The sequence below is a fragment of the Actinoplanes sp. NBRC 101535 genome (assembly GCF_030269225.1).
GTDB classification, from domain to species: domain Bacteria; phylum Actinomycetota; class Actinomycetes; order Mycobacteriales; family Micromonosporaceae; genus Actinoplanes; species Actinoplanes rectilineatus.
Map to the genome: position 1 here is coordinate 55531 of NZ_BSSY01000019.1, position 55503 is coordinate 111033.

At 71.2% G+C, this 55503-nt stretch carries 59 protein-coding genes and 1 tRNA gene (2 of these 60 cut by a window edge); 38 read left to right on the forward strand and 22 right to left on the reverse strand.

Going from position 1 to position 55503, the window contains the following annotated elements; genetic code table 11:
- The 3 genes in view from QSK32_RS36635 to QSK32_RS36645 are tightly spaced (at most 37 nt apart) and all read right to left on the reverse strand, a layout consistent with a single transcriptional unit that may run on beyond the window.
- On the reverse strand, nucleotides 1–70 hold the 5' end (the start) of the coding sequence (locus QSK32_RS36635) for an MFS transporter (protein WP_285474524.1). 1163 nt of this gene lie to the left of the window's left edge; 70 of the gene's 1233 nt are visible here — the first part of the coding sequence; it begins with the start codon at nucleotides 68–70; its stop codon lies beyond the left edge, outside the window.
- Between the two features lie 35 nt (nucleotides 71–105).
- On the reverse strand, nucleotides 106–663 hold the full coding sequence (locus QSK32_RS36640; RefSeq protein WP_045740738.1) for a TetR/AcrR family transcriptional regulator: 558 nt from the start codon (nucleotides 661–663) through the stop codon (nucleotides 106–108).
- 37 nt (nucleotides 664–700) lie between these two features.
- Nucleotides 701–1279, reverse strand: coding sequence for a sugar O-acetyltransferase (locus QSK32_RS36645; RefSeq protein ID WP_045740737.1), 579 nt, complete (start codon nucleotides 1277–1279; stop codon nucleotides 701–703).
- Nucleotides 1280–1458: 179 nt separating this feature from the next.
- Between QSK32_RS36645 and QSK32_RS36650 the strand changes: the two genes are divergently transcribed.
- The 4 genes from QSK32_RS36650 to QSK32_RS36665 all read left to right on the forward strand — a co-directional run bounded on the left by QSK32_RS36650 (nucleotide 1459) and on the right by QSK32_RS36665 (nucleotide 4763).
- Nucleotides 1459–1818, forward strand: a complete 360-nt coding sequence (locus QSK32_RS36650; RefSeq protein WP_045740736.1) for a DUF2203 domain-containing protein — start codon at nucleotides 1459–1461, stop codon at nucleotides 1816–1818.
- A gap of 67 nt (nucleotides 1819–1885) precedes the next feature.
- Nucleotides 1886–2416 carry a TlpA family protein disulfide reductase gene (locus tag QSK32_RS36655; RefSeq protein WP_285474525.1) on the forward strand — a complete coding sequence of 177 codons (531 nt, stop codon included), beginning with the start codon at nucleotides 1886–1888 and terminating at the stop codon, nucleotides 2414–2416.
- A gap of 193 nt (nucleotides 2417–2609) precedes the next feature.
- Nucleotides 2610–3242, forward strand: coding sequence for a SprT-like domain-containing protein (locus tag QSK32_RS36660; protein WP_245673843.1), 633 nt, complete (start codon nucleotides 2610–2612; stop codon nucleotides 3240–3242).
- 108 nt (nucleotides 3243–3350) lie between these two features.
- A complete protein-coding gene (locus tag QSK32_RS36665) occupies nucleotides 3351–4763 on the forward strand; it encodes a ricin-type beta-trefoil lectin domain protein (RefSeq protein ID WP_157410808.1) in 1413 nt (470 codons plus the stop codon).
- On the opposite strand, the gene QSK32_RS36670 is transcribed toward QSK32_RS36665, so the two are convergent.
- Entirely contained in the window at nucleotides 4764–5642 is an 879-nt protein-coding gene (locus QSK32_RS36670; protein WP_285474526.1) for an SDR family oxidoreductase, read from the reverse strand.
- Nucleotides 5643–5726: 84 nt separating this feature from the next.
- Between QSK32_RS36670 and QSK32_RS36675 the strand changes: the two genes are divergently transcribed.
- Entirely contained in the window at nucleotides 5727–6305 is a 579-nt protein-coding gene (locus QSK32_RS36675) for a TetR/AcrR family transcriptional regulator (RefSeq protein ID WP_045740731.1), read from the forward strand.
- Nucleotides 6306–6365: 60 nt separating this feature from the next.
- Here the strand turns inward: QSK32_RS36675 and QSK32_RS36680 are convergent, their stop codons facing one another.
- Nucleotides 6366–8657: a putative bifunctional diguanylate cyclase/phosphodiesterase gene (locus QSK32_RS36680; RefSeq protein ID WP_045740730.1), complete on the reverse strand. Its 2292-nt coding sequence runs from the start codon at nucleotides 8655–8657 to the stop codon at nucleotides 6366–6368.
- 141 nt (nucleotides 8658–8798) lie between these two features.
- Here QSK32_RS36680 and QSK32_RS36685 point away from each other — a divergent pair.
- The 13 genes from QSK32_RS36685 (at nucleotide 8799) to QSK32_RS36745 (ending at nucleotide 21482) form a co-directional block, all read left to right on the forward strand.
- Nucleotides 8799–8874: transfer RNA gene (locus QSK32_RS36685), tRNA-OTHER, on the forward strand.
- Between the two features lie 53 nt (nucleotides 8875–8927).
- The gene (locus QSK32_RS36690; protein ID WP_285474527.1) at nucleotides 8928–10022 is read left to right on the forward strand and encodes a leucine-rich repeat domain-containing protein; all 1095 of its coding nucleotides are present in this window, start codon (nucleotides 8928–8930) and stop codon (nucleotides 10020–10022) included.
- Nucleotides 10019–11836 (forward strand): ankyrin repeat domain-containing protein, encoded by a 1818-nt coding sequence (locus QSK32_RS36695; protein WP_285474528.1) that lies wholly within the window; start codon nucleotides 10019–10021, stop codon nucleotides 11834–11836. Before QSK32_RS36690 ends, QSK32_RS36695 begins: the two co-directional genes overlap by 4 nt.
- Nucleotides 11833–13011 carry an AAA family ATPase gene (locus QSK32_RS36700; protein ID WP_083448825.1) on the forward strand — a complete coding sequence of 393 codons (1179 nt, stop codon included), beginning with the start codon at nucleotides 11833–11835 and terminating at the stop codon, nucleotides 13009–13011. The genes QSK32_RS36695 and QSK32_RS36700 overlap by 4 nt, the downstream gene beginning before the upstream one ends.
- The gene (locus QSK32_RS36705; RefSeq protein ID WP_285474529.1) at nucleotides 13001–14392 is read left to right on the forward strand and encodes a vWA domain-containing protein; all 1392 of its coding nucleotides are present in this window, start codon (nucleotides 13001–13003) and stop codon (nucleotides 14390–14392) included. The genes QSK32_RS36700 and QSK32_RS36705 overlap by 11 nt, the downstream gene beginning before the upstream one ends.
- Nucleotides 14393–14655: 263 nt before the next feature.
- Nucleotides 14656–15465, forward strand: a complete 810-nt coding sequence (locus QSK32_RS36710) for a hypothetical protein (RefSeq protein ID WP_285474530.1) — start codon at nucleotides 14656–14658, stop codon at nucleotides 15463–15465.
- A gap of 111 nt (nucleotides 15466–15576) precedes the next feature.
- Complete coding sequence (locus tag QSK32_RS36715) at nucleotides 15577–15954, forward strand: hypothetical protein (protein ID WP_285474531.1); 378 nt, start codon at nucleotides 15577–15579, stop codon at nucleotides 15952–15954.
- Between the two features lie 58 nt (nucleotides 15955–16012).
- Nucleotides 16013–16795, forward strand: a complete 783-nt coding sequence (locus QSK32_RS36720) for a polysaccharide lyase family 7 protein (RefSeq protein ID WP_285474532.1) — start codon at nucleotides 16013–16015, stop codon at nucleotides 16793–16795.
- A gap of 52 nt (nucleotides 16796–16847) precedes the next feature.
- A complete protein-coding gene (locus tag QSK32_RS36725; protein WP_285474533.1) occupies nucleotides 16848–19034 on the forward strand; it encodes an ATP-binding protein in 2187 nt (728 codons plus the stop codon).
- A gap of 297 nt (nucleotides 19035–19331) precedes the next feature.
- Nucleotides 19332–19868: a hypothetical protein gene (locus tag QSK32_RS36730; RefSeq protein WP_285474534.1), complete on the forward strand. Its 537-nt coding sequence runs from the start codon at nucleotides 19332–19334 to the stop codon at nucleotides 19866–19868.
- A 1-nt stretch (nucleotide 19869) separates the two neighbouring features.
- Complete coding sequence (locus QSK32_RS36735; protein ID WP_285474535.1) at nucleotides 19870–20094, forward strand: hypothetical protein; 225 nt, start codon at nucleotides 19870–19872, stop codon at nucleotides 20092–20094.
- A gap of 158 nt (nucleotides 20095–20252) precedes the next feature.
- Complete coding sequence (locus tag QSK32_RS36740) at nucleotides 20253–21032, forward strand: polysaccharide deacetylase family protein (RefSeq protein ID WP_285474536.1); 780 nt, start codon at nucleotides 20253–20255, stop codon at nucleotides 21030–21032.
- A gap of 15 nt (nucleotides 21033–21047) precedes the next feature.
- A complete protein-coding gene (locus QSK32_RS36745) occupies nucleotides 21048–21482 on the forward strand; it encodes an EVE domain-containing protein (RefSeq protein WP_045740959.1) in 435 nt (144 codons plus the stop codon).
- Nucleotides 21483–21633: 151 nt separating this feature from the next.
- On the opposite strand, the gene QSK32_RS36750 is transcribed toward QSK32_RS36745, so the two are convergent.
- Entirely contained in the window at nucleotides 21634–22419 is a 786-nt protein-coding gene (locus tag QSK32_RS36750) for a hypothetical protein (RefSeq protein ID WP_285474537.1), read from the reverse strand.
- 126 nt (nucleotides 22420–22545) lie between these two features.
- Nucleotides 22546–23301 (reverse strand): nucleotidyltransferase domain-containing protein, encoded by a 756-nt coding sequence (locus tag QSK32_RS36755; RefSeq protein ID WP_285474538.1) that lies wholly within the window; start codon nucleotides 23299–23301, stop codon nucleotides 22546–22548.
- A 55-nt stretch (nucleotides 23302–23356) separates the two neighbouring features.
- Between QSK32_RS36755 and QSK32_RS36760 the strand changes: the two genes are divergently transcribed.
- Both QSK32_RS36760 and QSK32_RS36765 read left to right on the forward strand, forming a co-directional pair.
- A complete protein-coding gene (locus tag QSK32_RS36760; RefSeq protein ID WP_285474539.1) occupies nucleotides 23357–23785 on the forward strand; it encodes a GNAT family N-acetyltransferase in 429 nt (142 codons plus the stop codon).
- Between the two features lie 140 nt (nucleotides 23786–23925).
- Nucleotides 23926–25188 (forward strand): HIRAN domain-containing protein, encoded by a 1263-nt coding sequence (locus QSK32_RS36765; protein ID WP_285474540.1) that lies wholly within the window; start codon nucleotides 23926–23928, stop codon nucleotides 25186–25188.
- 372 nt (nucleotides 25189–25560) lie between these two features.
- Here the strand turns inward: QSK32_RS36765 and QSK32_RS36770 are convergent, their stop codons facing one another.
- Entirely contained in the window at nucleotides 25561–26151 is a 591-nt protein-coding gene (locus QSK32_RS36770) for a TetR/AcrR family transcriptional regulator (RefSeq protein WP_285474541.1), read from the reverse strand.
- 59 nt (nucleotides 26152–26210) lie between these two features.
- On the opposite strand from QSK32_RS36770, the gene QSK32_RS36775 reads away from it, so the two are divergent.
- On the forward strand, nucleotides 26211–26867 hold the full coding sequence (locus QSK32_RS36775) for an NAD(P)H-dependent oxidoreductase (RefSeq protein ID WP_285474542.1): 657 nt from the start codon (nucleotides 26211–26213) through the stop codon (nucleotides 26865–26867).
- Here QSK32_RS36775 and QSK32_RS36780 read toward each other — a convergent pair.
- Entirely contained in the window at nucleotides 26843–27232 is a 390-nt protein-coding gene (locus QSK32_RS36780) for a hypothetical protein (protein ID WP_045740719.1), read from the reverse strand. The genes QSK32_RS36775 and QSK32_RS36780 overlap by 25 nt on opposite strands.
- 203 nt (nucleotides 27233–27435) lie before the next feature.
- Here QSK32_RS36780 and QSK32_RS36785 point away from each other — a divergent pair, with 203 nt between their 5' ends.
- The 6 genes from QSK32_RS36785 (at nucleotide 27436) to QSK32_RS36810 (ending at nucleotide 32579) form a co-directional block, all read left to right on the forward strand.
- A complete protein-coding gene (locus QSK32_RS36785; RefSeq protein WP_083448822.1) occupies nucleotides 27436–28419 on the forward strand; it encodes a Bug family tripartite tricarboxylate transporter substrate binding protein in 984 nt (327 codons plus the stop codon).
- Entirely contained in the window at nucleotides 28416–28895 is a 480-nt protein-coding gene (locus tag QSK32_RS36790) for a tripartite tricarboxylate transporter TctB family protein (RefSeq protein ID WP_285474543.1), read from the forward strand. Before QSK32_RS36785 ends, QSK32_RS36790 begins: the two co-directional genes overlap by 4 nt.
- A 1-nt stretch (nucleotide 28896) precedes the next feature.
- Nucleotides 28897–30384: a tripartite tricarboxylate transporter permease gene (locus tag QSK32_RS36795; protein ID WP_045740718.1), complete on the forward strand. Its 1488-nt coding sequence runs from the start codon at nucleotides 28897–28899 to the stop codon at nucleotides 30382–30384.
- Nucleotides 30385–30405: 21 nt separating this feature from the next.
- On the forward strand, nucleotides 30406–31041 hold the full coding sequence (locus tag QSK32_RS36800) for a hypothetical protein (RefSeq protein ID WP_045740717.1): 636 nt from the start codon (nucleotides 30406–30408) through the stop codon (nucleotides 31039–31041).
- 213 nt (nucleotides 31042–31254) lie between these two features.
- A complete protein-coding gene (locus tag QSK32_RS36805; RefSeq protein WP_285474544.1) occupies nucleotides 31255–31947 on the forward strand; it encodes a hypothetical protein in 693 nt (230 codons plus the stop codon).
- A gap of 5 nt (nucleotides 31948–31952) precedes the next feature.
- Nucleotides 31953–32579: a DUF6308 family protein gene (locus QSK32_RS36810; RefSeq protein ID WP_285474545.1), complete on the forward strand. Its 627-nt coding sequence runs from the start codon at nucleotides 31953–31955 to the stop codon at nucleotides 32577–32579.
- A gap of 21 nt (nucleotides 32580–32600) precedes the next feature.
- Here QSK32_RS36810 and QSK32_RS36815 read toward each other — a convergent pair whose 3' ends face one another.
- The gene (locus QSK32_RS36815) at nucleotides 32601–33560 is read right to left on the reverse strand and encodes a GntR family transcriptional regulator (protein ID WP_285474546.1); all 960 of its coding nucleotides are present in this window, start codon (nucleotides 33558–33560) and stop codon (nucleotides 32601–32603) included.
- Between the two features lie 1465 nt (nucleotides 33561–35025).
- Here QSK32_RS36815 and QSK32_RS36820 point away from each other — a divergent pair.
- Nucleotides 35026–35538, forward strand: coding sequence for a hypothetical protein (locus QSK32_RS36820; protein ID WP_285474547.1), 513 nt, complete (start codon nucleotides 35026–35028; stop codon nucleotides 35536–35538).
- 119 nt (nucleotides 35539–35657) lie between these two features.
- Here QSK32_RS36820 and QSK32_RS36825 read toward each other — a convergent pair whose 3' ends face one another.
- The 3 genes from QSK32_RS36825 to QSK32_RS36835 all read right to left on the reverse strand — a co-directional run bounded on the left by QSK32_RS36825 (nucleotide 35658) and on the right by QSK32_RS36835 (nucleotide 37409).
- Complete coding sequence (locus QSK32_RS36825) at nucleotides 35658–36014, reverse strand: nitroreductase/quinone reductase family protein (RefSeq protein ID WP_045740712.1); 357 nt, start codon at nucleotides 36012–36014, stop codon at nucleotides 35658–35660.
- Nucleotides 36015–36269: 255 nt separating this feature from the next.
- Complete coding sequence (locus QSK32_RS36830; protein ID WP_285474548.1) at nucleotides 36270–36944, reverse strand: hypothetical protein; 675 nt, start codon at nucleotides 36942–36944, stop codon at nucleotides 36270–36272.
- A 150-nt stretch (nucleotides 36945–37094) separates the two neighbouring features.
- Nucleotides 37095–37409 (reverse strand): STAS domain-containing protein, encoded by a 315-nt coding sequence (locus QSK32_RS36835; protein WP_169792415.1) that lies wholly within the window; start codon nucleotides 37407–37409, stop codon nucleotides 37095–37097.
- Nucleotides 37410–37532: 123 nt separating this feature from the next.
- On the opposite strand from QSK32_RS36835, the gene QSK32_RS36840 reads away from it, so the two are divergent.
- From QSK32_RS36840 to QSK32_RS36850, 3 genes are read left to right on the forward strand one after another with little or no spacing between them, the layout of a single operon-like run.
- Entirely contained in the window at nucleotides 37533–38210 is a 678-nt protein-coding gene (locus QSK32_RS36840) for a response regulator transcription factor (protein WP_045740709.1), read from the forward strand.
- The gene (locus tag QSK32_RS36845; protein ID WP_285474549.1) at nucleotides 38207–39559 is read left to right on the forward strand and encodes a sensor histidine kinase; all 1353 of its coding nucleotides are present in this window, start codon (nucleotides 38207–38209) and stop codon (nucleotides 39557–39559) included. The genes QSK32_RS36840 and QSK32_RS36845 overlap by 4 nt, the downstream gene beginning before the upstream one ends.
- Nucleotides 39560–39618: 59 nt before the next feature.
- A complete protein-coding gene (locus QSK32_RS36850; RefSeq protein WP_285474606.1) occupies nucleotides 39619–40161 on the forward strand; it encodes a GerMN domain-containing protein in 543 nt (180 codons plus the stop codon).
- On the opposite strand, the gene mnhG is transcribed toward QSK32_RS36850, so the two are convergent.
- Genes mnhG through QSK32_RS36890 form a run of 8 tightly spaced genes read right to left on the reverse strand, consistent with a single transcriptional unit; the run spans nucleotide 40105 to nucleotide 47655 of the window.
- Nucleotides 40105–40488, reverse strand: a complete 384-nt coding sequence (mnhG, locus tag QSK32_RS36855; protein ID WP_045740707.1) for a monovalent cation/H(+) antiporter subunit G — start codon at nucleotides 40486–40488, stop codon at nucleotides 40105–40107. The two genes, QSK32_RS36850 and mnhG, sit on opposite strands and share 57 nt — an antisense overlap.
- Entirely contained in the window at nucleotides 40488–40751 is a 264-nt protein-coding gene (locus tag QSK32_RS36860; RefSeq protein ID WP_045740706.1) for a monovalent cation/H+ antiporter complex subunit F, read from the reverse strand. Before QSK32_RS36860 ends, mnhG begins: the two co-directional genes overlap by 1 nt.
- On the reverse strand, nucleotides 40748–41329 hold the full coding sequence (locus QSK32_RS36865) for a Na+/H+ antiporter subunit E (RefSeq protein WP_045740705.1): 582 nt from the start codon (nucleotides 41327–41329) through the stop codon (nucleotides 40748–40750). The genes QSK32_RS36860 and QSK32_RS36865 overlap by 4 nt, the downstream gene beginning before the upstream one ends.
- A complete protein-coding gene (locus QSK32_RS36870; RefSeq protein WP_285474550.1) occupies nucleotides 41326–42840 on the reverse strand; it encodes a Na+/H+ antiporter subunit D in 1515 nt (504 codons plus the stop codon). Before QSK32_RS36870 ends, QSK32_RS36865 begins: the two co-directional genes overlap by 4 nt.
- Nucleotides 42837–43238, reverse strand: a complete 402-nt coding sequence (locus QSK32_RS36875) for a Na(+)/H(+) antiporter subunit C (protein ID WP_045740703.1) — start codon at nucleotides 43236–43238, stop codon at nucleotides 42837–42839. Before QSK32_RS36875 ends, QSK32_RS36870 begins: the two co-directional genes overlap by 4 nt.
- On the reverse strand, nucleotides 43235–46048 hold the full coding sequence (locus QSK32_RS36880; RefSeq protein WP_285474551.1) for a Na+/H+ antiporter subunit A: 2814 nt from the start codon (nucleotides 46046–46048) through the stop codon (nucleotides 43235–43237). The genes QSK32_RS36875 and QSK32_RS36880 overlap by 4 nt, the downstream gene beginning before the upstream one ends.
- 15 nt (nucleotides 46049–46063) lie before the next feature.
- Nucleotides 46064–46711, reverse strand: coding sequence for a response regulator (locus QSK32_RS36885; RefSeq protein WP_285474552.1), 648 nt, complete (start codon nucleotides 46709–46711; stop codon nucleotides 46064–46066).
- Nucleotides 46708–47655: a sensor histidine kinase gene (locus QSK32_RS36890; RefSeq protein WP_045740700.1), complete on the reverse strand. Its 948-nt coding sequence runs from the start codon at nucleotides 47653–47655 to the stop codon at nucleotides 46708–46710. Before QSK32_RS36890 ends, QSK32_RS36885 begins: the two co-directional genes overlap by 4 nt.
- A gap of 145 nt (nucleotides 47656–47800) precedes the next feature.
- Here QSK32_RS36890 and QSK32_RS36895 point away from each other — a divergent pair, with 145 nt between their 5' ends.
- From QSK32_RS36895 to QSK32_RS36920, 6 genes are all read left to right on the forward strand, one after another.
- On the forward strand, nucleotides 47801–49048 hold the full coding sequence (locus QSK32_RS36895; RefSeq protein WP_285474553.1) for an acyltransferase family protein: 1248 nt from the start codon (nucleotides 47801–47803) through the stop codon (nucleotides 49046–49048).
- A 2-nt stretch (nucleotides 49049–49050) separates the two neighbouring features.
- The gene (locus tag QSK32_RS36900; protein WP_045740699.1) at nucleotides 49051–49866 is read left to right on the forward strand and encodes an SAM-dependent methyltransferase; all 816 of its coding nucleotides are present in this window, start codon (nucleotides 49051–49053) and stop codon (nucleotides 49864–49866) included.
- A 202-nt stretch (nucleotides 49867–50068) separates the two neighbouring features.
- Nucleotides 50069–51748 (forward strand): putative bifunctional diguanylate cyclase/phosphodiesterase, encoded by a 1680-nt coding sequence (locus tag QSK32_RS36905; RefSeq protein WP_285474554.1) that lies wholly within the window; start codon nucleotides 50069–50071, stop codon nucleotides 51746–51748.
- 371 nt (nucleotides 51749–52119) lie between these two features.
- On the forward strand, nucleotides 52120–52791 hold the full coding sequence (locus tag QSK32_RS36910; protein WP_285474555.1) for a hypothetical protein: 672 nt from the start codon (nucleotides 52120–52122) through the stop codon (nucleotides 52789–52791).
- 398 nt (nucleotides 52792–53189) lie between these two features.
- A complete protein-coding gene (locus QSK32_RS36915) occupies nucleotides 53190–53390 on the forward strand; it encodes a DUF6578 domain-containing protein (protein ID WP_285474556.1) in 201 nt (66 codons plus the stop codon).
- Nucleotides 53387–53557 carry a hypothetical protein gene (locus tag QSK32_RS36920; RefSeq protein WP_285474557.1) on the forward strand — a complete coding sequence of 57 codons (171 nt, stop codon included), beginning with the start codon at nucleotides 53387–53389 and terminating at the stop codon, nucleotides 53555–53557. The genes QSK32_RS36915 and QSK32_RS36920 overlap by 4 nt, the downstream gene beginning before the upstream one ends.
- A gap of 223 nt (nucleotides 53558–53780) precedes the next feature.
- On the opposite strand, the gene QSK32_RS36925 is transcribed toward QSK32_RS36920, so the two are convergent.
- Nucleotides 53781–55223 carry an MFS transporter gene (locus tag QSK32_RS36925; RefSeq protein WP_045740696.1) on the reverse strand — a complete coding sequence of 481 codons (1443 nt, stop codon included), beginning with the start codon at nucleotides 55221–55223 and terminating at the stop codon, nucleotides 53781–53783.
- Between the two features lie 65 nt (nucleotides 55224–55288).
- Between QSK32_RS36925 and QSK32_RS36930 the strand changes: the two genes are divergently transcribed.
- On the forward strand, nucleotides 55289–55503 hold the start of the coding sequence (locus QSK32_RS36930; RefSeq protein ID WP_245673841.1) for a TetR/AcrR family transcriptional regulator. The gene runs 325 nt beyond the window's last position; the window shows 215 of its 540 coding nt (coding positions 1–215); the start codon lies at nucleotides 55289–55291; its stop codon lies beyond the right edge, outside the window.

Genomic DNA, 55503 nt, shown 5'->3' on the forward strand with positions numbered 1-55503 from the left:
ACAGTGCGGCCACGGCGGCACGGGCCTGCCGGAGCTGCCGGGTGGGGGCGGCCGCGAGGGAGGCGGTCAAGGGGATCTCCAGGTGGGGACGATCAAAATAACGGGTCAGCGCAGGTAACGCTCGATGGCGTGGCGGATCTGGTCGGGGGTCATCGGGTCGGTGGACAGGACGCTGTGCAGGACGAGGCCTTCGATCAGCGCGTCCACCTCGCGGGCGGTGGCCGGGTCGAAGTGGCGTTCCAGGGCGTCGCGGCTGCGCTGCATCCAGGCCTGGGTGACCGCCTTCAACGCCGGGTTGCGGGCGGCCGCCACGTACAGTTCGACGGCGAGGATCAGGTCGCCGGGTGAGCCGATCAGGTCGTCGCGGACCAGGCCGATCACCGCCTCGACCGCGCCCGCCCGGTCGGTGGCCGCGCCCAGCCGCTGGTCGAAAACGGTCGCGGCCTGCTCGGCGTGCCGGGTGAAGGCTTCGGCGAGCACCTGATCCAGCGAGTCGAAGTGGTACGTCATCGACCCGAGCGGCACGTCGGCGACCCGGGCGATCTCCCGGTGGGTGGTGCCGGCGACGCCCTTGTCGGCGATCACGGTGAGCGCGGCGTCGATCAGCCGGTCGCGGCGTCCCGGGTCGTGCCGCCGGGCGCGACGGGACGGCTCGGCGGTCACGGGTCGTACCGCCCGGTGCGAAGAAACGGTTCGGCGGTCACTCCTCGTCGATGGTGCGGACGATCCGGGCCGGGTTGCCGACCGCCACCACGTTGGCCGGCAGGTCCTTGGTGACCACGGCGCCCGCGCCGACCACGGTGTTGTCGCCGATGGTGACGCCGGGCAGCACGATCGCGCCGGATCCGAGCCACACGTTGTCACCGATCGTGATCGGCTTGGCGGCCTCCCACTTGTCGCGGCGCGGTCCCGGCGCGATCGGGTGGGTCGGGGTGAGCAGCTGCACGTTGGTGCCGATCTGCACGTCCGCGCCGATGGTGATCGCGGCGACGTCCAGCGCGACCAGGCCGAAGTTCGCGAACGTCCGTGCGCCGACCCGGATGTGTGTGCCGTAGTCGACCCGCAGCGGCGGCCGGATCTCCACACCTTCGCCGACCGCGCCGAGCAGGTCGCTCAGCAGCCGACGGCGTTCGTCGCTGTTGCGGATGGGGGTGGCGTTGTATTCGTCCATCAGGTCGAACGCGCGCAGCGCCGCCTCGCCGAGCTCCGGGTCGTCGGCGATGTAGAGGTCACCGGCGAGCATCCGCTCCCGCATGGTGCGGCTGTCAGACTCCGTCATGTGTACGAGCGTACACATGAGCGGTCCGGCGCGGCGCGCTGATTCACCGGATGACCGCGGCCACGTGACGCTTCCGCGGGACGTGCGACCGGTGGCCGGACCGCGGCCGCTCGGGGTCTCCGGGAGCCACGGGACGGGCGGATGGCCGTACCTCCGGAACGGGTGACAAAATCCCGCACATGGCACTGTTCACGCTCGCGGAAGCCCGCGCGGAGCTTGATCGGCTCCAGCCGATCCTGCGGGAGATCGTCGCGCGGCGCGCGGACATGGTCGAGTTGACCGCGGCGCTCGCGGTCGGCGGCGCACCCAGCCTGCTCGGCGGCCTACCGGAACGCAAGGCGGCCGAGGCGCGGCTCAACGAGCTGATGACCGAGGTGCAGGAGACCGGTGCCGAGCTGAAGGGCATCGCGCCGCTGCTCGTCGACTTCGCCGGTGAGCTGGACGGCGTGCCGGTGCTGTGGTGCTGGCTGGAGGGTGAGACCGGCATCGACTGGTACCACCGCACCGACCTGGGCTTCGCCGGCCGCCGCCCGCTGTGATCCCCTCGCATTCCTCGGCAACCCATCGCAGTGGATCTGTGCAAACGGAAGCACGGCGACGCGCACGATGGAGACAGCGCATCGGGCGAGCGGCGGTGAGGGTGGCGTGCTGGGACAGGGTGCTGCCGTGCAGGCGCCGGAGTGGACCGTCACTCGATGGTTCAACAGTGCGCCGCTGACCCTGCACGGCCTGCGCGGACGGGTGATTCTGCTCGAGGTGTTCCAGATGCTGTGCCCGGGATGTCTTCAGCACAGCCTGCCCCAGGCCGTCCGGCTGGACCGGGCCCTCCGCGGGGACCGGGTCGTGACGGTGGGGCTGCATTCCGTCTTCGAGAATCACACGGAGATGACGCCCGCGCATCTGGGCGGGTTCCTGGCGCAGAGCCGGATCACGTTTCCGGTGGCCGTCGACGCGCACCGGTGGGACGGGGAGATCGAGTCGCCGGTGACGTTCGACCGGTACCGGATGAAGGGCACGCCGACGACCATTCTGATCGATCAGGACGGGATGATCCGGTTCCACGAGTTCGGGCGGTTCGACGACGGCACCGTCACCGGTCTGATCAGGCGGCTGCTACCACCGTCGCCGCGTGGATGACGCCGTCACCGTGGCGGCGGGACCGGTCCGGAGGAACGGGACGAGTCCGGCTGCCGCCTCACCGCCGCCGACACCCCGGACCGGGCGTCGTCATTGCAGCAGACCCTGCCATGGGTACGCTCGAAGCACCTGATGACTGACGAGGACGGCACGGTTGGACCTGACAGAGGCTCGAGAACTCGCCACCTCCCTCATGGTTCAGCATCGCCTCCGCGGCTGGCGTCTGGTGTTCGACAACGCGAAGAGCCGCGCCGGGGTGTGTCGGTCGGACCGCAAGGAGATCGGGCTGTCCCGCCCGCTGATCGGCCTGTACTCGCCGGACCAGGTCCGCGAGACGATCCTGCACGAGATCGCGCACGCGCTCGCGGGCCCGCGGCACGGTCACGACGCGGTGTGGCGGGCCACCGCCCAGCGGATCGGGGCGTCCGGCGCGCGTTGCGTGCCGGAGGACGCACCTCGGGTCGACGGCAGCTGGGTCGGCGTCTGCCCGGCCGGGCACCGCACCACCGCGCATCGCCGTCCGATGCGGGTCAAGTCGTGCCGCAGGTGTTCGCCGCGGTTCGACCTGGCCGCCCTGATCGAGTGGACCCATCACGGCCGTCCGGCGCCGATGCACCCGGACTACGAGGCCGAGCTGGCCCGGCTGCACACCCGGGTGGAGGCGGCGCCGGTTCCGCTCGAGGTCGGCGATCGGGTACGCCTCACCGGCAGCGGACGGTACGGCGGATTGAGCGGGACGATCGTGAAACGGGGCCGCAGCCGCTATCAGGTGCGGACCGCGGCGGGGGTGCTGAACGCGCCGTTCACCGCTGTCGAGCACATTTAAGGGTCTGTTGAGATTCCTTTACGGCTCCGTTCGTCTTTGTTTTCGGAATGCGCGGACGACCGTTTATGGTCGGGTGGTTCCACCCGCTATGCAGGAATGAGCAGCACCATGAAACGTCGGAAACCTCTCATCGGCGCGGTTGTCGGGACGGTCACCGCCGGTCTCGCCGCGTTCGGCCTGTCGCATGCGGCGACCAGTTCCGCCGCGACCGGTTGTGGCACGCTGTTCGACGATTTCGACTACGCCTCGACCAGCGACGCCAAGCTGAAGAGCCGGGGCTGGTCGCTGCGTAGCTCCACCGGAGCGCCCGGGGTGTCCGGCGCCGCGTGGAAACCCGGCAACGTCGCCTTCCCGACCGTCGACGGGCAGAAGGTCGCTCAGCTCACCGCGTCGACCGACGGCACCGCGGCCGGCACGAGCCATGCCGAGATGGTGCTGGGTGGGCTGCGGTTCATGGAGGGCACCTACCTGGCGCGGATCCGGTTCGCCGACACCCCGGTCAGCGGCCCGGACGGGGACGTCCTGAACCAGACGTTCTTCGCGATCTCGCCGCTGGCCCGGGACAACGACCCGGATTACAGCGAGCTGGACTTCTCCGAATATCTGCCGAACGGTGGCTGGGGCACCAGCGGTGCGACGAACTTCGAGACCAGTTACCACACCTATCAGGTCGATCCGTGGAAGTCCGACGCCCAGTCGGATCAGCAGACGAAGAGCCTCGACGGCTGGCACGACGTGATGGCGACCGTCGGCAACGGAACGGTCACCTATTACATCGACGGTGAAGTCGTCGCCACGCACGGCGGAAGGTTCTATCCGCGACAGCGGATGTCGATCAATTTCAACCAGTGGTTCATCGACCTCACCGGGCACCGGGCCGGCAGTGGGACGAGCACCTATCGCGAGCTGGTCGACTACGTCTATCACGCGGAGAGGCGGGTGCTGACCCCGGCGCAGGCGACCTCGGCGGTGACCGCGCTGCGCAACGGCGGCACCAGGCACACCGACACCGTGGTCGCCGCCGACTGCGACGTGAAGGCGCCGGTGACCGCCACGCCGACGCCCGGCAAGACCACCGTCAAGGCCACGCCCAGCCCCGGCAAGACCACGCCGAGCCCCGGCAAGACCACCGTCACGACCACCGCGGCTCCGGCCGGCGGGCTCAAGTCGGCGTCCAGCGCCAAGTGCATCGACGTTCCCGGCGGCAAGGCCGTCGACGGCAGCCTGCTGAAGACCTGGACGTGCAACGGTTCGGCCGCGCAGCGCTGGGTGCCGAAGTCCGACGGCACGCTGCGCGCTCTCGGCCTGTGCATGGACCCGGCCGGCGGCGCCCTGACCGACGGCACCCGGATCCAGCTCGCCACCTGCAGCCGGAACCCGGTGCAACGCTTCACCCTGAAGAGTTCCGGCGCTCTGGTGAACGTCTCCTCCGGCAAGTGCGTCGACATCGCCGACAGGGGCGCCGCACTTCAGCTCAAGGCCTGTTCGGCGGCGAAGACCCAGAAGTGGGTCAAGGGCTGATCAGGACAACAGTTCCAGATCTTCCAAAAGATTCGGGTGTACGGGCTTCCAGCCGAGTGCGTCGCGGGTGTGGGCGCTGGATGCGGGCTGGTCGGTCGCGAAGATCGCGCCGAGCGGCCCGTACGTCTCCACCGGCACGGACTGGACCGGTAGGCCCAGCCGGCGGCCGATGACCTCGGCGATGGCACGTACCGTGTCGCCCTCGTCGGCGACGGCGTGCCACGCGGTGCCGGGCGCGGCGGATTCCAGGGCCAGCCGGAACAGGACGGCGGCGTCGCGGGCGTGGACGGCCGGCCAGCGCTGGGTGCCGTCACCGGGATATCCCGAGACCCCGGACCGGCGGGCGATGCGGGTCAGCATTCCGGCGAAGCCGCCGTCGCCGTGGTGGTGGACGGTCCGTGGCAGGCGGACCGCGGCGCTGCGGACCCCGCGGCCGGCCAGGGCGAGGGCCCCGGCGACGGCGATGCCCCGGCCGCCGACCGGGCCGTCGGTGGGTTGCGGGTCGGATTCGAGGGCGAGGCGGCCGGGGACGGCCGGGGTGCCGGCGACCACCACGAACGGCCGGTCGCTGCCGGTCAGGGTCTCGCCGATCGCCGCGATGGCGGCGCTCTCCTCGGCGACCGTACGAGCAAGGGCCTCGGCACTGCTGAAGTCGTTGCCGAAGGCCAGGTGGACGACGCCGTCGGCGCGGCCGGCGCCGTCGCGCAGGACGTCGAGGTCGGCGAGTCCGCCGCGGAGCGCCGTGGCGCCGGCCGTGACGAGTGCCTGCGCGGAGGTGTCGGAGCGGGCCAGGCCGAGGACGGTGTGGCCGTTGCCGAGCAGTTCGGCGACGACGGCGGATCCGACCAGGCCGGTGCCGCCGGTGACGAAGACGTGCATGGGAACTCCCGACAAGTGATGGGACTCTTGTCCCATCACCGTACCACCGTGACGGGACAAAGGTCCCGTCACTAGGATGGGCGGATGGCACGGTGGGAACCCGGAGCACGGGAACGACTCGTTCTGGCCGCCGTCGACCTCTTCACCGAGCAGGGCTACGACACGACCACCGTCGCCCAGATCACCGAACGGGCCGGCGTCACCAAGAGCACCTTCTTCCGGCACTTCACCGACAAACGTGAGGTCCTGGTCGCCGGCCAGGACGCCCTGAGCCGGCTGCTCACCGAGGGGATCACCGAGGCGCCCGCGGAGGCCGGCCCACTGGAGGCGGTCGCGGCCGGGCTGGACCGCGCGTCGACCGCGATGGGCCCGCTGAGCCGCGAGATCGCCCCCCGGCTGAAGGCCGCCGTCGCCGCCAGCGCCGAGCTGCGCGAACGCGACGCCCTCAAGAGCATCGGTCTCGCGGCCGCGATGACGTCCGCCCTGGTGGCACGCGGTGTGCCGGAGGTGACCGCGTCGGTGGCGAGCGAGCTGGGCGTCCTCGCGTTCAAGCGGGGCTACGCCGCGTGGTCGGAGAACCCCGGCGACCAGAGCACCGACCTGGCCCGGCACACCCGCGCGGCGCTCGCCGACCTACGGGCGGCCACCGCGGCACTGGGCTGACAGAAGGCCGGGCCACACAGACCGGGCCACACAGGCCGGGGCACCGGAGCCGACAGGACCTCAGGCCGCGCGGGCCGGTGCTGCCACCATCAGCGCGCCGCACTCGTCCGCCGGCAGCGGCCGGGCCATGAAGTAGCCCTGGCCGTACCGGTACCCCATCTCCCGCAACCGGTCCTGCTGCTCCCGGCTCTCGATGCCCTCGGCGACCGCCTTCAGCTGCAGGTGCTCCGCCAGCTGGGCGACCGCCGCCGCCACCGCCAGCCGGCCACGGTCGGCGCCGTCCGCGATGCCGTCCACGAACGACTTGTCCAGCTTCAGCACGTCGACCGGGAACGCCCGGAGCAGGCTCAACGACGACTGGCCGGTGCCGAAGTCGTCGAGCGCGAGACGTACCCCCTCCTCGTGCAGCGCCTGCAACGTCTCGGTCACCTGCCAGCCGTCCACCACCGACGACTCGGTGACCTCCAGGACCAGGTCCGCCGGCTGCAGATCATTCGCGTCGAGGACCGCCACCACCTCGTCCACGAAACCGGGCTCCCGCAGCTGACGGACCGCCACGTTCACGTTGATCGCCGCGATCGCCGCGTCACCGTGCTCGTCCCGCCAGCGACGCAACTGCGCACAGGCCTCGCCCAGCACCCACGATCCCAACGGCACGATCAGACCGGACCGTTCCGCCACCGGGACGAACTCGGCCGGTGACACCGGGCCACGCTGCGGATGCTGCCAGCGGACCAGCGCCTCCGCACCGCTGATCCGGCCGGTCACCAGGTCGTACACCGGCTGGTAGAGCAACCGCAGCTCGCCGCGGGTGATGCCGTCGTGCAGCTCCCCCGCCAGCCGGGCGTGGTTGGCCAGATCGTGGCGCATACTCGGCTGGAACCGTGCCCACGAGGCCTTGCCGGCGTCCTTCGCCGCGTACATCGCGATGTCCGCGTTGCGCAACACCTCGTCGGCCGTCTCACCGAGCTCGCCGATCGCGATGCCGGCACTCGCGGGCAGCATCAGCTGCTGCTCGCAGGCCTGCACCGGCAACCCGACCAGGGCCTGGAACCGGGTGGCGGCCCGCTCGGCGGCGACCGGGTCGTCCACCGGCAACAGGATCGCGAACTCGTCGCCACCCAGCCGCGCGGCCAGCTCACCGGGCCCGCAACCGTCCTGCAGCCGCTGCGCGATCTGGTAGAGCAACTGGTCGGCCGCGGACGGGCCGAGCGTGTCGTTGACCATCTTGAAGTCGTCGATGTCGAGCAGCACCGCGGTGGCGGGCAGATGCTCGTCGAGCCGCTCGGCGAGAGCCAGGCTGTACCCCGTACGGTTGCGCAGGCCGGTGAGGGAATCGCTCAGCGCGAGTCGCTCCAGCTCCTCCTGCTGACGGCGGATGCCGCGCAGCGCCAGGGTGTTCTCCCGCAGCGACAGCAACTGCCGGGCCACCACGATCGCCGCGATCAGCACCGCGCCGATGATCACCGCCTGGCCGCGCAGGTCCAGGTCCCGGGCGGAGACGTTGATGACCAGCACCGCGGTCACCGCCACCGCGAGGACCTGCAGCGGGTCGGTGAGAGACCATCGTGCGCCGGTCACCGTCCACCGGGTGGAGAGGCCGTTCAAGACCCGGTCCTGACGGTACGCCGCAGCGCACATCCCCAGGCCGACCAGCGGGTAGCCCAGCGCCGACAGCAGCATCACACCCCAGTCCGTGCCGCCCAGGAACAGCACCACCGCGACGATGCCGACCAGCGGGCCGATCGCCAGGACGGACAGCGCCGCCGGGTCGACCCGGCCCTCCGGGTTGACCGCGGCCCGTCCGAACACGACGAGCGCCAGCAGACAGGTGACACCGACCGCGGCGGCCGCGGCCCGGGTCGTCGGCGGCATCCCGTCCGGAGCCAGGTCGAAGGCGGCGTACCCGAAGACCAGCACCCCGGCCACGGCGACCGCCGCGCCGTCGAGCAGCAGGCGGTACCAGTCGAGCAGGGTGCGGCGGCTGGGCGGCACGTACCGGAACGCGAGCATCGCCAGGACCAGGCTGACCAGTGTGGGCACGGCCTCGTAGAGCGGCATCCCGTCGGTGTCGCGCCACGCCCGGAACATCGCCGCGACGGTGGTGACCACCAACGCCACCGAGGAGTACGCCCAGAGCCGCCAGAAGCCGCGGACCGCTCTCGGCGCGCGGGGGTGGACGCTGACCCGGTAGCAGCCGGCCGTGGTCGCCAGCAACGCGACCGGGCCGGCGGCGTACACCAGAAGGGACTCTCCGGCGATCAGCTCGACGACGACGGTCAGCACCGCGGCGGCACAGACCAGCACGGTCAGCAGGCCGCCCCGGCCCGTCCCACGCCCCGATCCGTTCATCGCTGCCGCCCGGCTCCTCGCCCGATGGGGTCACTGTCGAGCCCGGCAGGCCCGAACTCGGCCACGCTGAGCCGAGTGATCGTCTCGCATCTCGGGCCTCCACGGGAAGTGTCAGACCGGTGCCGTATGCTCCGGCGCGGCGAAGTCGTAGCGCAGAGGTCGTCGCGCCTTGGCATCGAGCAGGAGGACGCCGGTTCGAATCCGGTCGGCTTCGCCACCTGCGCGACGAAACGGTGGGGAGGTTCGGTGGGTGGCACACCATCGGAGGGCATGCCCGTCCGATGCCCGGCGATCACCGATCCGGAACGTGGTCTGGCCGACGCGCGTGATTTCGACGCGATCCTGACCCGGCTCTCCTCCCCCGCCCCGGTCGCCGGCGCCGAGGAGTTCGACCGGGGCCTGATCCGCGCGGACGGCCGGGTCGACCTGTGCAAACAGGGCGTCGGCCCGGTGCAGGTGGCCCGGGTGGTGCAGACCGCGGTCGCCTCCCCGCACGCCACCCACCTGCTGCTCGGCACCAACGCGCTGGGCACCCCGGGCGCCCGCGAGCTCGCCGGGGCGCTCACCCCCGGACACCGGATCAGCACCGTCTACCTCGGCTGCAACCGGATCGACGCGGACGGCGCGGCGGCCCTCGCCGACCGTCTGGCCGACGACGACGGTATCCGCGCGCTCTGGCTCAAACGCAACCCGATCGGCGACGCCGGGGTGGCGCACCTGGCCGCCGCGCTCGCCTCCAACACCACCCTGCGGACCCTCGATCTGGTGAACACCGGTCTGACCGTCACCGGCCTCGCAGCGCTGGCCGACGCGCTGGCCGCCCGCCCGCCGGTGATGCAGCGCCTCTTCCTCGGCGGCAACGCCCTGCGGGCCGACGCGGTGCCCACCCTGGTGCGCCTGGTCCGCGACGGTGGTGTCCGCGAGCTCTACCTGGCCGTCAACCAGCTCGGCGACGACGGAGCCGCCGTGCTCGCCGACGGCGTCGCCGGTTACGGCATGACTCTGGGCCTGGGCGGCAACGGCATCACCGACATGGCGCCGCTGGCCGCCGCGCTGGGCTCGTGGACCGGCCTGGACCTGTCCCGCCCGCCGTCCGAACGGGCTCTCGGCGGCCGGTCCAACGAGGTCGGTGACGCCGGGGCCGCACTGCTGGCGGAGGCGCTGCCGGGCAGTGCGCTGCGCCGGCTGGACGTCCGCTTCACCGGGGTGACCGGCCGCGGCGCCCGGCTGCTGCTGGCCGCCGCCGGCCGGCTGGACCACCTGGGCATCAACGGCGGCGTCCCGCGACGGATGCGCCGGAGCGCGCCACGGTCCGGCACCCCGCCGCACGCCGACATCAGCGCGATCGCGAGTGTGTACCGATGAGTGGCTACGACCCCCTGAACCTCACCGAGTGGGCCCGGATCCGGCACTACACGATGCCGGCCCGGATGATCGCGGAGTGCGCGGAGGCCCGGGAGCGGGGCGACTGGCGGGCCGCCTGCGACGCCGGGGCCGTCGACGTCACGTTCGACGACGAGGCCGCGAGGCCTGTTGCCGCTCTGCTCGCCGGTCTCGCCCCCGACCTGCTGCGCTGGCACCTGCCGCGGATGCTCGGGGGCAACGCCGCGCTCTTCACCGACTGCGCCGGCTACGTGATCGCGCCGGACGGTCCGCTGCGGCCGGACACACCGGTGTTGCTGGTCCGGCCGCCGGTGTCGACCATCGGGTCGCAGCGTCTCACTCTGGAGGTCGGCGAACTCGCCGATCTCGACGACGACGAGGCCTGGTATTTCCTGGCGCCCTGGCAGTGGGACGCGCGGCGGGCCGGTGAGTTGCGCGCCGCCGTAAGCGGCTCCGCCGCCGTGAACGGGTCGGTAAGCGGCTCCGCCGCCGTGAACGGCCCCGCGGATGGTTCTGCCGCCGTGGACGGTTCCGCCGGGCGGCTGCCCCGGTTCACGCCGGACGGTGAGCCGCTTCCGGTCGAGCAGTTCGGCCGTGGCGACGACGCGCCGGCCCGCGCCGAACGGCACCTGCTCGCCCCGGGCGCCCCGGAGACCTGGGCCGAGGCCGGGGTCGACCTGCTGGCCGCCCCGGAGTTCCAGCAGAGGTTGGACATCCTGCGGATCGACCCGGCACGGCTGGCCTCCGACGTCCGCCGCCTGGGTCTGCCCGCAGCGGTGGTCCGGATCGGCTGGAGCTCCTATCTGAGCGTCGAGCTGTCCGGGGAACGGATCCGGGCCACCGCGAGCCAACCCGGGTGGAACGAGCGCAAGCAGTTCGACGGCATGGCCCCGCTCCTCCCGGCGGCACTCCAGCCCTCGCCAGACCTCGATCTGATCTGGCACGGCCGGATGCCGGTGGACGCGTTGCACCCGCTGGTCCGCGAGGCACTGTTCCCCGGGCACTCCTCCGCTGCCGCTTCCACCGCCGCCCGAAACACCGAGACCTCCGTTTCCGGCGGGGATTCCGGGGCCGTCGCCCGGTCCGGAGCCTTCGATTCCTCCGGAGTCTCCGTCACCCTGAGGGCCGCCGCGGCCTTCCGCAGTGGCGGCCGTTCCGCGAAGCGCTCGGCGGCGGACGAACCGATCCGGGTGCGCTGCCGGGACGGCCAGTGGCATGAGGTCGCCGTCGACCGGGGCAGCCTGGTTCTTGCCTCACACACGCCTGCGGAGCAGCAGCGGGAACGTGCGATGCGCGCCTTCGGTGGTGCCGTCACCGGCTGTTTCGCCGCGGCCCAGGCGTGGAACGGCGCGTCCGGCCGGCTGCCCCGGCGGTTGCGTGACCACCGGCAGGACCTCTGGCTGCGCATTCAGCACGGTGGCGACCGGGAACTGTTCGCGCTGCTCGACGCCGGACTGAACCCGCACCTGCGGGACAGTCGCGGGCGCACGCTGATGCACATGCTCCGGTCCTTCGACCATGCCCGGCTGCTGCCCCGGCTCCTCGAGGCCGGCGTGGACGTCAACGCCACCGACCGCGAGGGCAACACCCCGCTGCACTACGCGGTTCTCGAGGTGTGGCCGGCTGCTGTGATCATCGCGCTGGCCGACGCCGGGGCCGACCTGCACGCCCGCGATCAGGACAACCGGACGGTGATCTCCTACATGGACGCCATCCTCAAATACTTCGGCCAGAGCGACACCAAACGTGGTCCGGTGTTCCGGGCCGCGCTGCAATACGTGAAGGAGCGCGCGTGACCTCCGGCCTGGACGCCGCCGACGAGCTGCTGACCCGCATCGGCGCCACCCGCACCGAGCCGGTCGAGGACCAGCGGGCCGCGGCACTGGCGCTGATCGTCGCCGCGAACCTGCCGGTGCTGCTCTGGGGCGAACCCGGCATCGGCAAGTCCGCCACCCTGACGCAGCTGGCCGAGAGCCTGGACGCGCCGATGGAGACGGTCATCGCCAGCGTGCACGAGCCGTCCGACTTCTCCGGGCTGCCGATCGTCGGCGACGACCCGGCCGTCCAGGGTGTGCCGATGGCGCCGCCGGACTGGGCGGTCCGGCTGGCCACCGCCGGCCGCGGCATCCTCTTCTTCGACGAGCTGTCGTCGGCGCCGCCGGCCGTGCAGGCCGCCCTGCTGCGGGTGGTGCTGGAACGCCGGGTCGGCAGCCTCACCCTGCCGCCCGCGATCCGCATCGTGGCCGCGGCGAACCCGCCGGCCAGCGCCGCCGACGGCTGGCATCTGAGTCCGCCGCTGGCCAACCGGTTCGTCCACCTGCACTGGACGCACGACCCGCGGGTGGTCGCCCGGGGCCTGTCCGGTGTGTGGCCACGCATCGAGGTGCCCACCGTCTCCCTCGACCGGGCGGGCAGCGCCCTGGCCCGGGCCCGCGGTGTGATCGCCGGTTTCCTCACCGCCCGCCCCGGCCTCACCCACCACCTGCCCACCGACGCGGAGGGCCGCGGCGGCGCCTGGCCGTCCCCGCGTACCTGGGACATGGCGTTGCGGCTGCTCGTCTTCCACTACTGCGCGGGCACCGGCCCCGAGGCGCTGACCACCGCCCTCGTCGGCGCGATCGGCGACGGCGCGGGCTTGGAACTCACCGCCTACCTCGAAGAGCTGGACCTGCCCGACCCGGAGCGGGTGCTCGCCGACCCGGACGCGTTCGCCCTGCCGGACCGCGGTGACCGGCAGCTGGCCTTTCTGACGGCGGTGGTCGCGGCCGTCGAGGCGACCGTCACCCGGGAACGCTGGGAGGCCGGCTGGCAGGTCCTCGCCAAGGCGGTCGACGCGGGCGTGCCCGACGTGGCCGCGCGGGCGGCGTTCGACCTGGCCCGGATGCGCGAGCCGCACTGGCCGGTCCCGGCCGCGATCGACGCGTTCGTCGACGTACTCAGCGCCTCGGGGATGCTCACCGGTGCCGGCTGAGCCGTCCCACCCCACCGAGCCGCCCACGCCGGCCGAGGCAGCGCGAGCAGTCGGTCCGGAGTCCACCGCGGCTTCCCACCGAACCGAGCCGGCTCCGACCGCGGCCGCCCAACCGGCCGAGACCACACGAGCGGCCGAGACCACACGAGCGGCCGAGACCACACGACCAACCGAGATCGCACGACCGGCTCGCAGTGGGCGGACGGCGGGGCGGGGGACGGCTGAGGCGGCGCGGGTTCTCGACCGGACCAAGCTGCTCGCCGCCCGCCTGCGCGCCGCGGACCGGCAGCCCTATCTGGCGTCCGCGCTGTACAGCCTGACCGTCGTGCCCACCGACGCCGTGCCGACGATGGCTGTGGACCGGCACTGGCGCTGTTACGTGTCGCCCGCGTTCGTCGACTCCCTCGAGGTGCGGGAGCTGGCCGCGGTCTGGGTGCACGAGGTCGCCCACCTGCTGCGTGACCATCACGGCCGGACCGACCGGCTGCCGCCCGGGCTGCGCGCCGATCACCGGCGGGTGAACGCCGCCCAGGACTGCGAGATCAACGACGATCTGTCGTCGCTGCCGCGGGGTGCGCTCAAGCCGGCCCTGTTCGGTCTGCCCGACGGCCTGCTGTTCGAACAGTATGTCGACGGCATCCCGGCCTCCCCGGACATGCCGGAGTGTGGTTCCGGCGCGCATGGCCGGGAGATGCCGTGGGAGCTGCCGGGTGACGGGCCGGTCGGTGCGGTGGAGGCGTCCGCGATCCGCCGGCAGACCGCGCAGGCGCTCCGCAATCATGTGAAGGCCCGCGGCCGCGTGCCGGCCGGCTGGAGGCGCTGGGCGGACGAGGTCCTGGAGCCGGCCGTCGACTGGCGCCGGGCGTTGACGGGTGCGGTGCGGGAGGCCGCGTCGTGGGCGTCCGGTGCGGTCGACTACACCTATCAGCGGCCGTCGCGGCGGGGTGCCGCCGTGCGGGGTGTGGTGTTGCCGAGTCTGCGCCGTCCGATGCCCCGGGTCGCGATCGTGGTCGACACGTCCGGGTCGATGGGCGACGACGAGCTGCGGGCCGTGCTGGCCGAGGTGTCGGGTGTGCTGCGCGCGGTCGGTATCGGCCGTAACCGGGTGGCGGTGCTGGCCTGTGACGCCGACGTGCACGCGGTCCGGCGGGTCTCCTCGGTCGGCGAGGTGGTCCTGGAGGGTGGCGGTGGTACCGACATGCGGGTCGGCATCGAGCAGGCGCTCGGCGCCCCGGACCGCCCGCAGATCGTCATCGTGCTCACCGACGGTTTCACGCCCTGGCCGGATCGTGCGCCGGGCTCGGCCCGTGTCATCGCCGGCCTGGTCGGCGAGTCGCCTCCCGCTCCCCCGTCGTGGATCGAGTCGATCCACATCACCTGACCGTCACCACGGCCGGTTCTAACTTTCCGTAGTTGCAGTGCATCACGCGGTGTGCTGTCGGTGCCGCCGGCACGACCCGGCACGCCTGGTCGGCGAGTGCTCATCACCAGACCTGAGGCAAAAAGCCAAGGACTTAAGAGCCTATAAGTCCCTATTTGGTACGCGAAAACGACCGCGCCCCCACAGCAATCCCCTCTTCGCGCGATCCGACTTGTCCGAATAGAGGAGTTTTCCGGAAATGCTAAGAACTACATTGTGTAGCCATGGGAGTCAACGACACACGCACCGTCACCAGCCGCCGCCGCTTCATCTCCACCCTCGCCGCGGGAATCGCCCTCGGCACCGCCCTCACGACCGGCCTCGCCGCCCCCGCGCAGGCCGCCACCGTCACCGAGAGCGGCAAGAACCTGGCCGGCTGGACCACCGAGGTGGGTGACGGCGTGTTCGCCGCCGAGGGTCAGGCCGCTGTGAACAGCGCCGACATCACGGTCGAGAACCGGGCCGCCGACTCCCGGGTGCGGGCCAACATCCTCAACCGCGGCGTCATGGCGCACGTCATCTCGTACAAGCGGGTCACCGACACGTCGATGATGAAGACCGTGCAGAAGGCCAACTACCAGTTCGCCATGCCGTACGTGCCGTCGACCGCCGGCGGCGAGCGCAACGCGCAGACCGTCGAGGGTGGCCTGTTCGTCTGGGACGGCCTCGACACCCGCGTCGACCACGGCACCGCCTTCCAGTGGGTGCTCAACCCGTGGGACCCGAACTTCGGCCAGATCCAGATCTGGACCAGCGCGAACGGCGGCAGCTGGGCCAACGGCGGCTACCTCAAGCCGGACACCGCCTGGCACACCGTCGCGATGACCGTCGACCCGGTGAAGAAGAAGGTCGAGCTGGTCATCGACGGCAAGAACCTGAACGCGCCGTACTCGGTGACGCCGAAGTCCGGCTGGGGCACCGACGTCTCGGCCCGCCTGCAGGTCGAGGCCATCTCGATCTACCCGGGCGCCAGCGCCACCTGGGCACCGCAGCACGAGGTGCTGGTCCGCAACTGGAAGTGGACCCGCCAGTAGGACCTGCCCACGACTCCCGATGTGGCCCCCGGAACAGTGTTCCGGGGGCCACATCGTCGTACGCGGGAAAAGGGGCCGCCCTCTGTGGACGGTGTGCCGTAGGTTGTCGCGGTGATCGATCTCTCCGTGCCGGTGTGGGATCCGCCGCCGCAGCGCCCCAGCATCGTGCCGGCCGCCCTCGTCCAGTGGCAGGTCCGCGACCTCGGCAGCGCGCTCAAGTCGCGGTTGTACTGGGTCACCCGGGACCGCGCCGACGACGGCGCCCGCGACCTGCCCGGCCTGGGCGGCGCCGCACTGATCGCCTCCGGGCCGATGGACGTCGGCGGGACACCGATGTGCGGTGTGAGCCTGGGGACCCTCGACTCGAACCTGGTCCTGTCCGGCCACCTCACGGTCCGTGCCGACCTGAGCTCCGAGCCGTGTGCCGACCTGCCCGCGCTGGAGTCCGCCCTGATCGCGGACGCGCACGGCGTACTCGATGGCATTTAAGGATGTTTAAGGTCTGATGTCATTGCCGGTGATCGATGGATGGTGGTGTCGTCGTGCTATGCGACGACGCAGACTCCTCACCGCCGGCCTGACCGCGGCCGTCACCGCCGGACTCGGCACCGCCGGCATCACCCGCGCCGCGGCTGCGGCCCTCGACCCCACCCTTCCCCCCGGCGGCAACTTCGACCTGGCGATCTGGCAGCTGCAACTGCCCACCGGATCGCCGGGAAGCCCGGACACCGTCTCCCCGGCGCGCCTCAAGGGCGCGTCCGGATACACGAACCCGGCCTACTTCTGGACCGACAAGAACGACGGATCGATGACGTTCTGGGCGCCGGAGAAGGGCGTCACCACGCCGAACTCGAACTACGCCCGTTCCGAACTGCGGGAGATGAACCGGGACGGCAGCGCCGCCGACTGGACACTGTCCGGCGACCACACGCTCAGCGCCCAGCTGCGCGTCGTCTCGGTGACCAAGAACGTGGCGGTCGGCCAGGTGAAACTCGGCACCGGCGGCACCTCGACGAAGCCACTGCTGGAGTTGTACTACCGGGCCGACGGCGACATCCACCTCGGTACGGAGGACTCGCCCGCCGGCGGGCAGACGCTGCACAGGGTGGGGAATGTGGCGCTCGGGGTGAAGTGGACGTACACGCTCAACGTCTCGGGCAACACCGCCGCGCTGACCGTGAACGGGGTTCGGACCACCTACACGATCCCGTCGTCGTTCAACCCGTACCGGCAGTATTTCAAGGCCGGCTCGTACAACCAGTCCTCGTCGGAGAGCACGACGAACGGCGCGAAGGTCAAGTTCTACAGTCTCACCGTCCAGCACGGCTGAGCGCCGCCACCCGCTTCCCGGCGTCCACCGGGGAGCGGGCTATTTTCGGGCCGTGCCACTTTTCGCGTTCGCCGGGCGTACCCCTGAACTGGCCGCCCTGCGCGAAGCCGTCACCGCACCACCCGCCCTGATCCTGATGTCCGGCGAAGCCGGCATCGGCAAGAGCCGCCTCGCCCAGGAGGCGGTCGCCGGAGCGCCGGGCCTCGTCCTCGTCGCGCACTGCGACGACATGCGCGAACCGCTGCCGCTCGGACCGGTCCGCGACGCGCTGCGCCCGCACGCGCCGGACCCGTTCCCCGACGACCCGGTCGCGCTGGTCGATGCGGTGACCGCACGGCTCGGCGCACTCGGCCCGGCGGTCCTGGTGGTCGAGGACGTGCAGATGGCCGACCCGGTCACCCTGGACTTCCTGGACCGGCTGGCCGCCCGGCCGGTACCCACCCTCACCGTCCTGATCACCCAGCGCGACGACGAGGCGCCGCCGGCCTGGATCCCGCCGTCCACCGTCCGCCGGCTCACCCTCCCGCCGCTGAGCCACGACGACGTCGCCGCACTGGCCGGCGCGGAACCCGACGACCCGTACGTCACGCGGCTGTTCGCCCGGACCGCCGGCATCCCGTTCCTGATCGAGGAAGTACTCCGGTCCGGGATCGCCCTCGACGACGAGGTACCCGCGCTGCTGCGGGACGTGCTGCTCTACCGGATGCGCCCACTCGACGAGCCGGCCCGGGAGATCCTCGGCGCGGCGGCCGTGGTCGGCATGACCGCCGACGAGCGCCGCCTCGCCGCGGTGCTGCGCCTCGACCCGGCCGTCATCCGGCAGGCTCTGGACGCCGCGCAGACCGCCGGGCTCCTGCACGAGGAGGACGGACGCCGGCACTTCCGGCACACCCTGGCACGGCAGGTCGTGTACGAGCTGCTGCCAGCCACCACCCGGCGCTGGCTGCACCTGCAGGCCGCCCGGACCCTCGAGGAACAGTCCCCGAAACCGGTAGCCCAGCTGGCCCACCACTACCGGCTCGCGGGCAGCGCCGCCGACCACGTGCGCAACGCCTCCGCCGCCGCCGACCTGGCCGTCGAACAGGGCGACGACGCGACCGCGGCCCGGTTCCTGCTCGGCACGATGGCCGAGGCCGACCTGCCCCGCCCACTGCGGGTCCGCCTCGCCGTCAAACTCGGGCGGGCCGCCGTCGAAGGCGCGATGCAGGCCGAGGCGATCCCGGTGCTGCGGCGCATCCTCGCCGACCGGCGCCTGCCACCGGGCGCCCGCGGCGAGATCGGACTGGTGCTCGGGCGGGCACTCCGCCAGCAGGGCGAGGCACTGGCCGGATACGTCGAACTGGAGAAGGCCGTGCCGTACCTGCGGCACCGCGACCGCAAGGCCGGTGCGCTGGCGATCCTGTCCGCACCGGACACCGTGGTCGGCCGGCACGCCGACGACCATCTGCGGTACTGGGAGCAGGCGGCGGCACTGTCCGGCTCGCTGCTCGCGGTCCGGATCGCCGGCGTCTCGCTGCGCCTGGAACTGGGACTGCCCGGCGTGTGGTCGGACGTCGACGCACTGCTCGCCGACGACTCCCTGACCTCCTCACCACGGGAATACGCCCGCGCGTGCCTGAACTGGGCCCAGGGCGCCCTGCACGTCGGGCACCTGGACCACGCCACGACACTGCTGGCGCGGGCCCGGCAGGCGACCGAACAGGAACGCCTGCTGCCGGTGGCCGAACTGACCGCGTTCGCCATCGACCTCGCCCACGACCGCGTCGACGGGCTGACCGAACGGTTACGCGGGTTCGTGGCCCGGCCGGCCCGGATGCCGCTGACCAACCTGGACGCCCGTGTCATGCTGGGCCGCCTGCTGGCCCGTTCGGGCGAGGTCGCCGAGGCCACGGAGATCCTGACCGCGGTGACCGCCGACGCGGCCCGGGCCGGCGCGGTGTCCCCGCTGATCCAGGCGCGAACCGCGCTGGCCGGCTGCCTGCTGACTGTCAGCGCGGCGCGGGCGGAAGCCGAGGCGGCGACGACGATCGACCTGGTCCGGGCGAAGGGCATCTGGGCGTGGGCGGGCGAGGCGGTCACGGTTCGGTGGCGCGCGCTGACCGCGTTGGATCGCGCCGCGGACGCTCAGGCGTGCGCGGCCGAACTGCGCGAGGGCACGGCCGGCCGCGACGCGCCGGCTGCCGAGGCGGCCCTCGCCGCGCTGTCCGACCCGGCGGGAGACGTCCGCCCCCGAAAGTGACGGCGCCGAGAATCTGTTGTCGTTTTCACGTCAGAACGAGCACATCGCAACCTCGGCGAGATCACTCCTCGCGTGGCACCTTCCTGCACTGACCCGCACAGGTACACGATTTACCACTTAGTTATGAGAGCTTCGACGAAAACGGATGCGAGCGCCATTCATCTGGCTTGGCGACACTTTTCCACAAAGCAGAAGATCAATAGTTGACAAAAGCCCGATGATCTGGATGATGGATAGAACCATCAGGAATGGAAAACCAGGCCACCTATGATCCGATAGCGGCCGGAAGGAAAGATCTTGAGCATTCCGGCAGCGCCTCCTCCGCCTCCGGGCAACAATCCGAGCGGCCACAGCCAGCCGTCACCCCCACCGGCCACCCCGCTCCTGGCCCCGGCTTCCGCCGGGGCGTCCACCCTGAACTGGAAGGAGATCCGACTCAAGTGCATCAAGTGGTTCTTCTTCGAGATCGCTTTCGCACTTCTCCCACTCGTCTTCGCGTGGAAAGAATTCATGCTGAAGGACGGAAAAGCCACCTGGTTGGCGGTTCTCGGGAGGGGTGAACTTCTTTTGGTCGCTGTTGCGGTGACCGCCGCCGGAGTGGGTGAGATCCTGATCAAAGGACTGCACGGAAGAATGCGATCCCTCAAGATTGGTCTCATCGGATTCGGCATGCTTATGATGGTGTCGGCAGCGAACTTCTACGGCGACCTCGCCGGACCCGCGGACAGAATAGGTGAGTGGGCCAAATCGCTCACCGTTCCGACATCACTGACAGCGGTCTTCGCGGCGATAATTCTGAACCTCGCCAGCATCATCATCTCGGAGGTGCACTGACATGTGGTCCGCGGTCTTCTCCCTCGCCGCGTCGGGTGCATCAGCGGTGATTGCGGTGGTCGCCGCAGCGTTGTCCTGGAGAGCGGTGAAGAACCAGGAGCAGAGTCGGGTGGTCGTCACGTTCACCGATGAGAACGACCAAGAGCAGGAGATGAGCAAGCCGGCCCGGACCACCAAGAACGGTGCGGACGGGCCGGTGACGCGCCCCCGGCGGCCGCGGCCCTGACGGGCCGGTTCGTGCCGCGTTGAGCGCGGCCCGGCGGGGAGGGCGGCGCTGCTGGGCCGGAAGTGACCCCCGCGACAAAGCTTCATGTCTCGTCTAGCAAGATCGCCTATGTGTGGAATGCGAGGAATGTTCGGTCACTGGTTGCCGTAGGCGCCGTCATGGTACTGACCGCGTGCACCAACGGCGGGGCGCCGGCGGCCTCACCGTCGTCGGCAGCGCCGTCCGCCGGGCCGTCGGCGGCGGCCGTGGTCGCGCCGGAGCAGACGCGGAGTGCCCTGCGGGCGAAGTACGGGATCCCCGACTTCGCGGACGCCCCGGCACCGCAGCCGATCACGCTGGCCGGCGGGGACTCCGTCGAATACCTGCACCGGATCCCGACCGAGCAGAAGGTCGCGTTCCTGACCATCGACGACGGTTACCTGAAACTGCCGGAGGCTCAGGAACTGATCGCCGCCGCCGGTGTCCCGGTCACGCTGTTCCTCACCACTGACGCGGTCAAGGACGACCCGGACTATTTCCGGCCGCTGATCGACGCCGGTGCGGTCGTCGAGTCGCACACGATCAGCCACCCGAACATGAGCGGCAAATCCTACGAGTTCCAGCGCAAGCAGATCTGCGGTTCGGCCGACAAACTCGAAGGCTGGTACACCCGGCGCCCCACGCTGTTCCGCCCGCCGTACGGCAACAAGGACGCCAACACCCTGCGCGCCGCCAAATCCTGCGGCATGACGGCGGCGTTCATGTGGACCGAGACCGTGCACAAGGGGAAGGTCCGCTACCAGGGGCCGAAAGGCGTCAAGCCCGGCGACATCATCCTCATGCACTTCCGGGAGGCGTTCCGCGCCGACTTCGTGAACGCGCTCAAGGCCATCCACAAGGCCGGCCTCACCCCGGCGCTGCTCGAGGACTACATGCCGCCCACCGCGGGCCCGGCATGACGCAGGATGGTCATCATGACCGCTGACCCCGAACGGGCCTGGCTCGGCGTGGTCGCCGCCGACCACGCCGCCTCCGGTGCCGAACAGGGCTGGATCCAGCTCCACCACGGCAAACGCCACGGGGTGGCCCGGTTGAGCCGCGGCGACGGGTTCGTCTTCTACTCCCCCACCCGGTCGCTCGGTGACAAGAAGCCGCTGCGCCAGGTCACCCAACTCGGTGTGGTCGCCGACGACGAGCCGTACCGGGCCGCGCCGATGAACATGGGCGACCACGGGATCGTGCAGCCGTGGCGGCGCGACGTCGTCTTCGCGGCGGTGCGGGCGGTCGGCGTACACGATCTCGATCTGGAATTGACCCGGGACCGGAACTGGGGTTATGGCCTGCGGCTCGGCCTGATCCCGCTGTCGATCGCCGATTTCCTGACGTTGCGCACGGCGATGACCATCTGACCGTCTGCCGGGTCCAGCCGAGCATCGCCGCGGCGGTCGCCGGGTTCGTGGTCCGCGGATCGCGGTGCGGCCCGGCCCGGGCTCCCGGCCCGGTCGTCAGGTAGCCGGTGTACCCGAAAACCAGCGAACGCGGGGCCCCGTCGTCCCGGGCTCAGGCGGTCTCCGGGCCGGTCTCCGCCATCGCCCGGCGCCGGTCCGCGGTGGCACTGACCAGCCACGCCGCCGTCAGCAGCATGCCCAGCATGGTCAGCGGACGCCACATGATCGTCGCGAAGAACTCCCACGGCAGCACCGGCAGCCCGGTGCCGGCGTAGTCGATCACGTTGCCGATCAGCGTGCCCAGCACCGCGATCATGTTGAGGGTGAGCAGCCCGAAGCCGACCCCGCCGAGCAGCCCCACGCCGCCGGTCGCCAGCCGGGTCGCCGCCGACCAGCCGAGCGCCGCACCGAGCGCCGCGAACACGAACGACAGGATCAGCGCGCCGAGCGGTTCGGCCCGTTCGACCCACAGCGACGCCGGCGTGTACGTGCTGGTGCCGGTCACGCGCAGCCGCCAGTCACCGGAGGCGGCGGTCAGTTCGCGCCACCCGTACCCCGGCGAATGTACCTCGCCGACCTCCCAGCCGGCGGCGGCCAGACGGTCGCGCAGCGGCGCGAGATCGGCGATGGGCTGGTCGTAGACGGCCTCGGTGTAGCCCGCGCCCCACTCGTCGGAGCCGGCGAACTCGTAGTACTCGTCGTCGTCGAACCAGTACTGCAGGCCGGAGATGTGGTCGGCCCGGTTGACCTCGGCGACCGGGACGCCGGGCGCCACCGTCGCGGCCAGGGACCGCATCCCGTCATCGGTGGGCAGGTCGCCGGCCTGCTGCCACCCCAGCCAGGCGCCGAGCATCGCGGCGATCGTTGCGAAAATCGCGGAGATCCATAGGGTACGCACGGAGCGCCCGAACCGCCGCAGCCCGCTCACGTCCCCGCTCGTCGATTCCACAAGGCCCCCATGTCATCCCGGACATCGATGCAGTCAAGATCAAGACAATAGTCGTGAGTGGACCGCAGGGTGACGTCAGGCTGACCCCGGGTCATCAGCGTCAGCTTCGACCCTCGGCGGCCCCGGCGGCAACCCTCCTTTCGGTGGGCTGACGGGTGCTCTCACCACGTCGAGATCCCAGGTGTCGAGCAGGTCGCCGAATCCCCCCGCCCGGGCGACCCGCTCCACCTCCGGGAAGAGCGCCGACGCCCCTCCGGTCAGCGCGCCGATCAACACGTCGACGGTCCACGGCTCCGGCAGTGGATGATGCTCCAGTTCCCAGCGCAGGAACTTGTTGTACGGCCGGATCCGCCCGTACATCGCGAAGATCGTCCACAGCAGCCACGGTCCGGCCTCGTAGTCGTCGAGCCGGGCCAGGTCGTCCCGGCCGTCCCGGCGGCTCTTCGCCGCCCGGTAGACGAAGTTGACGTAACCGTCCAGCTGTTCGCGCACCATCGTGTCCGCCTCCGCCGGTGTCAGGGCGGCCTGCGCCCGTACCAGTGCGGCGATCCGCCCACCGAGCCGGTCCAGCAGCACCCGGGCGCCCCGGTACGAATAGCGCTGCCAACGGTCAGAGGTATCCGCGAGTTGGTCGACGGTGAGGACCGCGGCGTCCAGTGCGGCACTGTGCACGGATTCCCAGCGGCTGGTGTGCTCGTGCACGACCACGTACACGTCGATGTCCGAATGGTCGGTCGCCATGTCCCGGGCCCGCGATCCGGACAGGATCAGCCCGGCCACCATCGGATCGGCCTCACAGCGCCGCAGCAGCCCCTCGTATCCGCTCGTCACGGCCGTGAGTATGCCCGCCGAAAATCGGGTTGCACGACCCACCATCATGATCGGTATGAGTGGACCGCACACCCTCCAGCCCGCCGGACGCGACGACCCGGAGCTGGAGAAGCGCCTCTCCGACGAACTCGACGCGATCAACAACGCGGCGATCGGCGTCGACGACGAGACGCCCCTGTCGATCCGGGTCACCGACGCCGACGGCGAGCTCGTCGGCGGCATCACCGGCTACACCTGGGCCGGCTGCGGCGGCATCAGCTCCCTGTGGCTGGCCCCGCACCTGCGCGGCCAGGGCCTCGGCGCCCGCCTGATGGCCGCCGCCGAGGACGAGATCCGCCGCCGCGGCTGCGACCGGGTCGTCGTGTCCACGATGTCGTTCCAGGCGCCGGACTTCTACCCGAAGCTCGGCTACCAGCAGGTCGGTCTGCTCCCCCGCATGCCCGGCGAGTCCGCCAAGCACTTCTTCCTCAAGTCCCTCACCTGAGGACCGCACCCGCCACGTCGGTGAGCAGGCGGGCAACCGCCGATCGGTGACACTCGATCGCCGACCGGGTGGCAACAGCGGGAGATTCGACCCACCCGACGGCACGATATTGATCTATGTTAGCCGGTACGGTGCCGTCCATGTCTCTTCCGTTCGACCTGTGGGGTCAGCGCGGCTGGGCCTCCGTCGAGGTGGTCGGCGAGCCGCATCACGGCGCGGCGGCGCTCGGCCTGTTCGGCGGTGGCCTGAAACCGGACGGGTCGGAGATCAGCACACCGGTGCGGTTGCTGCCCGATCCGGCGAGCCCGCACGACCGGAACGCGGTCGGGGTGTGGGCCGGCCCGCACCAGCTCGGGCACCTGTCCCGGCAGGACGCCGCCCGGTATGCGCCGGTGCTGACCGCGTTGACGTCCCGCGGCTGGATCCCGCAGGTCACCGCCCGGGTCTGGGCCGCCGAACCGGCCGGCCAGGACACGCCGAGCGTCGCCGTCAAGGTGGACCTGGCCGAACCGCACATGCTGGTGCCGGTCAATCAGCCGCCGGACGCGCCGCACCGTCTGCTGCCGCTGGGCGACGCCGTCCCGGTCGTCGCCGAGACGCCCTGGCCGGGTCCGGCGGCGGAGTGCTGGGTGCACGCCACCCTGCATGAGCTGCCCGACGGCGTCGAGCTCTGCATCAACGGCCTCCGGTTCGGCCGTCTCGCCCCACCGGCAAGCACCGAACTCCTGCCGACGCTGCGACACCTCGCCGAGAACGGCCTGCTCACCGCGGTCCGGGCCACGATCAAGGCCGATCAGATCCAGGTGTACGCGGCGCGCTCCCACGAACTTCCGGACAGCTGGTTCGGTGCCGCGTCAACGCCGACGGCCCCCGCCGCGCAGACGGCTCCACCAGCGCAAACGGCACCACCAGCTCAGACGGCTCCGGCGGCTCCGGCGGCTCCGGCGGCACACCTGGCCCCGCCATCGCACCTGGCCCCGCCGACGCACCCGGCCCCGCCAGCGCACCCGGCCCCGCCAGCGCACCCGGCCCCGCCGACGCACCCGGCCCCGCCGACGCACCCGGCCCCGCCGGCCCGGGCCACCGCGCCGGTGATCGCAGTGCGGGGTGCGCCGCCACCGAGCCCCCTGCGCCGCCCGCCTGCCCGGACCGAGGGCCGGGAGACCGTGCCGATGCCGCAGCCCGCGCCGGGTCCCGGCTGGCAGCGGCTCCTGGATCAGCCGGTGGTCCTCGACAGTGCCGGGCCGGAGGAGGAGATCACCGATCAGATCCCGTTCTTCGGCGCCCGCAGCCGCGCCCGCGAACTGTCCGCCGAGGTGACCCGCCTCCGCTCCGAACTCACCGCCCTGCGCGCCGAGGTGTCCCGTCTCACCGAGCGGCTGCGCCAGTCCGCCACCCGCTGAGTAGGACACGCCGATCTGGACACGTTTCGTCATCAGGGTCCGCGTGGTGACTTCAGCCGCCCATCCCGCCCGAAATCACCACACCGTCATGGGTGTGGTGATTTGGGGCGTCCAGCGCGCCCGTATTCACCACACCACCAGGGGTGTGGTGAATTGGGGCGTCCAGCGCGCCCGAAATCACCACACCACCACGGGCGTGGCGACTTCAGGCGTCCATCCCGCCCGAAATCACCACACCGTCATGGGTGTGGTGAACTGGGGCGTCCAGCGCGCCCGAAATCACCACACCACCAGGGGTGTGGTGATTTGGGGCGGCCGGGGCGGCCGTAAACACCACGCGGATGGGCTTCGCACGCTGACCACGAAACGTGTCTAATCGGGACGGGGCACGAGCGCGACGATGATCTCGCTCAGGGCGGCCCGCCCCTCGTCGGGCGCGACCGTGCCGTCCATGACGCCCCGCACGAGACCGTCGGCCGCACCCAGGATCGCGGGCATCGCCGCTCCCGGGAGCACCCCGCCCCGGGCGAACGGCTGCAACGCCGCCCGGCAGTAGTCGCTGAACCGTCGCCCCTCCTCCCGGATCCTCCGCAGTTCGGGCGAGCCGTCCAGCGCCCCGACCAGGCCCGGCACTTCGATGCCTTCGGCGACGGCGCAGCTGATGTACGCGTCCGCGACGATCCCGGCCACCGACGGCAGGTCGTCCGGCGCTGACGCGAGGGCCTGTTCGAGGGCGTCGTACTGGCGGTTCTCGAACTGCCGGTACAGCTCGGCGAGGACCGCGGTCCGGGTGCCGAAGTGCTGGTAGACGAGGGGTTTGGCGACTCCGGCCCGGTCCGCGATCCGGGCCAGGGTCAGGGCGTCGCTGCCGTCGGCGCGGATCAGCAGCCGCGCCGTCTCCAGGAGTTGGGCGTGACGGGCTTCCCGACTCATCCGCCGCCGCGGGCCTTCCGATGGCTGCACCCGATCATGCTAACTTACGAAAGGTAAGTTACGAATCGTAAGTTAACCGGGAGGCCACCATGCACACGCTCGTCGTCTTCGCCCACCCCGAGCCGGACTCGCTGACCGGCTCCACCGCACGCAGCATCGCCACCGGCGTGACCGGCACTCCGGGCCACACCAGCGAGGTCGCCGACCTGACCGCGGAGGGCTTCGACCCCACGTTCACCACGGCCGACCTGGCGGTGATCCGGGGCACCGGCAGACCCCCGGAGGACGTACGCCGCGAGCAGTCCCGCATCGAGCGCGCCGGCCGGCTCGTCCTGGTCTTCCCGGTCTACTGGTGGACGATGCCGGCCCTGCTCAAGGGCTGGGTCGACCGGGTGTTCACCGACGGCTGGGCCTACGGCGACGGCGGCGACGCCCTGGTGAACCGCGAGGTGCACCTGGTCGCCCTGGCCGGGGCGTCGGCCGGCGTCTACGACCGGCACGGCTACACCGAGTCGATGCGGGTCGCGATCGACCACGGCGTCTTCGAGTACTGCAACAGCCGGGTCACCTCGTCCCACGTCCTCCACGACGTCGATCAGGTCGGCACCGCCACGCTCACCGCGAAGATCGACGCACTGGCCAGAGTGCTCAACTCGTACCCCGGAAAGCGGCCCGGCCACCCGGGAAGGGTGACCGGGCCGGCAGTGACGGAGAGCCACGATCAGGTCAGCAGTGTCACCGAGTAGTTGAGGGTGGTGCCACTGGCCGTGTAGGTGGCCGTCTGACCGTTGGCGCAGTAGGAGACGAACACGTTGCCGGGCACGTCGTTGCCGGCCTGCGCGTGCACGAGCGGGCGCACGTCGACGCCCTCGGCGAATCCGGTGGAGACGAGGTCCACGATCCGCCACTGGTTGATCGGGTAGTCGTCGGTCGCGGCGGACAGCTGCCCGTCGCGGGTGGTGATCTGGAAGTTCATCACGAAGCCGCCGTTGTTGACCACGGCGACCTTCTGCACACAGGGGACAGCCTGCGCGGATGCCGGCGATGCGGCGAGCCCCACCAGGCCGGAGGTGGCCACGAGGGCGGCGGCGAGCACGGTCCGGGTCTTCATCCGGATCCTCCTTCTCGAGTCTCGGGAACGGTCGACGCCCCAGTATCCGGAGCGACCCGAACCAAACACCCTCATCTATATTTTCTGGTTTTTATATAAGTCGTCACCCGTTAGGGGTACGAAGATCCGTATAGCCAACGACGTCGATACGAGGCAGACTGATCCTCCCGTCACCGGAAGATCACGGAACGTGGTGAATCACCATGCGTGTGCGCGACACCGTCCCCTTCGTCGCCGCCGTCGTCGCGACCGTGCTGCTGGTCGTGACCGGCGGCGGCGACCCGGCCGCTGACGACGACTTCCTCGGCGGGCGGCAACTACGCCTGATGGCCCCGGCCTCCCCCGGCGGCGGCTGGGACCAGACCGCCCGCGAGATGCAGTCCGCCCTGCGCGACATCGCCGGCCGCACCGAGGTGCACAACGTGGCGGGCGCCGGCGGCACGATCGGGCTCAGCCAGTTCGCCCGGTACCGCGGCGACCCCACCCAGCTGATGGTCACCGGACTGGTGATGGTCGGGGCGATCGAGAGCAACGACTCCCCGGTCACCCTGGCCGCCACCACTCCCCTGGCCCGGCTGACCACCGACTACGAGATCCTCACCGTCCCGGCCGCCTCGCCGATCCAGAACCTGCCGGACCTGGCCGCGCAGATGCGCGCCGACCTACGAGCCGTCTCCTTCGCCGGCGGTTCGGCCGGCGGTGCCGAACACATCCTGGCCGGACTGATCGCCGAGGCGGTCGGCGCCGACCCGGCCCGGGTCAACTACGTGGCGCACTCCGGCGGCGGCGAGGCCCTGGCCACCCTGCTGTCCGGCCGGGCCACCGCGGGCGTCTCCGGCGTGTCCGAGATGGAGGCGCAGATCGAGGCCGGCACGATCCGCGCGATCGGCGTCTCCAGCCCGCAGCGCCTGCCCGGCATCCCCGACGTCCCCACCTTCAAGGAGCAGGGCGTCGACGTCGAACTGGCCAACTGGCGCGGCATCGTCGCGCCGGCCGGCATCAGCGCGGCCGACGAGACCGCCCTCGAGGAGCTGATCGTGAAGATGACCGGAACTGATACCTGGCGGGAGACGCTGACCCGCCGCGGCTGGGGCGACGCGACACTGACCGGCCCGGCGTTCGACACGTTCGTCCGCTCCGAACAGCAGACCGTCACCGACGTACTCGTCAAGATGGGCCTAGCATGACCGCGCCGGACGTCACCGACGCGGACACCGGGGAGCGCGAGAGCCGTGCCTCGGCGGCGCTCGGTGCGCTCATGCTGCTCGCCGCGATCCTGGTGCTGGTCGACGCGGCCGGACTGCGCGGCGGCGACTCCACCCTCGGGCCCGCCGCCGCACCGACACTGATCGGCGTCCTGCTCGGGGTCCTCGGCGCGACACTGCTCGTCCGGTCGCGGCGCTCACTGCGTACCCCGAAGAATCCCCGACGCCTCTGGCGCCTCGCCGCGCTGGTGGTCCTGCTGATCGCGTTTGCCCTGGTCCTGCCCTTTCTGGGGTACGTGGTGAGCGCCGCGATCCTGTTCACCGGCGCCGCGCTGCTGCTCGGTGCGCCGCAGCCCGCCCGCATCGTGGCCTACGGGTGGACCCTCGCCGCGATCGTGTTCCTGGTGTTCGACCGTCTGATCGGGCTCACCCTGCCCGCCGGGCCCTGGGGGTTCTGACATGCAGGATCTGCTCACCGGATTCGCCGACGCGCTGACGCCCGCCAACCTGTTCTGGGCGTTCATCGGCGTCACCATCGGCACCGCGGTCGGCGTGCTGCCCGGCATCGGCCCGGCCCTGACCGTGGCCCTGCTGCTGCCGGTGACGTTCCGCCTGGACCCGGCCGCCGCCCTGATCATGTTCGCCGGCATCTACTACGGCGGCATGTACGGCGGCTCCACCACCTCGATCCTGCTGAACACCCCCGGCGAGAGCGCCTCGGTGGCCACCGCCCTGGAGGGCAACAGGATGGCCCGCTCCGGACGGGCCGCGGCCGCCCTGGCCACCGCCGCGATCGGCAGCTTCGTGGCCGGCACCATCGGCACCGTCCTGCTGTCGGTGGCCGCCCCGTTCGTCGCGGACATCGCCACCGGTTTCGGCCCGCCCGAATACGTCGCCCTGATGGCGGTGGCGTTCGTGACGGTCAGCGCCCTGCTCGGCCCGAGCCTGCTCAAAGGCGCGTCGAGCCTGGTGATCGGCGCGGCGGTCGGCCTGGTCGGCATCGACACCCTGACCGGCCAGCCCCGGCTCGACTTCGGAGTACCGTCGCTGCTCGACGGCATCGACGTGGTGATCGTGGTGGTGGCGCTGTTCGCCCTCGGCGAGACGTTCGGTCACCTGGTCGAAGGCACCGGCGGCAGCCGCGTCGAACCGCTGCGGGGCGCGCCGATGCTGTCCCGCGAGGACTTCCGGCGCTCCTGGCCGGCATGGCTGCGCGGCACCGCCCTGGGATTCCCGATCGGCAGCCTGCCGGCGGGCGGCGCGGACGTGCCGACGTTCCTCAGCTACAGCCTGGAGAAACGCCTGTCGAAGCACCGCCACGAGTTCGGTCACGGCGCGATCGAGGGCGTCGCCGGCCCGGAGGCGGCCAACAACGCCGCCGCGGCGGGCGTGCTGGTGCCGCTGCTGACGATCGGCCTGCCCACGTCGGCGACCGCCGCGGTGATCCTGACGGCGTTCCAGTCGTACGGTCTGCAGCCCGGCCCGCAACTGTTCACCGAGTCGGGGGACCTGGTGTGGGCGCTGATCGCCAGCCTCTACATCGGTAACGTGCTGCTGCTGGTGCTGAACCTGCCGCTGGTCAAGGTGTGGGCCCGGCTGCTGGCCATCCCGGCCTACTACATCTACGCCGGCGTCCTGGTGTTCGCGTGCCTGGGCGCGTTCGCGGCCGGCGGCACGGTCGCCGACGTGCTGATCCTGACCGTGCTGGGCCTGGTCGGCCTGCTGATGCGCGAGGCGGGCGTGCCGGTGGCCCCGGCGATCGTCGGCCTGATCCTGGCCCCGCTGGCCGAGCAGCAGTTGCGGCGGGCGCTGGCCCTCTCCGACGGCGACGCGACGATCCTGGTCTCCGGCCCGCTGACGGTGTCCCTGTGGGTGATCGCGATCCTGGCCCTGCTCGCCCCGGCCGCCGTCAAGTTCTGGCGGTCCCGCCGCCCGGCCCCTTCATGATCATCTATAACATCCTGCGCCGTGACACACAGTGGAGCATGGCGTGACGCGGACCTGAGCACGCCGAACCGGACAGCGGAACTCGAGGTGGCGAACCGGCGCCGCCTGCGCATCTTCGGCGGGGTCGCAGCGGTGATCCTGGTCGGCGGCGGCCTCGGCGTCTACCGGTGGGTAGACCCGTTCGCCTCCGACTGGGCGCCCGCCTGCACCGACCTGGCGCCCCGGCTGACAGAGTTGACCGGCACCGCCTGGACCCAGACGAAACCCGCCGGGAAACGCGAGGACGTCGGCACCGCCCTCTGCGAGATGGCGTTCGTGACGCCGGAGGGGCAGCTCAGCGGCACCGCGCTGCTGTACGCGCACAGCGAGGCGACCGACCGGGAGACCGGCCGGGTGGAACTCGATTCGTGCCTGCTGCTGGACGCGGAACCGGTGAACCGGCCGGAGGGGTACGACGGGTACCAGGTGTGCTCACTGTCGACCACCGGCCACGGGGCGACGTTCGCGATCACCGGGGTCAAGGACGAGCGTTTCGTCCGGCTGCGGATGGTCGTCTACTCCCCGACGGCGGAGACCGACGAGGTGGCGTTCACCCAGGGCGGCGAGCTGGCCCGGGTCGCGGTGGCCGAGTCGCTGGCGATGCCCGAGCCGGACTGACATCCGGCCGGTTCAGACTCCTGGCGGCTGCGGCGTCGTACCCGCGGCGGCCGAGCAGCTCAGCGGGACGCCCTGACGCCAGGTCCACATCCCCCTCGGCGCCGTCCGGCTCATTCGGCAGACGGCTCGTCCGGCAGACGGCTCGTCCGGCGGCCGGCGGCCGGCTCGCTCGGCGGGTTGCGCACGGTGGATTCCGGTGGCGAGGATCGGAGGATGCCCGTTCCGTTCCACGACATCGATCATCGAGAAGCCGAGCGTGTCCTCCTCGCCGACGGCTGGACACCGTGCGGCGCCGGGGACTGGGCCATCGCGCTGCGCTCGCCGGACGGCACGACGGCCGCCCGGATCAGCCCGTTCGACCCGGTCGGGCCGTACACCACCGCCCTGTACCGGCAGGCGGCCCACACCCGGCAGGTGCCTGTGCTGTACGCCCACGAACGGCTGGTGGGCGGCGGCGACCTGCAACTGATGGAGTGGCTGCAGCCGGTCACCGAGGAGGAGGCGGTCGCGTTCCACCGGGCGATCGCCGCGCGGGCCCCGGAGGTGGCCGACCTGGTCGACGTCATCGGCCGGGTCCACGACCGGGCCCGGCAGGAGCTGCCGTGGTGCGGGCCGCTGGACCACAACCCGTCGAACGTCATGCGGGCCACGGACGGCCGGCTGGTCGTGACGGATCTGTTCTACGCGGACGGGCCGGCCCTCTACGCGACTGCGACTGCCGATCCCGGGCTGGTGGCCTCCCGGATTCCCGAGTCCGAGCGCCGGTTCATGACCGAGATCCCGCTGACCTCGTCCGGTCCCTGGGATCCGGAGGCACAACGGGCGATGCGCGCCGGACTGGCCGCGGCCGACGCCCGCGCCGATCTCGACTCCGCCCCCGGACGTGATCTCGTCTCCGGACAATAGGTCGCATGCCGTTTCAGCTTCCCGACGCTCTCACCACGCCGGACGACGAACCCGCTCTCGCCCTGTTGCGTCGTTACTACGGTGACGACGCGGCGACGGGCGCCGCCTTCGACGGGTGGGACAGCACCGGCACCCGAGCCGCGGACGCCGACCGGTTCACCGCTGACGATCTGGTGGCGGTCACGTTCCTGTCGGTACGCGTACCGCCGGGCGCCGCAGCGGCCATCCTGCGCGACCGGGCGGCCGAGTACAGCGACCTCCTAGTGGCGCTCGGCCCGGACCGGGATCTCGTGGACGAGGAGGACCCCCTCACCGACGACGACTGGCCGGGCTGGCGGTTGCAGGCGGCGTTACGCGGCATTCCGGGCATCGACACGACCATCGCCACGAAGCTGATCGCCCGTAAACGTCCCCGCCTGCGCCCGATCTGGGACCGGGTGGTCGCGGCGGTGACCGACACCCGCAAAAGCCAGTGGGAACCGGTGCGCCTGGCCCTGCGCGACCAGCATCGCGCCTTGCAGAACCGGCTGGTCCACCTGCACGGAGCGGCCGGTCTGCCGGCGGAGGTGACACCGCTGCGCGTGCTGGACGTGATCGCATGGCGGGCGGGCAAGGACAGCGGCCTCTGCTGACAGCCGAGGGATTCCCGGTCTTCATCGGGCGATGGTGTCCCAGAGGCTGTCGAACCACGTCTGGGACTGCTCGACGAACTGGTTGCCGGCATCCGCCGAACAGTGGAGCAGGGCCGCATCCCGATCCACGGCTTCGAGGACGGGTACGACCTGCCCGCCCACCATGACGGCCCCGCGCACCACCGGGCACAGGCCGAAGAAGACCTCCCGCCGGTTGACGATGTAGAGCGTGGACAGCACCGTGGCACCGTGGCTGCGGATCTCGGCGGTGGCGTCCCGGACCAGTCCGCGGGCCGCCAACTCGGTGACCGCCGCAACGATCGCATCGGTGTGCGGGTGAGACAGTCCGGCGGCGTGCTCCGGAACAGCGACGTCGTCCCGGGACGGCCCATTACTCCAGGAGCCGTCCCGGGGCGGCCCGTCACCCCTGGAGCCGTCCCGGGGCGGCCCGTCACCCCTGAAGCCGTCCCGGGGCCGGTCTCCATCGGGCAGGCTGTAACCGAGTCGGTCGGCGCGGGCGGGTACCACCGTCGACCGGGTCACATCGGGCACCAGAATCCGAATGGTGATCGACTTCGGAATGAGGCGGCCTGCTCGTACGCCGGCCAAAGGCTCCTCGACGACGTCGCGCAAGGTCTCGCCCGAGACCCCGGAGAAGTCGATGCTGACGTGGGACTGCGCGAACGCGGCGGCGACGTGCGCGCGCAGCCCCGCAGCCGGATCGGTCCGCGCCCGCACGAAGACGCCACTCCCCTGCCGGCTCACGATCAGCTGCTCGTCCCGCAGGATCCGCAGCGCGGACTTGACCGTCTCCCGGGCCACGCCGTACCGCTCAGCCAACTCCAACTGTGGTGGCAGCCGGTCCCCCGGGCCGAAGCGTCCGGCGCGGATAGCCGTCCGCAGCACGCCGGCAATCCGCTTCGACGCCGGCCGCGAGTCGTCCGGATCGAGGCCGTCAAGGTCGCGAGCACCCACCGTCATCCGGGAAGCCTAGAACCGGCAAGCCCACCGACGGAACGGCATTCCGCACGCCTTGCCCAGCGCGTGAACTAGCTACTAGGCTCTTTTTTGACTAGCCAATGCGACCCGATCGCTCGCTTGACGTTGCTCGTCGCCCCTGCGGCGATCTTGTCAGGCGCGTATGTGGCGCCGGGCCCGACGGATTCACCCGCGTGAACACTCCGCGACCCGCCGGCCCGGCGCCGCCTCCAACTCCGCAGCGCCGCTCCGCGAGATCGCGCCCGCCCGCTTCGCCAAGCCCTCACCGGCAGCCGCCCCTGACCGCCACGCACACCTCCGTCACCTGCGTCATCGCCACACGAACGGTCGTCACACATGGGCCATCGACACGCGCGCCCGTATCTGTGTACGGGCACGGGCACGGGCACGGGCACGAGCACGAGCACGAGCACGAGCACGGGCACGCGATGCCACTCAGTTTGAGTTGATCATGAGAGTGGCCATCGCTTTGCTCTGCGGCTGCCACCACCTCTGCCGAGCGCCGTCTCCGGTCGCTTCGCGCGTCGGCGCCGCTGAGCCACTCGCGGCCTCCCGGGGCCGTCGCCGAGATCGGAACGGGTTCGGGGGCATTCCGGCCGCCCCGGCCGTCGGCCACGGTCCGCCCATCACCCGAAAGCAGCCGTGGGCGACGGCCGGGTGGTCCCGAGCCGTCGCCCACGGCCGATTCCCACCCTCCCGAACAACCGTGGTCGACGGCTCGACAGACCCGGCCGTCAGCTGCGGTCCGCCCGAGAGCCGAAAACGACCGTGGGCGACGGCTGGCGGTCGCGCCATGCCACTCAACTTAAGTTGATCATGGACATGACCCCGCACTGCGACAAACGGCTGAGCCGCGCTGATGCGACAGCCACCGTCAACGGCCGACGAGTCGACGCAACGAAGAGGATCGCATGGTTACTGGTCACGGCATTGATCAACTTAGGTAAGCGGCATCGCACGGACTCGGCGCACGGACTCGGCGCACGGACTCGGTGAGCGGACTCGGTGAGCGGACTCGGTGAGCGGACTCGGTGAGCGGACTCGGTGAGCGCACCCGAAACGATGATCGGGTGCGCTCACCATCCGGTTCGGGGCGCCCGACGCACCCAAAGCCATGATCGGGTGCTGACAACGCCCATGATCAGGCGATACAGCGACAACCGGTCTTCACCGACACGACGGCCGAGGCCCGGGACATCGAGAGCCGAAGCCCCGGACAGCGAAAGCCGAGGCCCGGGACAGCGAGAGCCGAGGCCCCGGGACAGCGAGAGCCGAAGCCCCGGACAACGCGAGCCGAGGCCCCGGACAGCGAGAGCCGGCTGCACCTACGGGACCACCACCGACCGATCGCACCACGATGTGCAGCACCACACCGTCACCGGCACGGCCGCCCATGATCCGGTCGCGGTGAACCGGAATCCCGGCCGGACAGCCGAGCGTCGTGGAAGTGATCCGTGTCTATCGTGCCTTCATGCGTCGAGCATCGATCGTCAAGCCCGTGATCGTCCTGATGTCCTGTACCGGCCTCCTGACGTCGGTCACCGGTTGCAGCGCGGCCGGACCGGATCCCGCAGCGGCGCCACCGGCGACCTCGCCCGCGGCGAATTCGGCCCCGACTGCGCCAGGAGACGGTGCCGTTCCGGCGGTGTCTGCGAACGGCGCGGCTCCGGGATCACCCGCCTCTAATGATTTTCGGGCGGCGTGCAGGATCGCGGCCGCCATGCCCCGGACCGGCGAGGCGATCGAGATCGACGAGCACGCGATCAAAACCCTCATCGGGTACGCGCAGACGACCGGCGTCGCATCGATTGAACAACGCGGCGCGGAGTTGGAGGCCAGGTATTCCGCTTGGCTGGCGTCCGACATCGGCGACGACTCGGCGACGGCGCTCGACGACATGCTGGACACGGTCGGACAGATCAACGACGCCTGCGTACAAGCCGCCATCACTGTGCCCTGAACCTGCACCTCCGAACGCAACGCAACCTCGGCACCCGATCATGCGTTGGGGTGCACCCGCCCACCCATGAGAGACGGCCGGCGCACCCGAAACCTTGATCGGGTGCGGGTGCCTTCTGGTCAGGGCAGTTGGATCTCGACCAAGGGGCTCCCGGCCAGCCAGCTCTCCAGGCTGTCGGCCCAGGACAGAGTGGGTACCAGCTCGCTGAAAACCTGGAGCCGCTCGTCGGGATCGGTTACCGGGCGGGCCCGTACAGCCAGATCCAAGTCGGTCAAATGCAGGGTGAACTCGGGGTTGGCCACCAGGTTGGCGTACCAGTCACGGGCGCCCGGGCTGCCCGTCAACCAGTAGCGGCCCGCGGCTGTGTAACGCCACGTCTCGATGCGCCGGGGCCGGCCACTTCGCCGGCCGATCGTGGTGATGTCCACGGTCTGCTGCTGGTCGAGCGCCTGCCGCGCCCTGTCCGTCACCGCCATCCGACCATGCTCCGACTTCAAGTCGACTTCAGGTCAAGGCCTTCGACCACAAGCGGATCTCGGTACGAAGCCGCCGACCGCGGCCGGATCTCAGTGCAAAGCCGCCGACCGCGGCCGGATCTCAGTGCAAGGCCGCCGACCGGGGGCGGATCTCAGTGCAAGGCTTTCGACCACGAGCGGATCTCGGTACGAGGGCTCCGCCCTCGGATGGAACTCAGGTCGAGGCCGACGTGGGCCACGGGTCGAGGCGAAGCGTCAGGAGTCCTCCGGCTCGGACGGATCGTCGGTCGGGTCGCCGGTCGGCTCGGGCGAGGCGTCCGGGTCGGAAGCGCTCGGATAGGGCTCACCGGACGCGATCGGCATCGGCACGGTACTGGTGGCGGACGACGTGGGCTTCGGCGTCTTGGTCTTGCCCGGTCGAGGTGAGGACGAAGACGAGGACGAAGGTGACGAGGACGGCGCGGGCGAGACCGTCGACGTCGGGGACGGCTTCGCCTTGCCGGATGCCTGGATCTTCGCGGCGGTGTAGACCGTGCCCACACGCGTACCCGTGATGGTGATCTTGTAGCCGGTGGCGAGCGTCCCCACCGCGCCCTTCTTCCCGTTCACCACGGTCTTGGCGGTCTTCGGGACGGTGACCGTCACCGTTTTGCCTTTGACGTCCTTGGTGCCGCTCTTCACCGCGACCGTGACCGTCCCCGCGTCGGCGTCCACGGCGGTGACCGTGCCGGTGGCGGAGAAGGTGGCCTTCGCCTTCTTCGTGGGACTGCTGCTGGGCTTCATCGCCCCGGCAAGCACCGGCGACGCGGCAGTCCCGGCAAGCACCGGCGACGTGGCGGTCCCGGCATAGGCGACCGCTCCACCGGCGGCGACTGGAAAGGCGACCGCGGCCGCCAGGGACAGGGCGACGGCTGTACGGCGTACCCGCATAGGAAGGCTCCTCGTCTCGGAAGCCCTGATCCTGTGCCGCCCCGGGTGCGATCCCACCGCCTGCCGGTTGCGTTTGGGTTGCCCCGGCGAAGAAACCGGTTCCCGCATCCCCTGCCACACCACCGCGATCACCTCGGCGAGGTGGACCGGTCAGGCGGGCGCTTCGAGGGTCTCCTCGAAGGTGAGGATGCCGGCCACCCGGGCCAGGCCGAAGAGCTGGCGGACCCGCTGGTTGGGGCCGCGGATCACCAGCCGGGTGCCGCGGCTGGTGAGGAGGCGGTGGACCGCCACGATCAGGGCGATGCCGTCGGCGTCGATGCTGGCCATGTCCTCGAGGTCGAGGACCAGGCGCCGGGGACGGGCGTCGACCGCGCCGTCCAGGATGCCGCGCCAGCGCCCGACCGCCTCGACGGTGAGGGGTTCGGTGATCACCACGATCACCTCGGGGAGCGTCGTCTCTGTCACGAGGATCAGCCTCGTCCCCGGGTACGGCGCTTCGTCCGCGACGATGTGACGGTTGCATGACACTTGGCGGGTACGCCCGCCTGAGGTGGCGGTCGCCGGGTCCGCCCAGGGAGGATGCCCAACGTGCCCGCTGTGCTCGTGATCGAAGACGACGACCGGATCCGGACCTCTCTCCTGCTCGCGCTGGAGGACGAGGGTTACACCGCCATCGGCGCGGCGAACGCCGAGGAGGGCCTGAGCGAGCAGCAGCGGCGTCCCGCCGACACGGTGCTCGTCGACCTGATGTTGCCGGGCATCGACGGTTTCGAGTGCATCCGGCAGTTGCGGCGTACGCAGGACGTGCCGATCGTGGTGATCAGTGCCCGGGACGACACCCACGACATCGTGGCCGCGCTGGAGGCCGGGGCGGACGACTACCTGGTCAAGCCGGTGGCGGTGAAGGAGTTGACGGCCCGGCTGCGGGCGTTGCGGCGGCGCGGGCGGATGCTCGCCAACGACGGGGTCCGCACGTTGCGCTTCGGTGACCTGGAGATCCGTCCGGAGGCGGGTGAGGTGCGCCTGGGCGGCCAGGAGGTGGCGGTGACCCGCACCGAGTTCCAGTTGCTCTGCGAGCTGGCCGAGCACCCGGGTCAGGTGTTGTCGCGCCCGCAGTTGTTGCAGCGTGTCTGGCAGTACGACGTCGGCGACGAGCGCCTGGTCGACGTGCACGTGGGCCGGCTCCGCCACAAGATCGAGTTCGAGCCGGGGGCGCCGCGGCACCTGGTGACCGTGCGCGGCCTCGGATACAAGCTGCAGCCGTGAGGGCTCCCGGCCTGCGCGCGCGGGTCACCACCGGTTTCGCCGCCGGGGCGTTGTGCCTGTCCGCGGTGATGGCCGTGGTGTCGTACCAGATCACCCGCCAGTCGCTGCTCGCCGAGCGGGAGGAGACCGCGGTGCGGGCGGCCTATTACGACGCGGCGATCGTCCGGGCCGGGATGTCCGCCCGCGATCCGGACATCGCCGACATTCTGAGCACCATCGACACCGGTGAGAGCCGCCGGGCGGTGATGCAACATCAGCAGATCTGGTATGCCCGGAACGCCGACAGCACCGGCATCAGCGCGGCCGTTCCGGAGACCCTGCAGCGGCGGGCCGGTGAGGGGCACAGCGCGACCCAGCGGATCCGGGTCGACGGCACCCCGACCATGGTGATCGCGATCCCGTTGTCGGCGGAGACGGTCTACTACGAGGTCGACTCGTTGGCGGAGCTGGACCGGACCCTCCGGCTGGTGGCGCTGGTGCTGGCCGTCGTCGCGCTCGGCACCGCCCTGGTCGGTGCGGCCCTGGGCCGGTACGCCGGGCGGTACGTGCTGCGCCCGCTGGACCGGGTCGAGCGGGCCGCCCGGGACATCTCGGCCGGCCGGACCGGTTCCCGGCTGGATCCGGCGGCCGAACCGGACCTGGCGGATCTGGCGAGTTCGTTCAACCACATGGTCGACGAGTTGTCGGCGCGGGTGGAGAAGGACCGCCGGTTCGCTGCGGACGTCAGTCACGAGCTGCGGTCGCCGTTGCAGACGCTGGCCGCCGCGGCGAGTGTGCTGGACCGCCGCCGGGACAAGCTGGACGAGCGGTCGGCGATGGCCGCGCAGCTGGTCACCGACGAGGTGGAGCGTTTCCAGCGGCTGGTCGAGGATCTGCTCGTGCTGTCGCGGGCGCAGCGGGCCGCCGAGCGCCGGCTCGCCGACGTCCGGGAGCTGACGGTGAAGGTGTGCCGGCGTTGCCGGGTCGACGAGGACCGGGTGGAGATGCAGGGTGAGCCGGCCTGGTCGGTGGACGCCCGGCGGGTCGAGCAGATCCTGACGAACCTGATCGAGAACGCGCAGGCGTACGGCGGAGGGGTGACGGCGGTGCGTCTGGTGCTTGTCGACGGGCGGGGCCGGATCGAGGTGGACGACGACGGGCCCGGGGTGGCCGCGGACGACAAACCGGCGATCTTCGACCGGTTCGTCCGGGGCCGGGCCGCGCATGCCCGCGCCGACGGTCGCGGCACCGGTCTGGGCCTGGCGATAGTGGCGCAGCACGCGGCCGCGCACGGCGGCTCGGCGACGGTCCTGGACCGTCCGGGCGGCGGCGCGCGCTTCCGCGTGGAGCTGGGTGGTTGCCGACCATGAGACGAATACCGACCGTGAAACCCATACCGACCGTGAAACGGATACCGGGCGTGAAACGGATGTCGATGACGGCCGCCGTCATGCTCGTGATCGGGGGCTGTGGTGTGCCCGTCGACGCCGAACCCCGTAACGCCGACGGCCCGGGCGGGCTGATCCCGTCCCAGCCGCCGATGATCCCCGATCAGGGGCTGGTCACGCTGCGCCTGTGTTTCGTGCGGGACGCCCACCTGGCCCGGATCCCGCGCCGTGTCCCGGAGCTGGTCGGCGCGCAGGAGCAGCTCCGCGTCCTGCTCGAGGGACCGTCCGCCACCGAGGTCGCGGACGGTCTGAGCAGTGCCCTGACCGGCACCACCTCGACCATCGAACTGACCCTGGACGGCGGCCGGGCCACCGTCGAGGTCGGCGACCGGTCCCCGCACGGGGTGCGGACCGACGAGATCCTCGCGTTCGGTCAGATCGTCTGCACACTGTCCAGCCGCCCCGAGGTGGGCACAATCATGTTCACCAGCGGCGGGAAGCCGCTGGAGGTGCCCACCCAGGACGGGTCACTGGCCGGGGGCGCGCTGACCGTCGCCGACTACGACAGCCTGATCACTTCCTGACTCCTCGGTGCCGGCCAGCTCGTCGATCACCAGCAGGTCCCTACGGGCCTGCCCGGACCGGTACGCCGCCCGCCCGACCATGTGCGCCGCCACCGGCGCGGTCGCCATCTGGAAGATCGCGACCAGGATCAGGGTGGTGCCGTCGACGTGGTCGCGCAGTCGCAGGCCACAGCCGAGCAGCACCAGCAGCAGGCCGAGGACCTGCGGTTTGGTGGCCGCGTGCATCCGGGAGAGCAGGTCCGGGAAGCGCACCAGCGCCACCCCGGCGGAGAGGCTGAGCAGCGCCCCCAGGATCAGGCAGACACCGGCGATGACGTCGAGAACCATCAGCGGCTCCCCTTCCTGACGGCGAAGCGGGCCACGCTCACCGACCCGACGAACCCGAGAATCGAGAGCACCACCAGGACCGGCAGCCCGGTGGCGTCGCGGGTGAACGCGACCTCGGTGGCGATCGCGACCATCACGATGGCCAGCAGCACGTCGGTCGCGACGATCCGGTCCAGCACGGACGGGCCGCGGACCATCCGGACCAGGGCGAGCACCGCACCGGCACTGAGCAGCAGGGTGACGATCACGGCGACGGCGATCACGACGTCGGCTCCTTCACATGGTGGATGGCCGCGACCGGCAGCTCGACCACGAACACGTCGAGTGCGGCCCGCTCGGCCGGGGACCCGAACGCCAGGATGATCCGGCGTTCCAGGTCGAGCACGTCCTGGCGGAACCGTTCGCAGTCGGGGGGACCGGAGACGCCGAGCACGTGCACGTACAGCACGCCCTTGTCCCGGTCCACGTCGACGATCAGGCTGCCGGGCACCAGCGACAGCGCCTCGGCGGTCAGGGTCAGCCCGAGGTCGGAGGGCGCCTGCAGGGGTACGGCGATGACCGCGCTGCGTGGCTCGTGGCCGAAGCGGAACGCCGCCACGGCCACCTGCGCGCTGGCCACCACCAGGTCGACCAGGAACCGTCCGGCGAACCGGGCCACCCCGGCGGGGTGGATCCGGCCGGCCCAGGTGATCGCCGGCAGCGGGAACACCGCCAGCACGATCACCGCGATCAGCGCGCCGCCGGCGAAGGTCAGCGGGCTGAACGTGCCCCAGAGCAGCACCCAGATGACGGTCAGCCCGGTCGCGGCGACGCACCGGTCCCGCCACCGTCCCCCGGTCACCGGGTTCCCCCGCCGAAGACGGCGGTCACGTACCCGGCGCGTTCCATCAGGTCGGTCGCGGACTGGTCTCCGACGGCGAAGAGCGGGCCGGCCACCACGCTGAGTCCCACGCCGAGGACGACGAGGGCGAGGGTGGGGCCGACCATGAGCGGCGGCAGCAGGGTTCCTCCCGGTTCGGTTTTCGGCATGCTCGGGTGCGGGGTGCGCCAGAAGGCGAGGTTCCACACCCGGGCGATGGCGTACAGGGTGAGCAGGCTGGTCAGCACCCCGCCGGCGACGAGTGCCCCGGCGAGGATCCCGCCGTGGGCGACGCCGGCCTGGATCAGGCCGACCTTGCCGATGAAGCCGGAGAACGGGGGGATGCCGGCCAGGTTCAGCGCCGGGACCAGGAACAGCACGGCGAGCAGCGGGGACAGTTTGCCCAGCCCGCCGAGGCGGTCCAGGGCGGTGCTGCCGCCGCGTTTCTCGATCAGGCCGGTGACCAGGAACAGCGTGGTCTGGATGGTGATGTGGTGGACCACGTAGAAGATCGCGCTGGACAGGCCGAGCTGAGTGGCGAGCCCGACCCCGAAGAGCAGGTAGCCGATGTGGCTGACCAGCGTGAACGACAGCAGACGTTTGATGTCCTGCTGGGCGACCGCGCCGAGGATGCCGACCACCATGGTGAGCAGGGCGCAGACGAGCAGCACCACCGAGGCCCGCCCGCCGGGGAACAGCAGCGTCTCGGTCCGGATGATCGCGTACACGCCGACCTTGGTGAGCAGTCCGGCGAAGACGGCGGTGACCGGGGCCGGCGCGGTCGGGTAACTGTCCGGCAGCCACGACGACAGCGGGAACACCGCCGCCTTGATGCCGAACGCGAGCAGCAGCATCGCCTGCAGGATCAGTTTCAGTCCGGCGGGCAGCGCGTCGAGGCGTTCGACCAGGTGGGCCAGGTTGAGCGTGCCGGTGGCGGCGTAGATCAGCCCGATCGCGGTCAGGAAGACGACCGACGACAGCAGGCTGACCACCACGTAGGTGGCGCCGGCCCGGATCCGGTTGCCGGTCCCGCCCAGGGTCAGCAGCACGTAGCTGGCGACCAGCAGGATCTCGAATCCGACGTAGAGGTTGAACAGGTCGCCGGCCAGGAACGCGTTGGTCACGCCGGCGGTCAGCACCAGGTACGCCGGGTGGTACACCGACAGCGGCGCCTCCTCGTCCCCGTCGGCCATGCCCTGCCCGATGGAGTAGACGAGCACGCAGACGGTGACCGCCGACGAGACGACGAGCATCAGCGCGGCCAGCTGGTCGGCGACGAGCACGATGCCCAGCGGCGCGACCCAGCCGCCGACCGCCACGACCAGCGGTCCCTCGGTGGTCGACAGGTGGAGCAGTGCCGCCGACACCAGCAGGGTCGCGGTCAGCACGGTCAGGCTGACCGTGCGCTGGGCGCGCGGCCGGCCGGCCATCATCAGGGTGAGCGCCGCCCCGAGCAGGGGCATCACCACCGGAAGCGGAACCAGAAACGTCATCGGGTGGGCTCCTCGGTGTCCTCGATGCCGGAACCCTCGTCGCGTTCGGCGAGCCGCATGATGCGGCGGTCCTCGTCGTCGTCCTGCACCTCGTCGTGCCCGGACAGCGCCCAGCTGCGATACGCCAGGGCCAGCAGGAACGCGGTCATCCCGAGGGTGATCACGATGGCGGTGAGGATCATGATCTGGGGCAGCGGGTCGGCCATCGCGTCCTGCGGGCCGAGCCCGACGATCGGCGGGGTGCCGGCCGCGCCGCCGAGCAGGATCAGCAGGTTGACGCCGTTGCCGAGCAGGATCATGCCCATCAGCACGCGGGTCAGGCTGCGTTCCAGCACGAGGGAGACACCGGCGGCGAACAGCACGCCGATGATCACCACGTAGACCAGGTTGGGGGTCATACCGGCTCACCCACCTTGTCTGATTCGTCTGACATTTCAGGGACATCCGCCTGTCGATCCAGCTCGGCGCCGAGACTGCGCAGGATCTCCAGGACCATGCCGACCACGATCAGGTAGACCCCGATGTCGAACGCCGCCGACGTGGCGAAGTGCAGGTGGCCGAGGAGCGGCAGGTGCACGTCGATCAGCGCGCTCTGCAGCACCTCTCCCCCGGCGATCAGCGCCGCCGCGCCGGTGCCGACCGAGATCAGCAGGCCGGTGCCGAGCACCAGGCCGGCGTCGACCGGCGCGGCCGCGTTCAGCTCGTCCCGCCCGCCGGCCAGGTAGCGGGTGGTCAGGGCCAGGCCGGCGACCAGGCCGCCGGCGAACCCGCCACCGGGCATGTTGTGCCCGGCGAAGAGCAGGTAGATCGAGAACAGCACGATGGTGTGGAACAGCAGGCGGGCCACCACCTGCAGGATGATCGACTGGCGCAGCGACTCCGGGACCTCGGCGGCGCGCAGCCAGCCGGAGCCGGTGGTCGGCACGTTGCCCTGCTCGGCGCGACGCTGCTGGAGCGCCTGCGAGCGCCGGAAGATCAGGCTGGCCACGCCGGTCGCGGCCACCACCAGCACGGAGATCTCCCCCATGGTGTCCCAGGCGCGGATGTCGACCAGGGCCACGTTGACCACGTTGTTCCCGCCGCCGTAGGAGACGGACAGGTCCGGGAAGTCGACCGAGATCGGGACGGCCTGGCGGCCCATCACCGCCGCGTACGCCATCCCCGAGGTGACCAGGCCGGTCGCGACGGCGAGCGTGTTACGGGTCCACCGGTTGATCCGCAGCGGGCGGGCCGAGAACCGGGCCGGCAGGCGGCGCAGCACCAGCACGAACATCACGATCGTGACGGTCTCCACCAGGAACTGGGTGAGCGCCAGGTCGGGGGCGCCGTGCAGCACGAACAGCAGCGCAACGCCGTACCCGCAGACGCCGACCAGGATCATCGCGGTCATCCGCCGCCGGGTGTTCACCGCCAGCACCGCCGCGGCCACCACGACCAGCCCGACCACCAGTTGCAGCGGGGTGTCCCACAGCCGCACACCGGACGGCCAGGGCGCGCCGAGCGACAGCGTGACCGCGCCGAGCACCACCAGCACGATCAGGATCGACCCGAGCGAGAACGGCAGCGAACCGCGCTGGGTGGCACCGGTGACCTCGACCGCGGCCCGGTCCACGCCGGACATCAGCCGCCGGTAGACACCGTCCGCCGCCGGGAACCTCTGGCCCGGCCATTCCCGGCGCCGGTGACCGGCATAGATCAGTCCGCCGAGCACGAACACCGCCACCGACAACACCACCGGCAGACCGGGGCCGTGCCACAGCGCCAGGTGGTAACCCGGTCCCTCTTCACCGAAGCCGTCGGCGTACGGGGACAGCAGGGAGTCCAGTCCGCCCGCGGCGACTCCGGCCGCCACGCCGGCCGCGGCGAGCACCAGGGCCGGGGTGACGAACGCGAACCCGGCCCGCTCCGGGACGGTCCCGTCCACCCCGGGCTTGGTCGCGAAGGCGCCCCACAGGAAGCGCAGCCCGTACGCGACGGTCAGGCCGGACCCGGCGACCAGGGTGACGAGCACGACCGCGCCGGTGGTCCCGTCCTCGGCGAACGCCGCGAACAGCGCCTCCTTGCCGACGAACCCGAGAAGCGGCGGCACCCCGGCCATCGACGCCACCGCGAGGCAGCCCGCGACCGCGACGGCCGGCAGACGACGGCCGAGCCCGCTGAGCCGCCGCAGGTCCCGGGTCCCGGTGACCTTGTCGATCACCCCGACGACCAGGAACAGCGCCGCCTTGAACAGGGCGTGCGAGAGCAGCAGCGCCGCGCCGGCGAGCGCCGCGGTCCGGCCGGCCGCCCCGAACGCCACCGTCAGCAGGCCCAGCTGGCTGACCGTCCCGTACGCGAGGAGCAGTTTGAGATCGTGCTGGCGCATCGCCGCCCAGCCGCCGAGCAGCATGGTCGTCAGACCGGCCACGACCGTGACCGGCCGCCAGGGCCCGGCGGCCGACAGCACCGGCCCGAGCAGCCCGAGAAGGAACACCCCGGCCTTGACCATCGACGCGGCGTGCAGGTAGGCCGACGCGGGTGTCGGCGCGGCCATCGCGGCCGGCAACCAGAAGCTGAACGGGAAGACCGCCGACTTGGACAACGCGCCGAGCAGGATCAGCACCACCGCGGTGGCCAGGTATCCGCCGCCGGGCAGCGGTCCGGCCGCGATCTGCGACCAGCGGTACGTGCCGGCGTGCTCACCGAGCATGACGAACCCGACCAGCATGGCCAGGCCACCGAACGTGGTCACCACGAGGGCCTGCATGGCGGCCCGGCGGCTCGCGGCCTGCTCCGGGCTCTGGCCGATCAGCAGGTAGGAGAAGACCGTGGTCAGCTCCCAGAACACGTAGAGCAGCAGCAGGTCGTCGGTGAGCACCAGACCGGTCATCGCGCCGGCGAAGGAGAGGAACACCGCGGCGAACCGGCCCAGCCCCTCGGCGCCAGGCGTGAAGTAGCTCGCGCAGTACACCAGCACGATCGCGCCGATGCCGCCGACGATCAGCAGCAACAGCCAGGACAGGGTACCCATCCGCAAGTCGAGACCGATGCCGAGCTGCGGCACCCACGGGATGCTCAGCGTCGGGGTCCGGCCGGTCTGGGTGACCGCCCAGGCTACCGCCGACGCGGGCACCAGAGCGAGACCGTACAGCGCACGGTTGCCGAACGCACGGATCAGGGCGGGGGCCGAAACCGCCGCCAGGGCATGCAGGATCAACAGGACTAACACAGTTTTACTCCGCCGTCACGGCTCGATGAGACCGGCACGGATCGCGTACCGGGTCAGTTCCTGGCGGTCGCGCAGGCCGAGCTTGGACAGGATGTTGGTGCGGTGCCGTTCCACCGTCTTGACGCTGATGTACAGCAGCTGGGCGATCTCCTTGGTGGAGTGGCCCTCGGCGACGAGCTTCAGCACCTGCTCCTCGCGTTCGGTGACGGCCCGGTCCGGGATGTCGGCGCCCGAGCGGGCGCGTTCCAGGTAGTCGCGGACCAGGGTGGTGACCGCGCCGGGATAGAGGAACGGCTCGTCGCGCATGGCGGCGTGACACGCCTCGACCAGGTCGCGGTCGGCGACGGACTTCAGCACGTAGCCGGCCGCGCCGACGCGCAGGGCCTCGAAGAAATACTGCTCGTTGTCGTACATCGTCAGGATCAGGATCTTGGTGTCCGGCAGGCGCCGGGACAGCTCGCGGGCCGCCTGCAGGCCGGTCATCCGCGGCATCGCGATGTCCAGCACGGCCAGGTCGGGCGGATCCACCCGGGCCAGTTCGAGGGCCTCCACGCCGTCGGCCGCCTCGGCGATGACCTCCAGGTCGGGTTCGCCGTCCAGGATCAGCCGCACGCCCCGGCGGACCAGGGCGTGATCGTCGGCGAGCAGGATGCGCGTGGTCATGTCTGTCCTCCCGGGACTCGCAGGGTCACCGCGGTGCCGCCCCCGGGTGGCGACGCGACGGTCACGGTGGCGCCGATCAGCAAGGCCCGTTCCCGCATGCCGCGCAGTCCGGCGCCCTCGGCCGCGCCGCGCAGGCCCTTGCCGTCGTCACGGACGCTGAGCTCGACGCCGCCGCCACCGTCGCCGCCGAGCCGCAGATCGACGTGGCGGGCGCCGGCGTGCCGGGCCGCGTTGGTCAGGCTCTCCTGGGCCACCCGGTAGACGACCAGTTCGGCGTCCTTGCCGAGCGCCGGCAGGTCCTTGCCGACCTGCTTGCGCACCGACAGCCCGGCGGTGGTGAACTCGGTGGCCAGGGCCCGCAGCGCGCTCGCCAGGCCCAGCTCCTCCAGCACTCCCGGCCGCAGCCGGCGGGCGATCCGGCGGATCTCGTCGAGGCTGTTGCGGGTGGTCTCCTGCACCTGCGTCAGCTGGTCCCGGACGTCGTCGGGGGCCAGCTTCGCGACCCGTTTGAGGTCCAGCAGCACCGCGGTCAGCGTCTGGCCGATCTCGTCGTGCAGTTCCTGGGCGATCCGGTGCCGTTCGGCCTCCTGCGCCTGCAACGCCCGGCCCGCGCTGGTCGCCCGCTCCGACTCGAGGCGTTCCAGCATGGTGTTGAACGCGCCGATCAGCGCGGCGACGTCACCGCGGCCACGGGCCGCCAGGCGGGTGCCCGGCCGCAGCAGGTCGACCGTGGTCATCACCCGGGTGAGCCGGGCCAGCGGCGCCAGGCCGACGCGCAGCAGCACGACGTTGGCGATCAGCATGGCGATCATCCCGCCCACCACGATCACGGCCTCACTGGCGCGGGCCTGCGACGATATCGTCACCGGCCCGAACAGCAGCAGGAGCACCGCGACGACCAGCATCACCGCGTTCAGCGAGAAGATCCGCCCGAAAAGCGACATGCCATCATCACCTCACTCCGTCGTCGGTCGCACTGCGTGATTCCACTACGCAGCCTGCCGGGTACGCTCCGGAGCGTCCATCCGGGCTGACCCCCACGTCCGGCACTTTTCCGCTTGTTGATCTTTGTGCGGTATCGTGCGCGCGGTGACGAGCAGAGCCGCCCAGCCGACGACCCCCCTGACCCGGCTGCCATCGTTGACCGGACTGCGCTGGATCGCGGCGTTCCTGGTCTTCGGCTTCCACGTCGGCACGCTCAACCTCATCGAACCCGACCGGTGGCACCGGGCCTGGGACAGCGTCTTCGGCCTGGGCGCCTCCGGCGTCTCGTTCTTCTTCGTGCTCAGCGGGTTCGTGCTGGCCTGGTCGGCCCGCCCCGGCGACGGGATGTTCCGGTTCTGGGGCCGGCGGCTCGCCAAGATCTACCCCAGCCACCTGGTGACATGGGCCGTCGTGATCGGCGTCATGATCTGGTGGGGCGACACCATCGACTGGAACATCGCCCTCACCAACCTGGGACTCCTGCAGACCTGGACGTCGGCCGACGGCTACCAGTACTCGATCAACTCGGTCAGCTGGTCACTCTGCTGCGAGGTGTTCTTCTACCTCTGCCTGCCGTTCGCGATGCCGCTGCTCAGGCGTACCCCATCCTGGGTCCTGTATGCCGGACTCGCTCTCCTGCCCGTGCTGATGCTGCTCGTCTCCCAGCCACTCGGCCTGCAGGACACCCCCCTCGGCCGGGTCTTCCCGCTCACCCAGTTCGTCTCCGAGGAACAGAGCTGGTGGTTCACCCAGCTGTTCCCGCCGGTCCGCAGCCTGGAGTTCTGGACCGGCGTGCTGGCCGGCGTCCTGATGACCCGCCGCCACTGGTTCGGGCCCGGCCTGTGGATCTCCACGCTGTTCTTCGTGGCCGTGTACGCCACCTGCTCCCTGGTCGTCCCCGGCGAGTACTGGCTCGCAGTCCTGACCGTCGGCTACGTCGTGCTGATCGCGGGCGCCGCCAAGGCCGACCTGTCCGGCGTGCGCTCGCCGTGGCGTACCCGTCCGATGGTCTGGCTCGGTGAGGTGTCCTTCGCGTTCTACCTGGTGCACGTGGCGCTGATCCAGAACGTGCTGCGCCTGCTGGAACGCGGCGGCGAGGGCTGGGACCCGCTGCCCGCGGCCGGCGCCATCGCCGCGTCGGTCGCCGGCTCCCTGCTGCTGGCCTGGCTCCTGCACACCTGCGTGGAGAACCCGATGATGAAGCTGCTCGCGCCGCGCCGCCGCAAGCAGGCCCCGGCGGTTCCGGCTCAGCGCGCGCCCTCCTCGCCTTCCGCGCCCGCCTCGCCTTCCGCGCCCGCCTCGCCTACTATGGCCGGGCAGCTGGCGGACATTGGCGGAAATCGATCGGAGTAGCGGTGACGGAGTCCGACGCGTGGGTGCCCGACGAGGTTGACGTGACCGTTCCGAACGCCGCCCGGGTCTACGACTTCGCACTCGGCGGCGTCCACAACTTCAAGGTCGACCGCGAGTTCTGGGAACGCGCCACCAGCGCCAACCCGCACGCCCACCTGGTCGCCCGGGCCAACCGCTCGTTCCTCGGCCGGGTCGTGCGCGACCTGGTCTCAGGCGGCGTCACCCAGTTCCTCGACATCGGCTCCGGCATCCCCACCCTCGGCAACGTGCACGAGATCGCTCAGGAGGCGAACCCGGGCGCCCGGGTCGTCTACGTCGACATCGACCCGATCGCCGTGCAGCAGAGCCGCAGCCTGCTGGCCGGCAACCCCTACGCGCGTGCCGTCGAGGGCGACCTGCGCAAACCGGAGGACATCCTCTACCGCGACGAGGTGGTCGAGTTCCTCGACTTCTCCCGGCCGGTGGCCGTCCTGATGGTCGCGGTGCTGCACTTCGTCCCGGACACCGACGACCCCGCAACGATCCTGGCGACGGTCGGCAACGCCCTGGTCTCCGGCAGCCACCTGGTGGTGTCACATCTCGCCCCGGAGGTCACGCCCGAGGCCCGGGAGAAACAGGAACAGGCCCGCAGACTGTACGAGCGGACGCCGACCCCCGTGGTGATCCGCACCGCCGAGGAGCTGGAAGCCCTGCTCGGCGACGACTTCGCCCTGCTCGAACCGGGCATCGTCGCGGCCACCTCGTGGAAACCCGACCCCGACGAGGCCGACGAGCCACCCCAGCCGACCGCCCTGGTCGCCGTCGCCCGGAAGCGGTAACCCGGGTCACCCGACCGGGGGTGTCCGTTTTCGCATTTCGTGAGGTCCGCCCGCCGCCGGCCTTGTCACATGTCATTGACCTGGGACAACAGTCCGGACTTATACCGGATCATCCCGTACCGCACAAGAAGTGGCCGCCGACCGTCCACGGTGACCATAATGCGGCGGCCCCGACGACGCGGGCCGGACCGGAAGGAACCCGATGACCGAGCTGGACGCGCTCACCGAGCAGTGGCTGCGCGACGTCATGGCGGCCGGTTTCGTCCCCGGCCCGCGCGCCCGGTCCCGCGCCGCCCTGCGCGACCTGATGCAGGAGATGGCCGCCGCGATCCGCGCCGAACCGTTCTCCCCCACACCCGGCACCGGCATCGGCCGCGAACTGGTCGACCTGCGCATGCAGAAACCACAGGTCCTGGGCGCGACCGTACGCCTGTTCGCCGACCGCCTCCCCGACCTCCTCGACGGAGACGCCGACGAGAACCGCACCCGGGTCCTGCTCGTACTGGAAAGCCTGACCACCGGATTCGTCACCGCGCTGCGCGAGGTGTCGGTCAGCGCCGCCGAAGAGATGAACCGCACCGAGAAACTGCACTGGAAGGGCCGCCAGCGGGAACTGTTCGACAGGTACCGCCGGGCGGTACTGCACGACCCACGCAGCGGCCTGCCCAACCGCGCCTCCCTGCGCGACCACCTGCACACCACGATCACCGCGGCCGGCTGCCGAGACCGGGCCGGCCTCTGCCTGCTCAGCATCGACCGGTTCGCCGACCTCGACGACGCCCTCGGCCACGACCGCGGCGACCGGCTCCTACAGGCCGTCGGCGGGCGCCTGCAGACGGTCGCCGAGGACCGGCACTACCTGGCCCACCTCGGCGAAGACCAGTTCGCCCTGGTCGTGACCGGCACCACCGGCACCGAACAGGTCCTCAAACTGGCCGACCGGGCCCGCGCCGCCCTCGACGCCCGCCCGCTGCTCCTCGTCGACGACCTCCAACTGATGGTCACGGTCACCGCGGGCGTCGTCGAAGCCCCGGTCGCCGGCACCGACCCGGAGACCTGGATCCGCGACGCGCACCTGGCCCTCGGCACCGCCCGCACCGAACGCCGCGACCACGCCGTCGTCGACCCCGACCGGGCCCGCGCCGACCTGCACCGGCACCGGATCGCCGCCACCCTGCCGGCCGCCCTGGAACGGGGCGAATTCTTCCCCGCCTACCAGCCCCTCTACCGCCTGGCCGACCGGACGGTGACCGGCGTCGAGGCGCTGGCCCGCTGGCGAACCCCCGACGGCACGGTCCACGGCCCGGACCAGTTCATCGCGCTCGCCGAACAGACCGGCCTGATCAAGGCGCTGGGCCGGTCCCTGCTCGCCCAGGCCTGCCGGCAGGGCGCGACCTGGCACCACCAGGGCCACGACCTGCTGATCAGCGTGAACCTGTCACCACTGCAACTGGACGACCCGTCCCTGGTCGGCGACGTCGCCGACATCGTGCACCGCAGCGGCCTCCCGCTGCACCTGCTCCAGCTGGAGATCACCGAGAGCGCCGCGGTCGTCGACCGGCACGACACCCTGCGCCGCCTGCACGACCTGGGCGTCACCCTGGCGATCGACGACTTCGGCACCGGCTGGTCCAGCCTGGGCAGCCTGTCCCGCCTGCCGATCAGCACCGTCAAACTGGCCGCCGAACTGGTCGCCGACCCGGCGTCACCGATCCCCCGCCACGTGATCCGCCTCTGCCACGACCTGGGCATCACGGTGCTGGCCGAGGGCATCGAATCGGCCGCCCAGGAACGCTGGCTCCACTCACTGGGTTGCGACAACGGCCAGGGCTACCTGTTCGGCCGGCCCACTTCACCCCGCGACGTCACCGCTCTGCTCTGACGCCCACCCGCCCCGCCCGCCGATCACGGTAGACCCGTCACGGTGCCCGTGTCGGTGGTGCCCGTGCCTACCGCTGACTTTCGACGATCGGCGCAGTCGCCCTCCGAACTGTCGACGTGCGAGCCGCCCCACACCCGGTAAGTCATCCTAGGACCATAGGTCGAAAGTGCTCCCCCGTCCGTAGCCGGCAACCGCCCGCCCCCGCAGACCGCGGCGTCGCGCCCCAAACCCAGCGATCTTGGTGCGCTGACCTCCGTCGGCGCAGGTCAGCGCACCAAGATCGGCCCGGGATCGGAGGCTGAGCAGTCGGCGGGCGGCATGATCGGCCAGCCGCCACCCGGACCGGGCCGGGACGTGACAGCATTCTCGGCGTGACTCCGGCCGAACCCGACCCGCACCTGCGGCTGGCGACCGACTTCGTCCGGGTCCCGCTCGCCGGCGCCCGCACCCTGGCCGGCACCGAACAACTACTGTTCACCGACGAGGTCGACGCGGCCCTCGGGGACCTGGTGCTCGCCCTGCTCCAGGACGGTGAACTGCTGGCCGCCCTCCGCGCCGAACGCCGCCGCCTGCTGCTGCGCGAGTGCCGCAGCCGGGGCGCCCCGAGCGCCTTCGACCGCGTGCCCGAGCTGGCCGGCATGACCGCCGGCGCGACCGCCGCCCTGATCGACCGGGTCTACGGCCGGCAGAGAGGCGCCCCCACCCTGACGACGCTGCAACAGGTGATCGCCCTGCAGATCGACCTGGCGTCCAGCCTGCCGGAAGGCGTCGACAACGGCGGCCCGCTGCACAACCTGGGCCTGAGCCTGCACGCCCGGTTCGCGCTCACCGGCCAGCACGCCGACCTGGCCCTGACCGTCGCGGTCGCCGAACAGGCCGTCGACCTGGCCCCGCCCGGACACCCGGCCCGCGCGAACCGGCTGGTCTCGATGGGCAAGGTCTACCTCGACTGCCACGAGACGTTCAACGACGCCGAAGCACTGGACGACGCCGAGGCCGCCTTCGACGAGGCCCAGAAACTGATGGCCCGGCCGGGTCCCTGACGGCCATCGCAACGACGCCCGGCCAGGCCCGAGAAGTGATCCTGACTCCGCCGCATCGTCACGTGCCCGCCGCTGCCGTTGCGCGAGAAACACGACACCACTGCCGCCGCTCGACGAGCACGACGCTTGCTGCGCCCGCCGCACGACAAGTACGACACCACTGCCACCGCCGCACAAGAAGCACGGCCGCTGCACGACGAACACGACGCTGCTGCCACCGCGACTGTGCGACGGGCACGACATCGCGACCGCCGAGCACCGCGAATACCATGGGGTCGGCGATGACGACCGAGAACTCACCGCGAGGCATCAGTGCCAGACCGGCACGAACCTGGCTGGGCGGCCCGCCGACGCCACGGTCGGGGAAGTCCGGCTCCGACTCGACGGCTGGTGAGGACATGCTCCAGGTCTGGATGGATTTCTGGCAGATGGAGTGCTGCGGCACGCCGTTCAGCGTGGGCGACGAGGTGTCGTGGCTGCTGCGACCTGCCGACGCCACCGCGCTCGAGTGGCCCGGCGTGGTGCTTGACGGCGTGACGGTCGACGCGATCGAGGACCACCACGGTGACGCGGAGGCCCCCGGACGGTGGGCACGGTGACCTCGATCGCCACCGTGCACTATCGCCTCGCGACGAAACCGGTCCCCGGGTCCGGCATCGTGACGCCCGTCGACACCGCCGAGAGGTGGAACGACGACCGGGGCGATCATCGTTTCGGCGGGTTCCTGATCGGGCTCCTGGTGACCACTGACCCGACAGCCGGGTAGCCGGGGCCACCACCAGCGTGCGCTGATCACCATCCGGCCGAGGCCGTGACCACGCTGACCGCCGACTGGGACGACGCGCCCCGCGCCTACCCGCCCCGGACCACCGAGCAGTGCGAATGATCACCACCCGCCAGGCCCGGTGGGCGCGTTACGGCCTGGAGGGGCGGGGGCATCGCGCTGGGGGCCACGGGACTCCCGGCGGCGCGTACAAAATGGGTGGTTGTCAAGCAGGCACCCGGGTGAGGCCCGGCAGGGGCTCGGGTTCGGTGGCCTCGGGGATGTCGGTCGATGGATTGCGGGACGGGACCAGCAGGGCCACCGCGAAGGCCGCGGCGCTGGCGCAGGCCAGGATCAGGAACGACTCGGTGAAGCCGGTCTCGGCGGGGATGCCGGACGGGCCGGTGTGGGCGGCGACGACCGCGCTGACCACCGCCGTGCCGAGGGAGGCGCCGATCGTGCGGATGTTGGTGTTCATGCCGCTGGCGGCGCCGGTCTGGTGGGCCGGGACGCTCTGCACGATCAGGTTGACCATCGACGAGTAGATCAGGCCCAGACCGATGCCGAAGATCGCTCCGGCGAGGGCGACTGTCCATTTCTGATCGTGCAGCAGGGCGAGTGAGAGGCAGGCGATCGTGCCCATCGCGGAGCCCCAGAGCAGTTGCGCCTTGTTGCTGACCCAGCGGGTGAGCGGGCCGCTCGCCGAGCCGAAGACGGCCATCGCGACCAGCATCGGGGCCATCAGCAGGCCGGCGCCGGTGACCGTGGCGCCGAAGCCGTAGCCGGAGACGGCCGGGACCTGGACCAGCTGCGGGACGAACGCGAACACGCCGAACATCGCCGCCCCGAAGAGCATCGCGACCAGGTTGGTGGTCCAGACCGCGGGCAGGCGCATCATGCGCATGTCGATCAGCGGCTCGGCGGCGCGGAGCTCGGCGAACAGCCATCCGGCGAACAGGATCGCCGCGGCGGCGAACAGGATGAGGGTACGCCCGGAAGTCCACCCCCAGGTGCCGCCCATGCTCAGCGGCAGCAGCAGGGCGACCAGCCAGCCGGCCAGCAGCAGGGCCGAGCGGACGTTGATCCGGCCGGGGCTGCGCACCGGTGACGCGGGGATCAGGCGCCAGGCCAGAAGTCCGACGATGATCACGACGGTCATCGGGATCCAGAACAGCCAGCGCCAGTCGAGGAAGCCGACGATCGGGCCGGCCAGCACGATGCCGACGCCGGAGCCGGTGGCGATGACGGCGGCCATCGTGCCGATCGCGGACGCGACCCGGTGCGGCGGGAACTCGTCGCGGATGATCCCGAAGGAGACCGGGAAGACGGCGGCGCCGAGGCCCTGGACGACGCGGGCGGCGATCAGCACGCCGATGTTCGGGGCGAGGGCGGCGATCAGGCAGCCCACCGCGATGGCGGCGAGCGCGACGAGCAGGGTGCGGTCCTTGCCGAGCAGGTCGGCGACGCGGCCCATCAGCGGGGTGGCGACGCTGGCGGCGAGCAGCCAGGCGGTGAGCACCCAGGTGACGGTGCTCGTGGTGGTGCCCAGATCCTCCCGGATGGTCGGCAGCACCGGGGTGAGCAGTGACTGCATGAGGGCGAACGCGGCGGCTGCCGCGGCCAGCACCGCGAAGGTGATGCTGGGCCCGGGCTGGTAAAGTCGAGGCATGCCTCCACATTAGCGGAGGTGTGCCTCCGGTTCGCAAGCGGATTGATTGTCAGGAGTGTCACGCGATGCCACGCCCCGTCCGCGCCGACGCCCGGCGCAACTACGACGCGCTGCTCGTGGCGGCCCGCGACGTCTTCGCGGCGCACGGGGCGGACGCGTCGCTGGAGGAGATCGCGAAACGGGCCGGGGTGGGGATCGCGACCCTCTACCGCAACTTCCCGACCCGGCAGGACCTCTTCGAAGCGGTGTACGTCGAGGAGATCGAGCAACTGGGTGAGGT

Excerpts from the sequence above, each read along its gene's own strand:
- QSK32_RS36905 (WP_285474554.1), top strand. The coding sequence starts at position 50,069 with ATGACCGAGCTGGACGCGCTCACCGAGCAGTGGCTGCGCGACGTCATG.
- QSK32_RS36830 (WP_285474548.1), bottom strand. The coding sequence starts at position 36,944 with ATGCGGGTACGCCGTACAGCCGTCGCCCTGTCCCTGGCGGCCGCGGTC.
- QSK32_RS36695 (WP_285474528.1), top strand. The coding sequence starts at position 10,019 with ATGAGTGGCTACGACCCCCTGAACCTCACCGAGTGGGCCCGGATCCGG.
- QSK32_RS36915 (WP_285474556.1), top strand. The coding sequence starts at position 53,190 with ATGCTCCAGGTCTGGATGGATTTCTGGCAGATGGAGTGCTGCGGCACG.
- QSK32_RS36720 (WP_285474532.1), top strand. The coding sequence starts at position 16,013 with ATGCGACGACGCAGACTCCTCACCGCCGGCCTGACCGCGGCCGTCACC.
- QSK32_RS36655 (WP_285474525.1), top strand. The coding sequence starts at position 1,886 with ATGGAGACAGCGCATCGGGCGAGCGGCGGTGAGGGTGGCGTGCTGGGA.
- QSK32_RS36890 (WP_045740700.1), bottom strand. The coding sequence starts at position 47,655 with ATGTCGCTTTTCGGGCGGATCTTCTCGCTGAACGCGGTGATGCTGGTC.
- QSK32_RS36765 (WP_285474540.1), top strand. The coding sequence starts at position 23,926 with ATGTCTCTTCCGTTCGACCTGTGGGGTCAGCGCGGCTGGGCCTCCGTC.
- QSK32_RS36790 (WP_285474543.1), top strand. The coding sequence starts at position 28,416 with ATGACCGCGCCGGACGTCACCGACGCGGACACCGGGGAGCGCGAGAGC.
- mnhG (WP_045740707.1), bottom strand. The coding sequence starts at position 40,488 with ATGGTTCTCGACGTCATCGCCGGTGTCTGCCTGATCCTGGGGGCGCTG.
- QSK32_RS36875 (WP_045740703.1), bottom strand. The coding sequence starts at position 43,238 with ATGACCCCCAACCTGGTCTACGTGGTGATCATCGGCGTGCTGTTCGCC.
- QSK32_RS36665 (WP_157410808.1), top strand. The coding sequence starts at position 3,351 with ATGAAACGTCGGAAACCTCTCATCGGCGCGGTTGTCGGGACGGTCACC.
- QSK32_RS36825 (WP_045740712.1), bottom strand. The coding sequence starts at position 36,014 with ATGGCGGTGACGGACAGGGCGCGGCAGGCGCTCGACCAGCAGCAGACC.
- QSK32_RS36785 (WP_083448822.1), top strand. The coding sequence starts at position 27,436 with ATGCGTGTGCGCGACACCGTCCCCTTCGTCGCCGCCGTCGTCGCGACC.
- QSK32_RS36870 (WP_285474550.1), bottom strand. The coding sequence starts at position 42,840 with ATGACGTTTCTGGTTCCGCTTCCGGTGGTGATGCCCCTGCTCGGGGCG.
- QSK32_RS36670 (WP_285474526.1), bottom strand. The coding sequence starts at position 5,642 with ATGCACGTCTTCGTCACCGGCGGCACCGGCCTGGTCGGATCCGCCGTC.
- QSK32_RS36805 (WP_285474544.1), top strand. The coding sequence starts at position 31,255 with ATGCCCGTTCCGTTCCACGACATCGATCATCGAGAAGCCGAGCGTGTC.
- QSK32_RS36885 (WP_285474552.1), bottom strand. The coding sequence starts at position 46,711 with ATGACCACGCGCATCCTGCTCGCCGACGATCACGCCCTGGTCCGCCGG.
- QSK32_RS36690 (WP_285474527.1), top strand. The coding sequence starts at position 8,928 with ATGCCCGTCCGATGCCCGGCGATCACCGATCCGGAACGTGGTCTGGCC.
- QSK32_RS36710 (WP_285474530.1), top strand. The coding sequence starts at position 14,656 with ATGGGAGTCAACGACACACGCACCGTCACCAGCCGCCGCCGCTTCATC.
- QSK32_RS36850 (WP_285474606.1), top strand. The coding sequence starts at position 39,619 with ATGTCGATGACGGCCGCCGTCATGCTCGTGATCGGGGGCTGTGGTGTG.
- QSK32_RS36780 (WP_045740719.1), bottom strand. The coding sequence starts at position 27,232 with ATGAAGACCCGGACCGTGCTCGCCGCCGCCCTCGTGGCCACCTCCGGC.
- QSK32_RS36925 (WP_045740696.1), bottom strand. The coding sequence starts at position 55,223 with ATGCCTCGACTTTACCAGCCCGGGCCCAGCATCACCTTCGCGGTGCTG.
- QSK32_RS36745 (WP_045740959.1), top strand. The coding sequence starts at position 21,048 with ATGACCGCTGACCCCGAACGGGCCTGGCTCGGCGTGGTCGCCGCCGAC.
- QSK32_RS36810 (WP_285474545.1), top strand. The coding sequence starts at position 31,953 with ATGCCGTTTCAGCTTCCCGACGCTCTCACCACGCCGGACGACGAACCC.
- QSK32_RS36680 (WP_045740730.1), bottom strand. The coding sequence starts at position 8,657 with ATGAACGGATCGGGGCGTGGGACGGGCCGGGGCGGCCTGCTGACCGTG.
- QSK32_RS36650 (WP_045740736.1), top strand. The coding sequence starts at position 1,459 with ATGGCACTGTTCACGCTCGCGGAAGCCCGCGCGGAGCTTGATCGGCTC.
- QSK32_RS36675 (WP_045740731.1), top strand. The coding sequence starts at position 5,727 with ATGGCACGGTGGGAACCCGGAGCACGGGAACGACTCGTTCTGGCCGCC.
- QSK32_RS36645 (WP_045740737.1), bottom strand. The coding sequence starts at position 1,279 with ATGACGGAGTCTGACAGCCGCACCATGCGGGAGCGGATGCTCGCCGGT.
- QSK32_RS36735 (WP_285474535.1), top strand. The coding sequence starts at position 19,870 with ATGTGGTCCGCGGTCTTCTCCCTCGCCGCGTCGGGTGCATCAGCGGTG.
- QSK32_RS36775 (WP_285474542.1), top strand. The coding sequence starts at position 26,211 with ATGCACACGCTCGTCGTCTTCGCCCACCCCGAGCCGGACTCGCTGACC.
- QSK32_RS36660 (WP_245673843.1), top strand. The coding sequence starts at position 2,610 with ATGGTTCAGCATCGCCTCCGCGGCTGGCGTCTGGTGTTCGACAACGCG.
- QSK32_RS36740 (WP_285474536.1), top strand. The coding sequence starts at position 20,253 with ATGGTACTGACCGCGTGCACCAACGGCGGGGCGCCGGCGGCCTCACCG.
- QSK32_RS36795 (WP_045740718.1), top strand. The coding sequence starts at position 28,897 with ATGCAGGATCTGCTCACCGGATTCGCCGACGCGCTGACGCCCGCCAAC.
- QSK32_RS36815 (WP_285474546.1), bottom strand. The coding sequence starts at position 33,560 with ATGACGGTGGGTGCTCGCGACCTTGACGGCCTCGATCCGGACGACTCG.
- QSK32_RS36760 (WP_285474539.1), top strand. The coding sequence starts at position 23,357 with ATGAGTGGACCGCACACCCTCCAGCCCGCCGGACGCGACGACCCGGAG.